Here is a 44164-nt window from a genome sequence, read left to right on the forward strand (position 1 = left end):
TCCCTATTTGATTTATAAAGATAATCCCTACTGGGTGCCCAAGCCGCCGGGCCTTGAGGCACAGCTTCTTGATGTTCATAAAAACCCCTATTTCAAAAATGCGGTGATGTTGCCCCTGTTGGCCTATGACCAGGGTCAAGTGGTGGGGAGGGTTTGTGGGTTTATCGATAAAAATTTTTCCAAGGAGCAGGGTCAGACGATCGGTGTTTTTGGTTTTCTCGAATATTTACCAAAGACGAAGGCATTACCAGCGCTCATTGCCCAATTAGAGGAGTGGTTCGGGGATCAAGGTGTACAGGCTTATTTAGGACCGATGAACCCATCGCTTAACGGTGAAGTCGGTGTGCTAACCGAGGGATTTCGCGACACACCCTATCCGTTGATGAACTATGCAAGAGAAGAGTACAAAAGTGATCTGTTGAGAGTCGGTCTTGAGCCTTATAAGCAGTTTTTTGCCTATGAATATGTTCAGTCAGTAGAATTTCCTAAGAATGTGGAAGCACATCAGCTGCGTGTTTTAAGAGAACAGGACATTTCAATTCGCCCAATTAATTTGTCGAAGTTAAATGAAGAGATGGCCCAAATTAGCCAATTGGCCAATTCAAGTATGAAAGATCACTGGGGCTTTACGGCGATGACCGATGACGACACTCAGTTTTTGATTGAGCAGATTCGAACCATTATTGACCCTAATTTGTTTTTAGTGGCCGAGGTCAAAAATAAAATCGTGGGGTTTTTGTTTGCTCTGCCAAATATAAACCAGTTTCTAATTCGATTTTCAAGACCACTCAAGGTGTGGCACTTGGTATTTTTGTGGTTGGTTCTAAAGTCGCCCTTTCGCAAGCTGTGGGTTCAAAGCTGTCGTTTGGCCACATTAGGTGTTTCTCCGGAATATCAAAAGGTGGCCATAGGGCCAGCTCTATACTGTGCGATGCTCAAGCAATGTCGCATTTATGGATATAAAACCGCCGAGGCGTCCTGGGTGATGGAGGACAACAAAAGGGTGAATCGCCTACATCAGCGATTAGGAGCCACACTTAAAAAGAAATATCACATATTTCGAAAAACTTTAGGTGAATGATTCATTTGAAATATTTGGGTCAACGACAGGTGTGTTATTTTACGATGATGATAAGGTGGCCTAGTTTAGAAAAGAGTTTACAGTACGGCCAGGTTTACCAATGCCCAGACCCACAAGTCCATAGTCTACGTCCGAAAGGTTGCCAGAATGTTCCGTTTTGTCCAGTTCTATCAACGCCAGTCGTCTCAAGGTGAGAATTTTATCTTTTTTTTCTAAATTAGGACGCATTGCTAACGTCTTGTTTCTCCCGATGTTTCTTAATTTGAGACATTAAATTTCACCAAGAAGACCTGGCGTTTTTCAAGTGAAATCAACATTTTCCGCCATTTCACTGGCAAAATCAGCCGAAGCTTAAACCGCCCTCAAGTTTGATCTATATTCGTCCGATCAGTTTTTGCTGACTTATTTATATATATGGAACGTAGAAAAGGATTGAAATAGATTGGGAAAGCTTTTTTATAAACTCATCAATATAGTGGGTGAACTTGCGAAGGTTTTATTGCAGGTCAGTGCCTTCGTAAATCTTGCATTTCTTTTTGGCTGCAGCATTGGCGATACAACCCTTTCAGGCAGCTTTTCAGGGGGCCTTAAGACCACGGCCTCACTAAGTCTTGAAAACAATCTTCATTTTCAAATTCCTGAGGATGCTAACACTCAGTTTGTAGTGAAGCTGTCAGATGCTGTTATTAAAGACACCCGGGTGGATTGGGCGGTGTTTCCAGATGGAGGCGGTGATGCCAGCAGTGATTTTACTGCCATTACCGGCACTTCGACTATTCCCAAGGGGGAGGTTTCATACGCGGTAACGCTTCCCATAATGGACGACAATTTGTACGAAGGTAACGAAACATTCCGTTGGGTGTTTATCAGTTACAGTGAGCATCTGACAGTTGATATTGAACAATATAATTTTACGATAATAGATAACGAGGCTGTGCCGACACTTTCATTTGTAAGTACATCAAGCCAGTTTGACGAAGGCGACGGCAATGTGAATGTTGAAGTCAGCGTCAACCCTGCGAGTGCATTTTCCATCGATCTCTCTTACACTGTTGGTGGTTCAGCCCTTGGAGGCGGAGGCGACTATGATAACTTCATCGGAGGCACACTAACGGTTTCTCCGGGCAATGCCACTGCGAGCTTAAGTATTGACCTTGTTGACGACGTCCTAGACGAGGTTGATGAAACCATTGCCCTTAATCTTACCGGCGCAGTGGTGAATGGTTCGATTACCGCTGTATTGGCCGCTCCGAATGCGCACACTTTAACTATTGTAGACAACGAGAATGCATTACTTAGTATTACTGATACAGACCCGTATAGCTTTGGCAACGTGAGCGTGAACGGTAGCTCTACATACAGTTTTACGCTGACAAACTCTGGTTCTGGGGCGGCCACTTCGATAGCGGATTTATTAGGCCTTTCAGCTCCGTTTACATATTTAGATGGCACATATCCCGGTACTGGCGGCAATTGCGGAGCATCCCTTGCCACTGGCGGATCTTGCGTATTGGTGGTTGATTTCGCCCCAACATCCGGCGGCAGTTTTTCTGATGCCATTGAACTTTCTTACTTTGATGGTATGAATTCCCAGTTTATAACTCACGGCGTTCAGGGCAACGGTGCCTCTGGAGCGGTGTTGACGGTGAGCGACGGGGCTACTTACGATTATGGCTTGACTGAAAATAGCACATCTAAAGATCATAGCTTTACGATTTCAAACACAGGTGGTAGCCCAGCCTCCAGCATTTCTTTATCTGGGCTTGCTGCTCCTTATGACTACAAAGACAACACCTTCCCAGGCACTGGTGGTGACTGCGGAACCACACTTGCGGGAGGCGATACGTGCACAGTGGTTATTACCTTCTCACCATCGGCCAGTGGCCCTTATCCTGAACAACTAGTGGTGGACTATAACTCGGGCACAGGAATGACCCAGGTCATCCGTGACATGACAGGTGTAGGAGCAAGTTCGTTTACATGGACGGGGCTGGGTGGGAATAGCAATTGGACAACAGGTGGCAACTGGCTTGGTGGCAGCGCCCCGGGCGTTTCTGATGTGGCTGTGTTTGATCAATACTGTACCAATTGCAGTGCCACAATCAATGCAAATGCAAACTTGGCCGGGATCACCATGTCTTCAGGGTACGCGGGGACAATTACACAGGCGCCAACCTTTATAGTGACTGTAGGTGCCAGTGGCTACACCCAAGCTGGTGGTACATTTGTCGGTGGGGATGGCGATGTTTATTTAAACGGTGATTTTTCACTCACTGGTGGCGCGTTTATTTCTACATCGGCAACGCTTGTGGCCGCAGGTAGTTTTGTTTTGAGTGGGGCTCCGAGCTTCAATCATAACTCTGGTACCTTTAAGATCACTGCAAACGGCACCAAATCCATTAACCCTAATTCTACAAACTTTAACAATGTTTTAATTCAAAATGGCTGTTGTGCAGGTCTTGCGAGTTTTGATGGAACTATGAATATCCAGGGAACTTTAACTTCAGACACATCTAACCACTATGATGGAATAGGCGTGTTTAATCTTTCTGGAGATCTTGTGGTCACCGATATCGGCTACAATTTATCCCCTACATTTAGGTTTGTAGGCTCAGGCAATCAGACGGTTACCAGTCCAATGGCTGTTACTCGTTTGCCCAACGTCGAGTTTGCCAAGGCCGGTGGCACTCTCACATTCGCCACAGATCATGAGTTTCGCGGAAACGTCATTTACACCACCGGAAATTTGAATTTTGGTACAACACGTACATTGATTAGAGGAAGTGATGGTCAAACTGTTACGGTCCCTGGTCTGGAATTCTATGATTTTGAGCTAACGGCATTTTCGAGCGGTATAGCTACGTTTACAGACAACGTGATTGTAAAGAATGACTTTACCCACTCAACGGCTCAGCAATTAGATCAAGGTATCACGTTTTTTATAGGTGGAGATGTGTTTGTTAACGATGCTTCGGTCTCTGCCCAAACTAGTATCTACAATTTAGAATTTAATGGAACAGCCGATCAGCATTTTTCGTTCACCGGCACCCACCTTACCAATGGAAACTTCACCGTCAATAAAGCCAGTGGCACTTTGTTTTTTGACACGAATGCCGATCTCGACGGGGTGGGACAAGATTTTTACGTTAATAATGGTATTGTAAATTTAAACGGGCATAACCTTGCAGTAAATGACCAGCTAAACGTGGGCGACGGGGTCGGCGCCGCAAGTAGCGCTCGTATTCTGAAGGCTTGTAATACGATTGCAGCAGGCACACAAACAGTAAACCCCGCAGATGGTGAGATTGTTGGATCAAGCTCCACCCCGAACGTCACAATTTCTGATGCCACAGTAGCTGAAGGTGGTAACTTAGTTTTTAACGTGGCACTTTCTGAAGGTGTATGTGCTGGTGACTTTACTGTGAACTACACAGTCAACAGCGGCACGGCAACAATTGCCAATTCTGATTATGTGGCCCCAGCGACAGACTCTGATGCTACACCTAATGATGGTACTTTAACTCTGACTAGCGGAAGTACCTCGGGTACTATTACGATTGCTACCACTGCCGATGGAACTATGGAAATGGACGAAACCATTACCGTGGTTTTAGGCACGGCCTCACACGGTTCCTTGATCGATGACACGGGTCTGGGGACAATAGAAAACGACGATGACAATGGCTTTATTTGGACGGGTGATGCTGGGGATGGTGACTTTTCAAATGAGGCCAATTGGTCAAATGGTATTGTGGCGCCTGGCGCGTCTGATATTGTGGCCTTTACTAATTTGTGTAGTGATTTTCCGGCAAACTGTAACGTGAATACAACTGCGTCGGTATCAGTGGCCGGCATGTGGTTGTTTGGCTCTTATCCGGGCATTATGACTCAGAGTGCTGGAGATACCGTTACCATTGGATCAGGTCAGTATATTCAAGCGGGAGGTACCTTTGTTGGCGGGGATTCCGAAATGGATCTCGAGCGCTTCACCTTAACGGGGGGCACATTTACTTCTACATCTAGTGAGTTACGTGTCGGCTTCAACGCCGTATCAATAGCCACGGATGGATTTACCTACAAAGGCGGTACCTTTAATCATAATAGTGGTACGGTTGTTTTTGACGGGTCGGGAGTTGCAAACGGCTTGCTGAAGAGCTTTGTTGTTAGTTCGCCCAGTCTCCTTACATTTTACAACTTAAACGTCGATATGACTGATCTGCACTCGGGAGACGGTTATGATGGGGCCTATGTCGAGTTTCAAGACGCTGTCGCCGTTGCCAATGACCTTCGGATCATAGATGGTTATCTGGATGAGGGCAGCATTGATTTGGGTGGCAATCTGTATCTTGACTTTACAAATGCCAACAGAAAAGCGGAGCGTAGGGGCAGTACGAGAGTATTATTTCACTCTGGTGGTAACCAACAAATATTTGCGTCGGATCAAGGTGTTTTTGCGCCAGCCATTGACGTCGATAATGGTACTACGGTTAGTCCGGGGGCCGGTACGACCACATTTGGTCTTTCTTTCTTGAATATGCAAAGTGGTAGTTTTAACTCTCCGACAGGGGACCTTGTTTTTTACGATTGGCTTAGCGAGGGTGCCACTCAACTGGAGGGAATTAATATAACCGGTGGGACGTTTAATCACAACAATGGGCATGTGAAAGTTCTGTATTCGGGGAGCGCAAACTGGACGCACAAAATTATTTTCAAACTAGCGGACCCAGCGGGGTTGACATTAAATCATCTAACAGTGGGAATCGTAGATCGGCATTCTGGTGGTAACTATGATGATGTTGTGTTTGAAATCGCTGCTGGCCACAATTTGGTCTTAGCGGGAAATCTTTATCTTGAAGACGGTCAGTTAGATGGTGGAAGTATCGAATTGGCTGGGGACCTCTATTTGGGATACACTGATGCCGCCCAAAAAGCGGAGATTGATGGAACGACAGTGATTCGATTTAATGATTCCGGGTCACATGAAATTCATTCGACACAGGCCGATGCCTGTGGGCCTGTGATCGAGGTCAGTAACGGATCGACGGTGACCGCGGCTGCGGGCACCACCGATTTTTCAATCGAGAAACTAGTGATTCTCGGAGGTAATTTCACCGGACCCACTGGGGTTTTGTCCTTTTCTGGTCGCCTGCCAGATTCTCAAAGTCAAATTGATGGTTTTACAGTAAATGGTGGGACATTTACTCATAATAATGGAACAGTCAAAGTGAATCGAATTGGTGGTGGAAATGGTGGAAATTTTAGTATTTTTGCATTTGTAGTGCCTGGGGGAATAACTCTAAACAATTTGATAATTGATTCGCGTGACGGCCACTTAGGTGGCGGTAGCGACGATGTTAATGTGTTGATCACAGCAGGCCACATTGTAACCCTTGATGGAGATTTAACCATTGATGACGGAAAGATCGATTCTGGAACATTGCGGATAAATGGTGATGCGATTTTTAATTACACTGACGCAGCCATAATGGCCGAAGGTGGTACTGCTGTAATTGAAATGGTTGGTGGGGCAGACGCACAAATCGCTGTGGATGCTGGCGCCATGACCCCAACAAGCGTGGTTTCGGTGAATAAACCGTCGGCGGTTTTATCTCTGCAAACGGGGTTAAATCTTTCTGCTGCAGGACAAGATCTTCAGATTATCGATGGTGATATTGACCTCAACGGCTACGATCTTACGGTCAACGACCAGCTCAATGTGGGTGACGGTGTGGGCGCAGCTAGCAGCGCCAGAATCATTAAGGGTTGTAGTACCATCACGGCCGGTTCACAAAACGTAAACTCCACAGACGGTGAAATTGTGGGATCTTCGTCTGATCCCAATATCACAATCAGTGACGCCACCGTCGCTGAAGGCGGTACCTTGGTGTTTAATGTGAACTTGTCAGAAGGAGTGTGTGCCGGCGATGTTACCATTGATTATGTGGTAGTTGATGGCCTGGCAAAAGTAGCAGGCAGTGACTACAGTGCTACTTTAATTGACAGCGATGGGTCGCCCAATGATGGCACTCTGAATATATCGGGTGGTGGCCTGTCGGGCACTATTTCAGTTGCGACAACGGCGGATACGACTCTGGAGTTTGATGAAGATTTAAGTGTGATACTTTCAAACGCCTCTCATGGAACCGTTACAGATGCCAGCGGACTAGGCATAATCGAAAACGATGACGACAATGGCTATGTTTGGACGGGCATTTCTGGTGACAACGATTTTAATAATGGCGCAAATTGGTCAAACGGCATTTTGGCTCCAGGAGCTTCGGATATAGCCTTTTTTGACGGAAGGTGTAGTGATGTGCCGGTCAATTGTGACGCCACGACTTCAACCAATGTGAATGTAAAAGGTCTTTGGGTGGCATCAGACTTTTCGGGTACGATCACTCAAGACTTGGGTCATTCGTTTGTCGTCGGTTCAGAAGATTGGATTCAGTATGGCGGCATTTTTGATGGTGGAAACAGTCTCATAGATATAGACGGGCCGATACTGTTGTATGCGGGGCAATTTAATAGCACCTCTGGCGAGCTCAGCGTGGGCTGGTACCAGAATTTGGATCAAACGGTCCTATCAGTGGGGGCGGCCGCTGGATTTAACCATAATAGTGGCTTAGTGACTTTTGATTCCACTGTTGGGAACTGTTCTGGTGGTGGTGTCAACAATTTCAAATTCATAGATGTTGACTCGACTTTAAGCCTTTATGACGTCACGGTAGATGGTAACTTCGATGCATGTCACGGCAACTTTCCACAGGTGGGGCCGGTTGATGGTGATACAATTGTGGTGCTTAATGACTTTTACCATTTTGAAGGTGGGCTTCGCGGCAACTGGGAGGTCTATGGAGATGTTCGAGTGGGGGGTAACGCTAAGTCTAGGTATAATGGTGTAATCAAATTTGTTGGAGGGGCTCCTCAGCAATATATTGTTGATGGAGGTACCGCCAATACAGGAAGCTTCACTATTGACAAGACTGCTGGTACGGTGACACCTAGTCCGGCGAGTGCTAACTTGGCAATTAATACTCTTCGGATTTTGAACGGCAATTTTATAGCGCCATCGGGCACATTGACGTTGAATAGATTTAACACCGGCGACGCGTTTCAAATTAGTCCCGGGGCAAGTTTTAGTCACAACAATGGAACCCTTTATTTTACCGGAACCTCTCCTAATTGTAATGGTGGCGGAGATCGATATTTTTATATGGATCTGGGCGGATCGGACTTAGATGTTTTCAACGTTACTGCAGCGGGACAGTACATCGCCTGTCATAGTCAGAACTCTGGTGTCGATGTAGATCCTGCACATTCTTTAATTGTAAATGGAGATTTTGTTCAACAAAGTGGATTGATAAAAGGGAATTGGGTAGTAAAAGGCAACATATCTGTAACCGATGATCGTACAGGCGGGCCAGCGTCGCTGACTTTGAGTGGAAGTAGCAATCAAACAATATCTTATTCAACTCCGTCAGGCAATGGTGGGAAAATGCCCTCTGGACTAATCATAGTGGATAAGCCTGGCGGGGACTTGATTTTCGGTAGTGACATATCGTTCAACAGTGCGGGCCAAGATTTAGCTCTTGTTGATGGAGATATTGATTTAAATAATTATGACTTAACTGTTAATGACAACTTCGACGTGGGCGATGGCGTAGGATCGGCAAGTTCAGCGACAGTTCTTCAAGGGTGTAGCACAATCACTGCTGGCACCACTACCATCGACCCGTCAGATGGCGAAATTTTAGGATCAGGATCTAGCCCCATTATTACCATCGATGACCCCATAGTAAACGAGGGCGGGAACTTAGTATTTACAGTGAGTCTGTCTGAGCCAGTGTGTGGGGCGAGTTTCACAGTCAATTTTGCTACATCCAATGGAACGGCTTCAAGCGCTTCGGATTATACGGCTAGCTCAGGCACATTGAATATACCAGCAGGTGACACGTCAGGGACGATCAACATCGTAACCATTGATGACGCCGCTATGGAAGTGGACGAAACCGTTAATGTGACTTTGTCAGTCATCTCCCATGGCAGTCTGGGAGATAGCCTTGGTGTCGGTACCATAGCCAACAATGACGACAATGGTTATCTCTGGACTGGTAACGCGGGTGATGGAAACTTCAGCAATGGAGCCAACTGGTCAAATGGAAGTGTGGCGCCCAGTAGTTCGAATATCGCGATGTTTGATGGTGTGTGTAACGATGTGCCAGCCAATTGTAATGCAAGCACTTCGGCCAATATTAATGTTCAGGGGTTGTGGTTTAATAGTAACTATTCTGGATTGGTTACCCAAACAGCGGGTCATTCAGTGACCGTGGGCGCTGGCAACTGGATACAAGTGGGTGGTGTCTTTGAAGGTGGCAATTCAAATATTACCATTGGCGGGGGTTTCGATTTACGAAATGCCAGTTTTACTTCCACCACAGCCGATCTTTCGGTATCGAAAGATGTTGGAATTCACAATTCAACCTTTGACCATAATGGTGGGACCTTTAAGTTAACGGGCGGAAATCCTCCGACCGTAAATTTTTACGCGCCGAACACGACATTTAACAATCTAGAGATTCATAAAAATGCCGGTGGTTCAGGCGGAGCTGTATTGAAATTGGAAGCTGGCAGTACGGTGACTGTTGCGGGCAATATGGTCGTAAATATGACGGGGCTGTGGGGCAGCCGCCTTGAGGGGTTGAGTTCCACAATTGAAGTCATGGGGGATTACACCTCGCTACTTTCTGGTGGTAGTGATTCGTACAATGTTAAGCTTAAATTGGTTGGTGGCAATGGCCAAACTGTGAATGGTGCGGGTGGAAAGTTTCCGTCTATAGAAATTGCGAAAGCTCCGGGTGCCGTTGTGTCATTTATCAATGACCTTAAACTTACAGGGCATTTGGTTTATAGTAGCGGCATCGTCGATGTGTCTGGCCTAACAAGTCTATCATTTGTAAATACAGATGGTAACAATGTTACTGGAAATGTGAATGTCGACATGCCAGGTGTGGTTTTCCCGAATCTAAACGTGTTGATTTCTGGAGTTAGTTCGGGAAGTTGCAATGTGAATTTTTTAAGCGATATTGAGGTTTCTGGTGATGTGTTTGTTAACATGCAAGTTAGTGCGGCCCAACGCATTTATGGTCCGGGCCGCATTAAAGTTCAAGGCAATATTACTCTTCAAAGTCTAAGTGGCGGCAACGCTGGTTTTGACGCCATTGGCACTGGTGATCAGTATATAATCCGAACTGGTGGCACTTGGCCATCGGGAACCTTTGTGGTTAATAAGCCAAGCGGAAAGCTAAGGCTTTTATCGAATATCACCCTCAATTCTGCTGGCCAGGACTTCGACGTTCAATCAGGGAAAGTAGACATGAATGGCTACGATTTAACCGTCAATGATCAGCTGTCAACCAGCTATGGTACAGAAATCATTGAAAACTGTGGGGCTCTTTCTTATGGTGCCCACAATCCGGCCAATGGTACCATCGTATCGTCGGGATCAAGTCCTGATGTTTACATTACTGATGCCTTCGCTGATGAAGGAAATAGTCTAAGTTTCACCGTGACGCTATCCGAACCTGTGTGCGGCACAAGTTTTATAGCCGATTATGCCTCGAGTGATTCTACAGCCACTTTGGCTGATTCTGACTACACATCTTCGACGGGTACATTATCCATTCCGGCTAAGCAGTTAAGTGGCACAATTACTGTAAATACCACTGGCGATTCCAATATTGAACCAGACGAGTTGCTTATCATGACTTTAACTAATCCATCTGCCGGAACTTTAGCTGATGCTGTTGGTTGGGGACAGATTTTGGCCAATGAAGATAGCGGTTTCGTTTGGACCGGCAATACCGGGGATGGCGATTTTTCAAATAATAACAACTGGTCCGGCCTAGTCGTTCCAGGGTCGACCGACATCGCTATATTCGATGCCACTTGCAACGATGTTCCCGCCAATTGTAATGTGCACACTTCGGCAAGTGTTAATGTGTCTGGGCTTCGAATGTATAGTAGCTATCCCGGTATCTTCACTCAAAACGCTGGTCATACTATATCCGTGGGTACAGCTTATTGGAAGCAAACAGGTGGGACGTTTGTGGGCGGCGATTCTACCATTGATTTGGATGAGTTCTATTTAGAGTCGGGATCATTTACTTCCACATCAGGCACATTGACCGTAGGTAGAAATCTAGGCTGGAATCCTGCCAATGACAACGATAACGGTTTTGTTTTAGGCAAAAATGCCATATTCCTTCACAATGGCGGGACGGTCAGGTTTGATGGCTACGGGTCAGTTTCTGACAGCGGCATAAGTATAGCAACAATTAAATCGCCTAAAGGAGTTGCGTTTTATAACCTTGCCATCGATGTGAGCGATAATGGATATGGTGGGTTGGATGATGCCCTGTTTGAATTCATCGCGGCACCGAGTGGATCTTATGTTGTTGAGGGAAACTATACTCACAGCAATGGTAAGGTGATTGGGCTGGGGGTTGAGCTCGACCTTCGGGGAAATGGGCTTTGGGAGTGTGTAAATGCCACTTCAGATTGTGCTTTTTCTACCAGTGTGAACAACGCAAACTTGGCGACTATTTGGATCAACATTAATGGCACATTAGCCCAGGAGTACGATGTTGCTGATGGTGCTGCTGCCCCTCACATTCGGGTGAATACGAATTCAAGTTTTTCGCCAGCCGCGGGCGAAACATCTTCGAAGTTTGGAAACCTTGAGTTGATTAAGGGAACATTTAATGCACCATCTTCAGAGTTGTCGCTTTCCCCCGCAATGGGATGGGGAGTTACGGGTACAGTGAATAATGGCGGCTTTGTGGTTTTTCCCGGGGCATCGGTTAGCGGACTAAACTCCCTTGTAATTGGAGCCTTTGCCGGTGCCTCAGACGGCATGGCTGTTATCTTTAACGTAGACGTGCCGACAAGTTTGACTATGACTAATTTGACGATAGATGTAGATGATATAGGTTATGGTCACTGGAGCGATGCCAAGATGGAAATAGCAGCTGGTGATACTCTCGTTATTACCGGAAACTTGACCGTTGATGAGGGAGTTTTAAATGGCGGCAGTATTGAAGTTCAAGGAAATGCCGCGTTTAATTGTGCTGATGCGACGTCGGATTGCAGTTTTGGTGGTTCAACGCTGATATCAATGACTGGCTCAGGCAATGTGAATCTATCACAAGCAACCTCTGCTGTTGTTCCCGGTGGTGCATTTACCGTGGGTAAGGACAACACAACAGACAATGTGACGTTGCTCACAAACTTTGACTTGGACACAGCAGGTCAAGACTTGAATGTCACCCAAGGTATCCTTGAAGTAGACGATTACCTAATGAGTGTCCATGGCGATGCCAATGTGAACGCCAGCGGTGATGTTTTATGTTCAGGAAGTGGTTCGTGGAATCTACTTGGTACGCTTGCCGGTGCAACCACCTGCGCACCTTAAAGACCCCACTTGCTAACTGGCCTTCAGCCATGTTGAATGGCCTATTCTAGGTCCTTCAGATGTAACCATTGTGCATTCACGTTTTTGACGGATGGACCTAGCGTGGGCAAAGACACCCTTCTCGGCAAAGGCGATTTTTGGACTATACCAGTCACGACAAAAGCATTGCTGAGTTTTTTTAACCAATAGGTTGGACTTAAATTTCCCCGTTTAAGTCTAACACCAAATTTACGACTGCTTGGGGCTGATCGAATATTACTCGGTGACCGGCACCTTTGATGCTGGTGTAATGAAATCACAACGAATTTATCCTAGAAAAGACACCCTTCTCAAGCCTTTTCGATACTATAACTAGCCCCGTGCCATCATAGGCCAGTCGCACACATGGCCCTGGGTGGGTTAAATGCAATGGAGCGGTTCTGCTGAGCACTACTCTTACAAAGGTGATCGATACTGTGTGATGGAAGCCTACATTCACTAATGAGCCCAGCCCAACTCGGGTAAACAAAGGTACCATCTTGTCGGCCAGGCACGAAAGTTTGGTCAACTTAGAAATTTACTCGCTCGACCTGCGTTTCAAACAAAGAGATCCTTTGAGGCTCTAATTTTGGCCTTTTTTCTATTCAACCCCAGTTTTGGCAGTCAATCTTATATCACACAACATGCTATGGTGCCGACGGGAGACAGTGAAATAAAGCGGTGCTGAATTAAGAATGGAGAACGTGCCCTCTTGAGCACGAGAGTCGGCGAGCCTCGGGGCCAGCGGTAGATTTCAAGGACTTGAGACGTATATTAGCGAGCACTAGGGTTTAAAACGAAGGACGGCCACATGCTGCATCTGTACAGCTTCGCATGCCGTGTCCCAGAAGTCCCTAGCTGAACGCTCCCGCCAGCAGAGTTGAGATCTGCTATGATAAACCATGAGCAAAAGTGTTAAGTCCCGCATCAGATAAGTCGGGCCGAAGTAGCTCATGGCAACCTAGGGTTTGGCAATTTCTGCGAGTAAATTTCTATTTGAGGGGTTTAGGGCGTGATTTATGTCTATGCTGTTATAATAAAAAGTAAAGTAAACTGGACATATATAAATAAATATGAGAAGGTCAAATCATGATGGAAGACAGGAAAAAACTAGAAAATCGAGCCAAAGCCTATGGACTTAAAAATTTGGCTCAGGATGTGGGGGTGAGCCGCCAGGCCCTTCATGGGTTCTTTTCAGGGGGTGATATGAAGCTTTCAAATTTTGAGAGGCTCCTCAGCTGTCTAGGCTGGACAATGGAGGTGTCGCCACAGGAGGCTTTAGAAGATGTCCTGGGGAACTTGAAGCTTTATGGAGCTCCGCTCTTAGTGGACGACCCTGAGGTCTATCTGAGCTTAGAGGAAACCCTCTATAAGGCTCTGGCCCTTTCCAGAAAAGAGGCGAGGGTGGCCTCGGTGCTACCTTACCTTTTGGTTTTAAAGTCCTATGCTTTAAAGGCTGAAAAATTGCTGGATTTATTTAGGGATGAAACTAGCTCTTTGCAATTGCTGGGGTATTATTTGGATGTGGCTCTTAGTTTTCGCTATCGTAAGCCTCTTGCGAACTTACTTCGTAAAATAGAAAAAAGAGAGGTAAAATTAAAATCATTTTACTTAAGAGAAAGTGATGAGGGGCGAAACCCTAAGCTATATAAGCGTTTTGAGAATGATCCGGCCAAGAAGTGGAAAGTACTGACAAGAGATAATTTAGAGGATTTGGTTCAAAGATTTAGAAAATGGGAGCGTGAAGATGCAGCCGCGTGATCAAATGATAAAATTTTTTAATGCCCTTGATGATCTACTAGAGCAGGAATATAGCCTCACGCTTATTGGTGGATCAGCTATGGTGATTGGCTATGCCTCTGAACGAATGACATCAGATTGTGATCCGTGGGGAAGGGCTGAGAAGGAAATTCAAAGCAAATGGGCACTAGCCCAAAAGGCATCAGGTGTAAAAATCAGTCTCGACAGTCAAACTGGAGTGGCTCAACTTCCTGAAAACTTTGAGGATCGTCTTGAAGAAGCAGACCTGAAGTTAAAAAAGCTTACAATAAAATATCCAGAAAAACATGACCTAGCCTTATCAAAGGTCACACGTTTATTAGGCAATGACTTGGATGACATTGAATGGTTGCATAAAAATCATGAACTAGATATTACGATTCTAAAAGAGATTTACCATAATGAACTTCGTCCAATTTATATAGGAAATCCAAAAAATTTAGATCTAAATTTTTTAGATGTAATTGAGTCTCTTTACGGTGAAAAAATTCGAGATAAATGCGAAAAAGATTTATGAATTAAAAAAAAAGAGGTGTAAATTTAGAAATTTACTCGCTGAAATTGCCAAACCCTAGGTTGCCATGAGCTACTTCGGCCCGACTTGTCTGATGCGGGACTTAACACTTTTGCTCTTGGTTTATCATAGCAGCTCTCAACTCTGCTGGCGGGAGCGTTCAGCTAGGGACTTCTGGGACACGGCATGCGAAGCTGTACAGCTGCAGCATGTGGCCGTCCTTCGTTTTAAACCCTAGTGCTCGTTAATATACGTCTCATGTCGTTGAAATCTACCGATGGCCCTGAGGCTCGCCGACTCTCGTGCTGGAGAGGGCACTTTCTCCTTTTTTATTTCAGCACCGCTTTATTTCACTGTCTCCCGTCGGCACCATAGCATGTTGTGTGATATTAGATTGACTGCCAAAGCTGGGGTTGAATAGAAAAAAGGCCAGAATTAGAGCCTCAAAGGATCTCTTTGTTTGAAACGCAGGTCGAGCGAGTAAATTTCTATCACCAGGCGGTGACAGTTGATAAGGTTATTCTGCACACCTTGGTGCGTTACTTTTGCTGGCAATCTATATCTACTTCAAGAGAGTGACAATCTTTTTGACCATTTCATCGTTAGCCTTATTCAGGCCATCAATTTGGTAGGTGACCACCCCTTGTGGATCAACAAGGTTCACCATATTTGAATGGGCAAATCCCCCGTCCGGAGTTTTCTTGTAATTAAATCCAATGACTCCAGCCAACTTACGTACAGTTCCGGCATCACTTGTTAACAGTACCCAGTGTTTGTCTAGACTGCTTTTCTTTTTATAGGCAGCAAGAACCTTGGGAGTATCTCCCTCTGGATCAAAGGAAATCAATGCATATACGACCTTCTCCCGGAGCTTCTTCGGCAGTGCCTTGCGAATATCGACTACCTTTTGTGTAATCATCGGACAGGTGTGCTGACAGCTAGTGTAAACCATGGCGGCAACCACCACTTTCCCAGAAAAGTCCTTGAGGTTGACGACCTTTCCTTCATGGTTCTTCCATGGGCCCGTTAGATTGTAAATCGACATTTCTGGCCAGGTTTCTTTTTGTGCTACTGAAAGGGGTCCGCAAAAACTGAACATTAAAACTATCAACAAATACTTCATTATTTACCTTTCTTGGTACGGGCACATCGAAAGCCCAAGTTTCCAACCGTATAATTACCCTTCAATGAACTTCTAAAACCAAATCTCATAAATCCACCGTAGTCCAATTTATCTTTGGCATTGAGCGATCCATCTCCACAAAAACGATTCCGATTGGTACTCCCGTCCTCACGAGACTCTCCAGTTACCAAAGCTGTATTGTAGTCTAGATTCCATTCCCAATGAAGCCCATGCATATCATAGACGCCCCATACGTTCTTTTCACCGGACGTGACCTTGGGAAGCTGATCAATACTTGGCCGACTGTACCAGTGCAATATTTTTTGCTGATAGCTTTTCTTGCCAGAGGCGTCTTTTACTTTATCATCTGCCGCTGCCACGTACTCCCACTGTTGAACTGTAGGCAGTGTTTTTCCAAGAGATTCACAATATTCTATGGCCGCAAACCAGGAAACATAGCGAACTGGCCGATCGGCATCGCCTTTTGGAAATGAAAAATCCGATACCCAATGTTTTAAATAAGAACTGTCGGCAAAGATTCGCTTTGTTGCAGAACGAGACCATTGTGGATTTTTTTTAACAAATTCTAAAAAATCACGGTTGGTCACGGGTGCTTTGTCGAGGTGAAAACTTTTTACAGCTACGGAAATAGATTTGCCGTTTTTATCTTTATCATAAAAGGGGGTAAAGGTTCCCCCCTCTATTTTTGCCATTTTAGTGTTGGGGCTGGCCACAGCCCCAAAGCCAAATAGGATGAGTGCAAGAAGCAGGTTCAACCCATACTTCATAGGTTCAATGGGCAGCTTTTTGTACAGCACGCACCTCTGAACTCGTCACAACTTTCCCAGAGTTGCCCCAAGAGTTGTAAACATAGGTCAAGACGTTGGCTATTTCGTCATCGCTAAGGCCCAGTGAAGGCATAACCCCATTGTACTCCTTACCATTCACTTTTAGCTTTCCACTCAATCCATTTTTAACCGCACTGATTGAGGCCTTAATACTGCCGTTGAGGAAATCTGATTTTGCCAAAGGAGGAAATGCCCCTTCAACCCCTTGGCCCGTAGCTAGGTGACAAGCCAAACAGTTGCGTTTGTACACTCGCTCGCCGAATTCAATTTGCTCAGCTTTGTTTTTCGCTATAGCCGGAGCTGGAGCTTTACCACTGACTTCTTGAATAGCTCCGCCTTCAGGCAGGTAAACCTCGTCGGACTGTTTACCAGAATAAAGTAAACTCTCCTCAGTACCAGCGACCTTCAGCATTCCTAATGCGCCCTTGTTAAAGGTTCTAAAAATCGAATGGTCCACTATGATAAACGTTCCCGGAACATCAACTTTAAATTCGACCACTGTTGAACCGCCGGCCGGTACCAGGGTAGTTTGCACATTAGTGTTTGCAACGCCTCCACCCTCTGTATAGACCTTGTCGAAAATCTCACCAATAACATGAAAAGACGAAACTAGGTTTGGTCCACCATTTCCTACAAAAAGACGAACTGTTTCGCCTTTGTCGGCAGTGATGGCATTGTCGCCGGCCAGGGCTCCCACAGAACCATTAAACACCACGTAGTCAGGAATTTCTTGTAAAGCCTTTTTCATACTAAAGGGTTGCAGGCCAGGATCGCCATAATCACCTTTCGTATAAAACTCACTTTGCATAACATAGTATTCTTTGTCGACTTTTGGCAGCCCACCCACTGGCTCAACCAGGATAAGTCCATACATACCATTGGCTATGTGCATTCCAACTGGAGCCGTGGCGCAATGATATACATATAGTCCAGGGTTCAATGCCGTAAATGAAAACTTAGAAGTATGCCCAGGAGCGGTGAAAGACGAAGCCGCTCCGCCGCCGGGCCCTGTAACAGCATGCAAATCGATGTTGTGTGGCATTTTACTATCTGGATGGTTGCTTAGATTAAACTCTACAAGGTCTCCTTCACGGACTCGAATAAATTTACCAGGAACCTCGCCGCCAAAAGTCCAAAAGGTATAATCAACTCCATCTGCCATTTTCTTAACAACTTCTGTTGTTTCCAAATTTACGATAACCTTTGTTGCGTGATCACGCGTAATAGGTGGCGGAACATTGGGCGCATGGGTCAACACGGCCTCCTCTGAACCTTTAACTTTTCCAGGTGTTGTTTTTGTTGTTGTTGAATTGCGGCAGCCAAAACTAAACGCAATAAAAAGCAATGCTAATGCATACGTACTTACAGTTTTCATAAGATCACCCCGAGACCCGTAAAATGTTTGAAATAATTAGGCTACATTATAGCCACCGGAACAAACTGACTTCCTTGATTCGAATCAAGATTCACTATTATATTTGTGCTTTCGAGCAAGCTCGGTCACATTAACTCCAGTAGCGCTTTGCGTTATGAGTCCATCTTCTTCAAGTTGTTTAATGGCCCGCGACAAAGTCTCCGGTCGAACTCCCAAGTTGGAAGCCACCTCGTGCTTGCGCAGCCCCAACTCTATTTCATTGGTATTTCTCTTTTTGGCTTGGTCATTTAGGTAAAATTCAAGTCGATTTCGAACACTGTGAAGGGACAGGGTCATAAATCGGTTGTAATACTCAGCAAGCCATTGCCCCATAGACGCCAACATAGAAAGGGACAGAGAATTGTGCCTTTTCATAAGCTCTTTTAAGTCTTTGTCACAAATAAAAGCACATGCGGCAGGACCAACAGCGTAAGCGTTTTCGAGATATTTCGAATCCGCAATACCACTTTCACCAAAAGTATTATTTTCGCAAACCAATTTTACAAAGATGCCGTTTCCCTCAGAATTATTGCTAGTCAGACGAATCTTCCCAGTGGCGACGATATAGAGTCCATCAAAAGAATCCCCTTGAAGGTATACGCTTTGGTTCTTGAATCTCTTCATTTGTGCGTGCGCCAATATATCGTCAATGACTGGCTCAGTAAGGCCCCGGCAAATTGGGCAAAAAAAAGACTTATTTGTCATTATATTGCGATTCAATATATTGGCCCCAGCAAAGCTGACATATGGCTCAACTTACTCATTATACTTGATCTCGATCAATGTTTTTTTCATAAAACACCGATATTTATGGGCTTGACTTCAATTTCTACCAGAAGGATCAACCATGAGCTTCGCAAGGCGTTTCCTTGTTATTTTTGTACCACTTCTTTTTATCCCATTTGCATACAGCTCTCCCGAAACGGATATGTTTAAAAATGCCGACTCCGTCTCCGTAAGTGGATCAGCCCGAATCCGCTGGGAGGTCAAAGACCAACTTATGGATTCAAACGAGAAGGCCGAAGATAAAAAAGACTTTATCGGATCTCGGTTTCGACTTGAACTAAAATTCGAGCCAGATTCAAAATCAACCGTTTACATTCAGCCACAATTCACGAAATTTTTTGGCGGCGTCGAACCGACCACAAGCGGAGCTACTAGCGGTAGCCTTCAAGACACCCGACTCGATATTCACCAAGCTTATCTAGACTATTCTATGTCAGATCAGTTGAGTGTACGGGTGGGGCGACAAGAACTTGCCTACGGCAATCATCTCGTCATTGGAAACGTGGGCTGGAGCCATGTATCACGGTCATTTGATGCCCTTCGCATTCGGCACGCCTTTAGGGATAACAAAGGGTTTGTTGATGGGTTTTGGTCTCAGATTGAAGACGTTGATACTGAGGCTACATTTAATACTGACAGTGAATTCTCCGGTCTTTATTTCCAGTATAAAGGGCTCACCTATGTTCCAGCTTTGGATTTTTATGTATTGCACAAAGGCGACGAATCCAATGTAGATCCCAACCCCGATTCGTTTTTTACTTTCGGCACACGGGCGGAATTTGATTTCGACCCCGTCGCATTTGATTTTGAATTCACCCAGCAGTCTGAGTATGAAAGCAACCAAGCGGATATAAATTTAAGTTATAATTTAGACAATATTCGAATATATGCTGGGTACTCCAATGCACATAAAGACTACCAACAAATCTACCCAACTGGACACAAATTTTTAGGATCTGCAGACCTGTTCGGCCGAAGAAATATTATTGATATGCGTGCTGGAGTTAATGCCAAGATGTGGGAAAACAAGGCCAGTATTAACCTTGAGTACCACAAGTTCAGCCGAAACGACGATAAATCACCAATCTATGCTGTTTCAGGAGGCGGGTTTGCTGGTAGCACAGGCCTCGAACCTGGAACAGAAGTTGCCTCAGAAGCAGATCTTAGTCTTCGATGGAATTTCTCAGAGAAGAGTCATGTCGTGCTCGGGGGCGCCTATGTAACTCCTGGTGAGTATCTAGAAAATATTCGCGGCAACAACGATAATGGTCATTTTGTCTATCTACAAACTTCAACCTCTTTTTAGGACAACAACAATAGGAGTACACGCATGCTCTCAAAAGCAGCAGCAAGAAACTTTTTTTTAATTGGAACAGGCCTTTGCTTTGGGGCCTTCTTCTTACTCACTCTGGATACAATCCGGCAAGTACCGGACCAGACAAATGCACAAAACTTGGGGGAGTCCGAGATCAGAGGAAAACACCTCTTTGAAACCAATAATTGCATGGGTTGCCATACAATACTTGGCGAGGGCGCCTACTATGCCCCCGAGCTAACAAAGTCATATGTAACCAAGGGACCTGAGTTCATAAAGATGATGCTCACCGACCCCGAAAAGCTCTATCCGGGCCGAAGAAAAATGGTCAAATATGATTTTACCGAAAGCGAAAAAGCAGACCTTGTTGCCTTTCTAAAGTGGGTCAGCGAGATGGATTTAAATGGCTTTCCACCAAAACCAGACTTGAATCAATAGGGGCACACCGATGAAATTCAAAACACAAAAAATCGCATATTACTTTTTCGCAACCTCCATGTTGCTACTTGTATTACAAATTGTATTTGGCTTCATAATGTCATTTGCTCACATGGGAATGGATGGTCTGCATGACATTATACCCTTTAATGCAGCAAGAGCTAGTCACAATAACCTTCTGGTTGTTTGGTTACTTGCAGGGTTTATGGGGGCAGCTCATTACATCATTCCCGAGGAATGTGAACGAGACATAGAGTACCCTAAGCTTGCCTACTTGCAACTGGGATCGCTTATCCTTGTTGGGGTTACCGCCATTATCGGGTTTCATTTCAATTGGTGGGAAGGGCGTAAGTTTTTAGAAATTCCTCGCCCACTTGATTACCTGGTTGTGATCAATGTATTGATGTTCATTTTCAACATCGGCGTGACTATTTGGAAGGCAGAGAAAAAAACAACGACCACTCTTGTTTTGTTTTTTGGGTTGCTAATGGCTGCTCTTCTTTATCTTCCAGGATTGATTCCCACGGACAACCAAACCATGGACTCCTACTGGAGATGGTGGGTTGTGCATTTATGGGTCGAGGGTGTTTGGGAGCTTATCATGGGAGGTATTCTCTCCTTCTTGCTCATTAAACTCACTGGCGTAGATCGGGAAATCATTGAAAAGTGGCTCTACATCATCGTTGGTATCACTTTCCTAAGTGGGATATTAGGAACAGGTCATCACTACTATTACATTGGTACACCTAACTATTGGCTTCTCATTGGTGGGCTTTTCAGCGCATTGGAACCGCTAGCGTTTTTAGGTATCGCTATTTACGCCATAGCCATGGCTAAGAAGGGGCAACGTAATCACCCCAACAAAATGGCGCTACACTGGACCCTGGGTTGCGCCATATTGTCATTCGTTGGTGCCGGCTTTTTAGGTTTTGCTCATACCTTACCTCAGGTAAATCTTTGGACACATGGCACCTTGGTAACAGCCATGCATGGGCATATGGCCTTTTGGGGCGCTTATGCCATGTTGGTTTTAGCAATTGTTACCTATGCCATACCTAACCTTACTGGTCGCAAAAACTTAAATTCAGCAGTTTCTATTTATGCGTTTTGGTCCACGACTATTGGAATGATTGCCATGACCGTAGCCTTTGGTATTGCTGGGGTTGCACAAGTGTATTTAGAAAGAAAGTTGGGCATGGACTTTTTGGTGGTACAAGAAGAGCTTCATGTTCACTTCGTAGGCTTAACCTTGGCAGCATGCTTGTTTACCTCTGGTGTCTTAGCATTTGTTTACCAATTTATTAAATCTGGCTTGCCCACAGACGCTGATGTCACACCTGAATATGTGTAGACCAGCATGAGTAGTATCTACTACAAACCTATTAAAAAAGAAGTCGAGGTTTTCTCGACTTCTTTTGAACTCAACCTACCAGTCTTACTTAAGGGGCCCACTGGCTGTGGAAAGTCTCGATTTGTTGAGGCCATGGCTGAGAAATTTGACCTTAATGTAGTAACGGTTGTCTGCAACGATGAAACCTCTGCCACTGACTTGTTGGGGCGTTATTTAATCAAGGGTACGGAAACCCTATGGCAAGATGGGCCCGTGACCACGGCAGTTCGCAATGGCAGCCTCCTATATATGGATGAAATCGCCGAAGCCAGGGAAGATATTGTTACAGTGCTGCACTCATTGAGTGATTATAGGCGTCGACTCTTTTTAGACAGAAACAATGAAACCCTTGATGCACCAAGCGATTTTATGATGGTTGTGAGCTTTAATCCCGGCTACCAACAGAGCTTTAAAGAGTTGAAGCCATCCATGCGGCAACGTTTTGTCACTCTTTCGTTTGATTATCCTGAGTTTGATATTGAATGTGAAATTGTATCAAAAGAATCTGAGCTGGATTTAGCCCAAGTGAAACAACTTGTGAAAATATCGAGTAAGTTACGCACACTTGAAGGTTTGGGACTTGCTGAAACTGTCTCAACAAGACTGATAATCGGTGCTGCCAAACTGATAAGAGGCGGTCTCCACCCGCGCCTGGCCTGCGAGGTCGGCATTGTGCAGGCACTCACCGACGATAGAGATAAAATTGAAGCCATGAATGACTTGATTTCAATGGTCTTTTAGGACAACTAATGGGCATTGATGAAAAGCTTTTCTACTACCTCTGGAAGACTAAAAGAAAACTTCTTAGCAAAAAAAAGCAATCATACACCGTTGAATTCGAAGATATTCAAGACCGCCTCACTGTTGTGACAAATCTACTGGCCGGACAGTATATTAAAACTATCAAAGGTAACTATATGGCTGGCCTTGTGGGGGATACGATGTTTTGCACCCCTTCGATTTCCACCTCACAAGAAACCAGCGAAAATATTCTGGCCTATTTACATCAGGTTTGTTTTTCAATTGTCGCCCGCGACCTTGGACATAGCCTCGACTACAAATCAACAACACCGGGCTCAAGGCTAGAATCTACTTTAGAGGCCTTGCCAGAAATTTTTGCGGCTATGAGGGATTTGTATCCCATGCTCGTAGAAAATAGCCGACCTCTTTATCAAGCTTATTTAGACACAGAACAAGCCAAGAGCTCAGCAGATCGAGAGGCCGACAAGTATCTCCAATGCTTTTTTGCCGATCATATACAGGGAAAAAGTACAAATACTACAGCTATCCAGCTCAATCCAGAACCATTAGTGGATTCAATAGGGCCTGTAAAAGGCTTTGTCCTCCCTCCATTTCTAGCGTTGCTACCAATACAAAACGTCATTCAATTTCATCGAGATGATCGATCTGAACTGCCTGTGAACCAACGAAATAGTGAAAAGAAAACTGTATTGCAATGTCAGCCGAAGGAAATAATCAAGCGAGTTGACCTTAAAGAAAATGAGAATTCCAACCCAGTAAGTTTACTGATGGAAGGGGTTCAAACCGCAGATATTTTTTCCGGCGGACTCAAGCGTGTTGATGGCTCCGATGAAATGGAGGAACACGGCGAGAGCCTTGAGGATCTAAACATCCAAGAGGTGGTGAGGTCTAATCACGAAACAAACTCTATATTTAAAGCAGATATCGCATATGAGGTTGAGAGTCTGGATGATGAGACATTCCAGGCTTCAGATAATGCTGCAAATCAATTTATTTACGAAGAATGGAACTTTAAAAAGAGAAAATATTTAAGCAATTTTTGTAAACTCACCGATCAACGCCCGCCATTGATTGAAGACAAGTCAGCTTATGAGTCCCAATATCACGACATCGTAAAAGCTCATCAAAAACAGATTCGAAACCTGAGGCATCAGGTTGAGCAGATTTTTCACTCGCGAAGGTGGAAAAACCGACAACGTCAGGGCGAGGAGATCGATATGGACTCATTTATTGATGGGCTCTCATCGTTGAAGGCCGGGCAGTCTTCAGATGAAAGATTTTACCTTTCGAAAAGCAGGCGAGCCCGCGATGTTTCGGCACTTATTCTTCTTGATGCAAGCCTCTCCTCTGACTCCTGGGTGGATGGACGTAGGGTTTTGGATATTACCAAAGAAGCCGTTGTGGTTCTGCATGAGGCCTTGGAAGGCGTTTTTGAAAAAATCTCTGTGACGGCATTTAATAGTCGTACACGAAACAATTGCAACTATTTTACAATTAAGGACTTCAGCCAAACCTGGAAGTCCTCCCTGCCCTATTTAATGGCTCTTCAACCATCAGACTATACTAGAATAGGAGTTGCCATTCGCCATAGTATCGAAAAAATGCAAAGGGTAAGTTCTCAACGCAAAGTGATCATACTTCTAAGTGACGGCAAACCTACTGACTATGATGCCTATGAAGGGAAATATGGCATCCATGACGTCAAGCAAGCATTGGACGAAGCCAAACAAAAAGAAATTGATGTTTTCTCACTGGCTATTGATCAGGAAGCAAAATACTATTTTCCACAAATGTTTGGAAAAAATAATTTTAGGGTAATCAACCATGCCAACGAACTGGCCGACGAATTTGTAAGCCTTTGTACAAGACTTGTATAATCGCTAGGAAAGATTCTACATCTCAGCTGATTCTTAACAACTCCATAGAGTGGCTACGATAACTGCCTTTGGATGACCTCAACGAGGGTTTCAAGATTGTAGGGCTTGGTCAGGAAGTCATTAAAACCTTCCCTGAGGCTATTAGCTCGATCCGAATCGAAGCTTTTCGCAGTCATCGCAACTATGGGCCCTTCGTAACCACAAGACACCCTTCTCAAGCCTTTTCGATACTATAACTAGCCCCGTGCCATCATAGGCCAGTCGCACACATGGCCCTGGGTGGGTTAAATGCAATGGAGCGGTTTTGCTGAGCACTACTCTTACAAAGGTGATCGATACTGTGTGAGGGAAGCCTGCATTCACTAATGAGCCCTGCCCAACTCGGGTAAACAAAGGTACCATCTTGTCGGCCAGGCACGAAAGTTTGGTCAACAAAGTCCGGATCCTGTCCGGTTCTACCACGATCTTCGGACAGTGCCGAACGTGAAAAGCCGGTAGACCAACCCTCCATCAATGGCAAGGCCTTGCACTGTGGGGCATGGCCCTTGTCGATTACTTGCCCAATACTGCAAACGCCTTTGACCACATCCAGGCTGCTTCGATCACTTACCGCATCGCTTTGGGCAAGAACAAGGGGCAAAAAGCACTGAGCTTACAAACAGTACCCACCCGAGGAGAGAAGCAAAAGCCCTTTCTTGCCAAACACTCGGGCTTTAGCCTGCATGCCGGTGTGGCCAGCAAGGCCTGTAAGAGAAAAAAACTAGAGCGGATTTGCCGCTACATTTCAAGACCGAGTCTTAGTGAAGAGCGCCTTAGTCTAAACGCCAATGGGCAAGTGGTGTACAAGCTAAAGAATGCCTATGACAACGGAACGACTCACATCGTACTCGAGCCACTGGACTTACTGGCACGGCTGGCCTCACTAGTGCCAAGACCGCGGGTGAATTTAACAAGATTTTTTGGTGTGTTTGCTCCTCACTTCAAACACTGCAAACTCGTGGTGCCGAAAGTAGAAAAAAACAAAGAATACGATGATGGGAAAACTCTTACCCTAGCCGAACGGTCTTCTCGAATGACCTGGGCTCAGAGGCTTAAACGGGTGTTCAACATCGATATGGAGACCTGCCCAGAGTGTTCAGGCAAGGTCAAAGTGAAAGCCAGCATCGAAGATCCCCAGGTCATCAAAAAGATACTGAGCCACTTGGGTTTAGAGAGTCGGGCGCCAATGCCTTGGCCGGCGCGGGGGCCGCCAGCCAACTTAGCGGCCAATGCCCCCTTCATCCAAATGTTCCCTAATGATGAGTTCTAGAAAAAAGAACTAGTGGATAGGTTCGTCCAAAACCAGCTTCCAAGTACACAGGCAAGCTCAAAAAACAGCCAAAGACACAATCTTAAGGATTAAACCCAAAAATAGAGGCCGGAAAAGGCAAAAATCTGCGTCAAACGAGGAGGGTCTTATGGGAGTGATAGAGGGCGACTACAGAAAATAGGTGCATTATTCTACTTATACTCTTAGGTAGGCGCTGAGATATTATTGGGAGAAAATCTTAAATTATGGCAACCCCGACTTTCAGTTTTTGTAACACCGACGTAAAGCTACCTGAGCGATTCTACGCTCATGGATCACCGGACAAAGCCTCTGACCCAAAGCTCATCACCTATAACAAACCACTGGCTAAAGAATTAGGCCTCAGCCTAGATTCAGTAGGGGAGCAACAGTTGGCTGAGGTATTTTCCGGCAACCAACTTCCCGAGGGTGCTGAGCCCATTGCCCAAGCTTATGCGGGCCACCAATTTGCCCATTTTGTACCCCAACTTGGAGATGGGAGAGCCCTACTCATAGGTGAACTCTTGGACTCAAATGGAAAGCCCTGGGATATCCAATTGAAAGGGTCAGGGAAGACTCCCCTTTCTCGGCGTGGCGATGGCAAATCAAGTCTTGGACCTGTACTACGAGAATACATAGTTAGCGAAGCCATGTATTATTTGGGCGTTCCTACCACCCGAGCTCTGGCGGCCATAACTACAGGGGACCAAGTCTACCGTGAAACAGCTCTTCCGGGAGCCGTTTTTACCCGAGTGGCACCGAGCCATATACGCGTTGGGACCTTTCAATATTTCGCCCACAGGGATGACCGCGATGGCCTTAAGCGCCTGTTAAACTACGCTGTTAATCGCCACTATCCAGAAATTGCTGAGGCTTCGAACCTAGCCCTGGCCTTTTTAAACAAGGTCATCACGGCCCAAGCGTCGCTCGTGGCAAAGTGGCTTGAGCTGGGATTTATCCATGGCGTAATGAACACTGACAACACCGCAGTGGGTGGCTTCACCATTGATTACGGCCCCTGTGCGTTTATGGACGAGTTTGATCCAGGAAAAGTTTTTAGCTCTATTGATCGTCAGGGGCGATATGCCTACAACAACCAACCGGCCATAGCCCATTGGAACTTAGCGCGACTGGCTGACAGCTTGGTGCCGCTAGTTGACCCCCTGGAAAGTAAAGCCATTGATTTGTTAGAAACCGAATTAGCTACGTTTACCGGTCAATTTGAGAGCCAGTGGTCAATGAAAATGCGCAGAAAATTGGGCTTAGTCACTGAAGAAGAAAAAGATATTGAGCTAATTCAGCTTTGGTTTGAGTACCTTCAGCTAGAGTCCCAAGACTACACCCTAAGCTTTCGTCATTTGGCTGACCTGATTCATAGTAAGACTTCGACCTATGGTTTTGCAGAAACGACCCAACTAAGTCACTTTTTAGATTTATGGAATTCGCGCCTAGATCGGCAAGGAGTCTCCTTGGAGGAGGTAAAAAAGCAAATGAATAAAACCAACCCACTTTTTATACCAAGAAACCACCAAGTTGAACGAGCCATTCAACAGGGTCTTAAAGGTGACTACTCTATTTTTTTCGAACTCAATAAGGTTCTGGAAAACCCCTTTGACCAACAGCCTGACAAAAAAGACTATGCCGGGCCGCCTCAGCCCCATGAGGAAGTGACACAAACATTTTGTGGTACCTGAGGGCCACTCGGCTCACGCCTTGGTGCCTTTGGACGAGCTAAGTATGGGGTCGTGTTGTGTGATATAAGATTGACTGCCAAAACTGGGGTTGAATAGAAAAAAGGCCAGAATTAGAGCCTCAAAGGATCTCTTTGTTTGAAACGCAGGTCGAGCGAGTAAATTTCTATTTGAGGCAGTCGTAATTCTGGTTCGGGTAAGTCCCAGCTCTATAGGTTGAATTGCCATAAAGCGGCCATAAGACCTATGTTTTTGGCCTTGACGAAGCTCCATAATTCATCGACAATTATGGAGTATGGTCCGCAGGCTTCTAAGTCCCTCAAAAAACTCGAGTTTTTTTCTCTTCGGCGCAAGGGGGACGGGAAAATCCACCTTTATTGAACAGCAATGGTTGCCCACCTTGAAGTCAGGTCGCTGCCTCCAATATGACCTACTAGACGACGATGTAGAGGAGCGTCTGGCGAGATCTCCAAACAAGCTAGTGCAGGATATTGAGGCTTGTGACACTTTGCCAGAATGGGTCGTTATCGACGAAGTCCAAAAGGTGCCGCGGCTCCTTGATGTGGTTCAATCGGTGATTGTGAAAAAGAAAATTAAGTTTTTGTTGTCAGGATCTAGTGCTCGAAAGCTCAAAAAAGAAGGAGCCAACCTACTTGCCGGACGAGCTTTTGACTATCGCTTGTACCCATTTAGTTTTGTTGAGTTAGCTGACAGCTTTAATGCCGACCACACTTTGAATTTTGGGGCGCTTCCCTCCGTGTTTAACTTTAGTGATTCGAAAGAGAAATCGAAATACCTTGCTAGTTATGTGAGAAACTATGTGCGCCTTGAAGTACAAATGGAGCAATTACTGCGAAAGCTGGATCCCTTTCGGAGTTTCCTTGAAGTCGCCGCGCAAATGAACGGTAAAATGTTGAATTTCTCAAAAATTGCAAAAGGGGTCGGCGTCGACACGAAGACTGTTCAAAACTACTATTCAATACTCGAAGACACTTACCTGGGATTTGTTTTGCCGGCCTACCATACATCCGTGCGAAAAAGCCAACTTGTTACACCGCGCTTTTATTTTTTTGATATCGGAGTAAAAAGAACTCTAGATAATTCGATTCACTCACCTGTGGTCCAAGGTACCTCATTTTACGGTGAAACTTTCGAACACATGGTGGTTTTGGAGTTTTTGAAGCTCAATTCATACCTGGAGCGAGGTTACCGACTTTCCTTTTTTGCGACAAAAGAGGGTGCGGAGATGGACCTGCTTCTGAGCCGAGGGCGTGAACTTATTCTAATTGAGATTAAGTCCGCTGCTCGTATCGATGAAACCGAAGTCAAAAAAATGCTCCCTTTAATGCGCGAAACTAAAGCGAAAGCCTATTATCTATCTCAAGATCCAAATATTGAAAAAATCGATGGCGTCATGTGCATGCCATGGATGGAGGGGATTAAAAGGATCTTAGCTGTTTAGATGCTTCTGTCTTCTAACACGGAGTTCATTGGTTTCAATAGCTGCGGGCAACCATAACTGGTGTCAGGCCAGTGACGCGATATCAGCATTTACCCATATACAAATTAGTTGTTAGTTGTATTTAGAAATTTACTCGCTGAAATTGCCAAACCCTAGGTTGCCATGAGCTACTTCGGCCCGACTTATCTGATGCGGGACTTAACACTTTTGCTCTTGGTTTTTTATCATAGCAGCAGCTCTCAACTCTGCTGGCGGGAGCGTTCAGCTAGGGACTTCTGGGACACGGCATGCGAAGCTGTACAGCTGCAGCATGTGGCCGTCCTTCGTTTCAAACCCTAGTGCTCGTTAATATACGTCTCAAGTCCTTGAAATCTACCGATGGCCCTGAGGCTCGCCGACTCTCGTGCTCAAGAGGGCACTTTCTCCATTCTTAATTCAGCACCGCTTTATTTCACTGTCTCCCGAAGGCACCTTAGCATGTTGTGTGCTATTAGATTGACTGCCAAAACTAGGGCTGAATAGAAAAAAGGCCAGAATTAGAGCCTCAAAGAATCTCTTTGTTTGAAACGCAGGTCGAGCGAGTAAATTTCTATGCCAAGCGGGAGTATACCTATTCTGTCCGCGTGCTCTTGAGATCTTAAAAGGGTGCCGATAGTGTCGAGGGCATGTTTTTCAAATAAAAAGTAGCTGTGAGGCAAATGAAGATCATTCAGGTCTTTGCGGCCAGAAAAAAATTTTGTGGAGAATCCTTTTTGTTCTGCCAGCCGTAGTAACTAGTATCTAGGTTCGGCCCGAGGAGAATATTTTTATTGTAGCCAATTTCCTTCATGGATTTAGGGGTTATGTCGCTCTCACAAACACCGATTTGAATGTGTTTTTCATTGTAGTTTGAGAGGCTGGTGCGCTCTTTTTGAACTTGTTGCGCATCAAGAGCCTCGTAGGTTTTTTCAAAAATGACTTCGCTATAACGGTTGAAAATCGTTACGCGAGTAGGCAGGCCCAGTGGATTTCTTTCAATGTGAATGTAAAGGGAAACTTGGTCGCCCAGCAAAAAAAGAGAGCCTTTAATAGCGCCATTCGCATCGAAAATCACGAGGTCTCTTCGGTACTGTTCATTGCCCAAAGCATAGGTCATGACTTGTACGGTTTGCCCATTGAGTTGGTAGACAGGCGACCTTTGAAGGCAGCTGTCTTGGCAGCCCGCTTCTGTTTTAGATTTAGTGGTTGCCACAGAATTTAGATTCAAATCTTTATAGATATTATAAAGGGTCCGGCCATCCTCGGGCAGTTTATGGGTGTTTTCCATTGAGTTTTTTTGATTTTTACGAAAAATAAAATCATCAAAATCAGAGACATTTGCGAAGTATTTTGGCGCGGGGTAAAAATTTAGATAATCAACCGTTACAGGGGGTAGGTGGTAAGGTTTTAAGATAGCTATGCCAGCCTCTCGGTACAACTGGCCTCCAATGATGTAGTTTTCTCCGAATTGACTGGGAGACTGGCAAAAGAAAAGATTAGCTAAAGAATTTGTATTTTGGTCGGCCCACCTTGCGAAATCTTTTTTTTAGTTGTTTGTTTTCCGATCCGAAGATGATCTGTAGGGGAGAACTTAAGAGTTCATCGTTATCGTGGTTTTGATTTTCAAAAATCAAGCAGGATTCAAATAGTTCAGATGAGGGGTGGTTTAGGGCCTGCTCAAAGCCGTTTTTGTTAAGCAAACAAGTGTTTTGCTTGTAGATGTTTATGCATAGTTCTGTTTCGCCAATTTGACCTGGAGTAGTGTCATTTGGGCATTGATGGGTTTTCTGGTCGGGCTTACAGACTTGCTCCTTTCTTTCGATATCATAGTGGCACTCGCCGCGTGCGTAATTCTCGGGTTGAGTTGTGGCGCAGAGCTCTTTGTTGCACGCGGTAATCATGAGAGTAGTTAAAGTTAAGAGTGCACATTTGACTAGTTTCATTTCGTTCTCCAAATCAAATAATGGGAAGAGGCGATCTCCTCCCATTAAAAAGTTATTCGACAAGGGAGGTGGGGATCACGTTGCCTGCACGTAGGGCGACGCGATTGATTTCTTTAGCTCCCGCATTTTGATAGTGAACGGAGCCGTTTAAAAAACCTTGAGCCACTACGATGTTATTGTTGGTTTCAGTGTCATTCATTTCCACGTTGTAAACCTTGCCGTCATAGGCGATTTTTTCGATCGATTGGATGGCATCAAATTCACCGTCTTCACGAACAAGCGCTTCGCCGACTTTAAGGTCTTTGGCTTTTCGCATAACTCCTTCTGAATCCACAAGAGGGTGGTTTAGAGTTACTTTTAGTTCGCCGCCGGTGAGAGTCGTGATTCTTAAAATGTGCTGTTCATATTCTTTAATATCCACAGTGTAGGACTTCAGCTGAGACACTTGGTAATCCAAGTTATCAAGACTGGCTACTGGGCTAAGTGTGACGATATCTTGTCTGCTTGATTGCTGGGCTTGACGAATGGCATGGGGCCCATCAGAAAATAAGATCATTTGGTCGGGGGTGTAGCAGCCAGCCGCACAGAATCCTAAAAATCCATATTTTTGCGCATCAGTACATGGCGCATCTTCTGTCACTGGTGCTTGCCAGACTTTGGTGACTTTGCCATTTTCATCCACTTCGCCAAAAACGGGGTAGCCTTCAAGGTGGTTTCCACTTTGGGCATCGATAAGTATCGCCGCTTTATCTGGCATTGAGCCCCGTAGATAAGGGTAACATTTAAAGGCCCATTTCACTCGCTCACGCGCAGTGGGTTGGTCCAAAGTATCCGCATTTTTTACATCTTGGCAGCGACCGCTAGTTGTGGCTCCCGCAAAAGCTAGGTTATGGCCTATTGCCAAACTGAGCACCACGCCTATCATTTTTGTTTTTGTCATCTCATCCTCCGGTTCATTTGGATTTATTCAACTTAAAAATCTGAACAATTGTTTCACTGGGGCCTATGAGCAAGGTCCGGTCCAGTTTTCGTGTGGGGGCCAGAGAAGCGGTTAAGTCTTTATAAAGGCAAAGGGATTTGAAAATGTCCGTATTTGGTCCGGGGTATGAATCTCGGACGATTTCCGGTGTTTTAGAAATTTAATTCCCAAAAATTAGAACGGGGCCAACCGCCTATGTGTCCGGTACGGACCTTTGAATGAACGACCCGACACATGGGTGGCAGGATTCGAACCTACGACCCTCGGGTCCCAAACCAGATGAGCAGAGATATTTAATGTTCATTTTTTTCTGTATTATGTAATTTCAATGGGTTAAAAGACATTAACCATCAAAAAGTAATAGTTTTTGTAAGTTATCTTGAAAAACATTAGATTTAATATACACTTATATAATTTCAATTACTTACAGGATATTAACTTCTAAAAAGGTAGTATTTTTGTGAATCCAGTTCGCATTCGCTTCAGTAAAAGTAGAATTGATAAAGCTGGCGAAATATTGAAAAGTAAAAAAGAGATAAACAAACAAAGTTTAAATGAATCTTTTGAAGTGCTATCTAATTGGCGGGCTTACCATGTCGCCTCATTAGAAGCCTCGGCAAAAATATTGCGTGCAAGGGCAAAAAAAATCAGTAAGCATGGTAATGCTATTGTTGCACAGAGATTAAAACGGACACCCTCAATTTTACTCAAATTAAAAACACATAAGTCGATGAGACTATCTGCCATGCAGGATATAGGTGGTTTAAGAGTAGTCTTCGATACAATAGCTGAAGTTTATGAATTGGTGGAGTTATATAGGTTTTCAAAAACAAGACAGACTTTGTTTTCGATGAATGATTATATAGAGAGGCCCAAGGATGATGGATATAGAAGTGTGCATCTTGTTTACAAAATGGATAAGTCACCAAGCTTGTTTTTAGAAATACAAGTTCGTTCACATCTCCAACATATATGGGCAACAGGGGTAGAAGTATTTGGTACACTACAAAGTACTTCTTTTAAATCGGGGTATGGTGATAAGAAATGGTTGGAGCTTTTCGCTCTGCTTAGCTCTGTTTTTGCCATCAAAGAGGGTACACCTGTGCTTAAAAAACATAAGAGCTTTTCAAAGGCTAAGCTTTTAAAGCAAACAAAAGAACTGATTCAAAAACTTAGGGCTATCGAGCAATTAAATATATACACAGAAATATATACCGCTGAGGAATTGAGAGTCACAAAAGGTCGACGAGGCAATTATGGCTTGGTATTGCTGGATTCAATAGAAAATAAAACTACAGTAACAACCTTCGCAGCAAATGAGATTGAGGCAGCAGAGGCAGCGTATTTAGAGTTAGAGAAGAAATACTATAAGAATAAAGATATGAATGTTGTTCTTGTAAATGCAGGTGATATTAAGAAACTTGAGATTAGTTACCCTAATTACTTCATGGATACCAAAACGTTAGTGAGAAACTTGTCGTTGATTATGGTTGATGGTTTTCTTTAACGACGGCGGTCGTAAAACCGAGTAGCCAGGGCGCGAAGCCCCAGCCCTCACCGAACCGGACGTGCACGTTGAATGCATCCGGCTCTTTCAACTTAAAACAAGTGTATTTGGACTTGTTTCTGGCGAACTAAATCTGGAATGACTCTAACAGGGCGAAATCCGATCTTCAAACTTCGCAATAGTGGCCATAGCCTGCGCCAAGCCACTGGACGTCGTTGCTGGCGGTACTTGCGTCTGAGGTATCGCACCAAAGCTTTGTGAACAGACCTGACCTCGCGGTAAAATACCCGATTGGCATTGCTGTACCTAAAGTAGTTGGCCCAGCCCAGCCATATCTCCTTTGCTAGCTTGCGAGCCTGCTCCAGAGTGTGGTGGGGCAAAAGCTTTTCCCTCAAGGCCTGATGCAGTTGCTTACGGGCTTTCTCCGAGGGCTGTCTGGCCACCCAAAAACGCTTGGGGTTGTCACGGAATGCTCTTAAGTGGAACTTAAACCCAAGGAAGGTAAATTTGGCGTCATGGTTTCGGCTGCGGTTTTTCATGTTCACCCTGGTGGTCTTTGATCCCTTAAGGGTGAGCTTTACTTCCCGCATCCAGTAGTTGAGCCACTTACTAGCAAGGTCCAGATCCCTCTTTGTTCTGGCCGCGATGACGAAGTCATCAGCGAAGCGAAAAAGATGTATATCCAGTCCTTGCGCTTTCACATCCTCGACTTTCTTATCCAATCCATAGTGGAGGTAAATATTGGCCAGCAGGGGCGACAGGGGGCCACCTTGTGGTGTCCCTTCTGGTGTCGGCTGCCAGGGTTTATTGACCTCTTTAAATCCTGTTTTGAGGATTTGGTGGATAAGATGGAGGATTCTTGGATCGACGATTTGCTCTTTGAGCATGCCAATGAGCTTTTTGTGTGAGACGCGGTCAAAGAAAGACTCAATGTCCGCATCTAGCACGTGGCGATACTTGAAGACCGTGTTTGCCACATCTGCGGCGCAGTCTACGGCTCGTCTATTCGGTCGGAACCCATAGGAGCAAGGCAGGAACTCTTGCTCATAGATAGGCTCTAGTAAAATGAGAAGAGCTGTCTGCACCACCCGGTCTTCGATGTTAGGTATTCCCAAGGGACGCTCTCTGCCATCCGCTTTAGGGATGTAGACTCTGCGGACCGGACCTGGTTGATAGGTCTTCATTTTAAGCTGTTTGGAAAGCTTCGTGGCGTAGGACCATTCCTTACCTTTAAGTTCTTCCACACCCAGACCATCGAGACCGGCAGAGCCGGAGTTATCGATCACCCTTTGTATGGCGTCACATAGTAAGAACGGGTCACACAACCACCTGAAAAGATCCCAGTGTTTGCGCCCTTGTTTTGTTTGAGTTGCCAGTCGGTGTTGCACTCGAATGGTTTGCGGGTGAAGGGACTTGCGCTTCTTCGCCCGGGCGGTATTTGTGTTCATTTTCACTTTCCTCCTTACCTACGAGTGGAACAACGAACTTGCGTTGAACCTGACAACCCCTTCCCCTTATCCTCCTTGAAGTGTAGTGGGCTTTCCCCAGCTTCTGAGTACTATGGGTGTCTCTGACTCCTGCCCTGGCCTCTGTTGCCTTATGTGTTCGGCTTTTGAGTGGGGTGGCTTACCAACCCAGCCACCTCCTGCCAGTCAGGTCTCACCAGTTAACATCATCCTCATACATCCGATCCTACCTGCCCGCACTCTGTGCAAGGAGCCGTCCTTTAAGATGTGATCGCTTTAAGTTCCACGAAGTTAGTGGGGCCTGACGATCACCCAACCAGACACCCTAAAAGATGTAGCCTTCCACGCCACCATACGCTTGGGCACAGACTCAACTTCCTATTAACTCACATTAAGAGTGTTCGTGTTCCTCGGGCCGATAGGTTTGGCTTTCTCAGAGTACCTCCTGATACTTTTCCATCGCAATTTCACCCCCGATGTCACCATCCAAAGGCGGCGATAAGCTTTACCCAGTGGCGTTGGGGCCTTCTGGGACGTTCCCATCCTACTCGTACCGTCCAGGAGGCTAGCCTCCTCGGTTCGCATCACTCTTGTTGCATCCGTGATTTGAGTGGGAAATTTCTTGGTATGAGGAATCGAACCGGCAGGCTTCGCTCCCTCGCCCCCTTGGGGCTCGGTCGCTCGTCTTGCTTCCATGGTTCGTTCTTGATGGTGTCTGTAAGATGTATGTGTCATCTTGGTCATAATGGTCGGGGAGACAGGATTCGAACCTGCGACCTACTCCGAAACCCCTAAATCCAATACAGTGCATCTAAGGACTGAATTTACTAAGTTTTTTTACAACAAATTTTTGAGCAACGCAAGGCAACTTCTACTGATATACACGGAAATGCACAAATATTCATCGAGTTTGGTCGCAATGGTCGCAAAAATGGCTGAGAAATAGGGCGATTGAATTTTTGCGACCACGATTTTCCTTAATAGTTCATAGGCCATTTTGTTAATTCCGGCGGACCTCCAAATTAAATCTCAAGATCAAGGAAGGTTAACAAAAATATCAGTGAAGACTGATAAAAAATAAGGAGAAAACTCACAATGAATGAGAAACAAAATAACAATGAGCAAGACAAAAAATCAAATAACCCAACTATAAGTGTTGGTATCGAGGCACGAGAAAAGTTCATGGAGAGCTTAAGAGAAATTAATTCTAAAGACTATGGAAATAAAATTTCTCCGAGAGAATATCTTGAGTTTTTGATGACGCTACAAACACCTGAGAGGGTGAAAGAGTTAAAACTCAGCTCCATTAAAGGTAAGGCAAAAAACGATCTTTATAAGAAAAGATTTTTTGAAAAATATAAAAATAAGACGGAAGATGATTTCTATGACTTCATTTGGTCAGATAAGGCGGCGAAGTTTAAAAAAGAAAATAAAGATATTTTTGATGTATTTTGAAGGCATTTTAATGTTTAAAAATCTTGTTGGGCTTTTTAATATGAAAAGGTCCAAGAGATGAGTTTTTGAAATTCGAGAATTAAAAAATACCTCCTTAGACTTCAGATTCAGTCGAAGACAAAGTTTAAATCAATTTGGCTTTAAAGGTGATCTAGGCGATGAGCTTTTCTAAATTTTCTACCAGAGAAATCGAATCCCACAGTCTATAAACAGTGGCTTTTGAGCAGGACAAGACTTGTAAAGCTTCAGTGGGAGTTTTAACTCTACCAGAGAATTTAAGATAGATAAGATCGGCTCGGTAGTTTGCTCCGACGAGGGCTCGAATTTTTAACCAGGGGTTACTGTCAAGTATTCCCCTGAGAGTGTAGAACTTCTTTTCAGGCTGTTCAAAATATTTAGGAACTTCGATTTTGAATTTAAGAAAGTTAGGGTCTAAACCCCACTTTTTTATAAAATAGGGTTGAGTGTGGATCTCAGGAATAGATGAAACTCGCAGACCTCTTTTTTTCAATTTTGTTATCAACAAATTGAACCTTCTATCCCCAAGATCTACCATCTTATCCGCAATAACCATCAATATAATTCTCTCGTCATCGGATATATCTTCTGCAAAGGATAGTAGCCTTTCAACATGGATCAATGAATGGATACGGTGAGTGAGGGTTGATAGTAACATTGTGAATAGTTTATGATCTGTCCAAAATAACTTTAGAGAATTAATTATGACTTTTTCTGGGTCGGGGACTTCCTGAGGTGGATTGGAGTAAAAACCACAGCCTAGTGAAGCTAGATCTTGAATGATAGTTACTTGAGAGCCGCTATTCAAAATCTAATCTCCTGTTTTTAACCTTTTTGTTACTTCGGCTAATATGTACTCAACATGTTTAAACCAATCTGGATCTTGTTCGCTTTTTAAAATCCATTTTTTAGCTTCGTTTAATTCTTTCTTACTGGGTTCAATGGCCACAAGGTCGTTAATGTCTTGTTCCCCCCTCTGACAAGCAGCATAGAACTTTGTAGCAATTAAATCTCTGCGGTCTAAAAACTTTACGACTAAGTTTGTACCTTTGTAGTGGACCTTTACTCTATCCTTCCAGCCTTGGGGAAAGTTTCTTGAAAATATATGTCCAGCACTATTGAGCCAAGTCATATCGAGATTGAACATTTCTCCCACATCGGCTGCGATAAGTTGTAAACCCATATCCATGGCAGGGTCTACCATATCTATGTCAACGGTGGCGCGGTCAATAATGTCATTAGCGATGAGAGGACCACTGCCAAAGACAGTGATTTCTCTTTTTTCATTTTTTTGCCCTAAAGCTTCGTCTAGGGCCTTGAATAAGGTTGTAATATTGGATTTGTTAATCATATCTTACTTTCTCATATATGGTCTCGATAATCAAGACATATCTTAACTAATTGATAGCACTAAGTTATTTTACATAAATTTAAGTATTTTAACTTTTTGATTCAGCAAGAGTAAATAGCCTCTTCGTTTTAATACCACTGGGGCGGTTGGCCCCTAAAACAGTGAGACTTGCATCTTGAGTCATGGTGCGCCATAACCCCGGCCAGAGGCCGAATAAGGAGCACTAAGATGAAGAAGAGATACACCGAAGAGCAGACGATCGCCGCTGTTAAAAAGCTTGAGGCTGGCATGACTGCCAAAGACTTGAGTCGTGAGATGGGTGTCAGCCAACAGACCCTTTACCATTGGAAGAAAAAGTTCAGTGGCATGGATGTCTCCGAAGCCCGGCGCTTGAAGGAGCTTGAAGCGGAGAACGCAAAGCTTAAGCGCATCGTGGCCGACCAGGCACTCGACATTGTCATGCTAAAGGACGTGAACTCAAAAAAGTGGTGAGGCCCAGGGAACGACGGGCCGAGGCCAAGTACCTAGTCAATAGGTACAAGACGCCTGTGACCCGCATATGTCGTCTTCTGGGCCTGTCCGCATCGACATACAACTACGAAGAGCAACCTAAAAATGATGAACCGATTCGCGAGAAGTTCGAAGAGCTTGTCGAAAAACATCGAAGGTTCGGTCATCCACGGCTTTTTGTGATGATTAAACGAGATATGCCTGAGGTAAATCACAAGCGCACACGAAGGATCTACAGAGAGATGAGACTACAAATTGGCCGAAGAAAACGAAAAAAACTTGGTGGTCACCCAAGGCTTCCTGCAACTCAAGCAACGGCCCCTAATGAGATCTGGGCCATTGATTTTATGTTTGACTACATCGAGTCGGGCCGAAGGCTCAAAGTCCTTACAGCCGTAGATGAGTTCGCCAAGGAGTCGCCAGGGATACTTGTAGATCATTCTATTCGTGGTGTCGATGTCACAGCCTTTTTGGATCATCTTGCTTGTGGCAGCTACCCCAAAGTTATTCGCGTGGATCAAGGCACTGAGTTTACATCAAGAGCTATGCTCGATTGGGCGTACAAGCACAACATCAAGTTGGAGTTCACGAGAGTTCGAAAACCCAACCAGATTATCGAGTCATTCAATTCACGAGTCCGAGATGAGTGCCTTAACGAGCACGCATTTTTTAGTTTGGAGGATGCCAGAACAAAGATCGATGACTGGCATTGGCAGTATAACAATATAAACCCGCATTCAGCATTGGGGATGAAATCTCCGGTGGAGTTTGCAAAAGAGCAGAGAAATATGTTAGCTAGTTAACGCCACCTGACTCAGGATTTGTGACTCACAGAATCTTGGGCTAACCGCCGAGCGTGTTAAAAAGCTCGAAAAGGCTGTTTTTAAGAAGAAGGCTATGTGATGCTGATTCGTGAAGCCACTCGAGAGGGCGCAGCAGAAGAGGTCCTCCGCGGCATGTGAAAAAGCTCTAGGTGGCTTAAACGAATTCTTTTTCTGGTGCAGGGATTGAGGGGGGCTCGGGACAATTTGAGAATAAGCTCAATCTCATTGAACGTAGCCCCAAAAATCGCCTGGCACCGTGGGTTTCAATAGTTCCAGGACTTTTCCATACTCCTGTTCTGATAGAATTTTCTTTTCTAAGTGATATTTTAAAACAGTCTTGAAACTAAGGGTTATATCGGTCCATTCGCCTGACCCTGGAGTCGAACCTGCATATCTTTGCATTGCGGGGTAGCGCAGACGAGTAAATCGTTCCAGTTGTCCATTTTCCTTGAGAAAGCGCAGAGCATTCACACCAAATCTTGTTAAAAAGTAAAAAATGAAACTGCCTTTGACATCATGTTTTTTAAAGCAGTCACCAAAATCAAAACAGCTGCGACGGAAAGTGATAGTTTCAAAGCCTCCGTACAGGTGATACTTGCCGAAATCTACTAGTTCATGCGGAGCACTTTCTACCAATGCGTTTTGACGAACGGCCCATTCAAGAGCTTCTCTAGATTTATTCATCACTGCGAGTCTGTAAACCTGTTCCGGAGAGAATTGGATTCCCCACTCCCTTTGTATACGGAGTAAATAGTCATCCAGGTTACTTTTAGTGAAACCTACAGCGATGATGGCATCTTTGTACGTAGCCGGTATTTCCGGGTCGTAATCAAATCCTCTTGAGACCAACAACTGGGCGATATCTTCTCTGCCCAATGCCAAGGCAAAAGATACGTATTCTTTAACTTCTAAGAAAGGTGATGAACGCTGATATTGGGATATGGGGTAGTCTGCCAGAGCGTAGGGAGCCAGAACATTCACTGTTTCAGAGTTGCCCTGTATGATGGCGAACAGAAAAGGTGTCAACAAAGCCGAGGGTCGTTTTTCGTGATGAAGGAAGAGTTTATACTTCTTGGATGTCTCTAAAAAGTTTTGCAAGTCGTTGTTGCGACACCAGCTCTCCACATTCCTCACACAAGGAACGGTCAGTAGATTAATGTAACCCTTGGATAAGGCTCCGACTTTCTTGATCTCATCTAGATTCCCTGCATTTATCGCATTTGTTAAAGCATTTGCAGTTACGTGAGCAGAAGGGGCGTTATTTGAATAAGAAGTGGTGATCAGATGCTGTGAGAAGCGATCAAGTGTGATCTGAATATCGATTCTCGGCATTTTCTCCCACTGATCTGAATGAATCAGCCGGTTGATGTTTCTGATCTCAAGGCTATTTTGGGCAAAATCACGTAGCCACTCGTGTACCACTAAAAAAGAATATTGAAGGGGTTTAGTTCTCAACTCGTCAAGAATCTTTTTGTCGGAGTAGTAAGTAAGGAAATCATCTGATTCTACCCTTATGACCGCCTGAATGGCTTTGGTTGAGTTACCTTGATATCGGCAATTGTGAGGAATCTGTCTTATTAGGTTTTCATCTTTTATATCAACTAGGTCTTCACTGGAACTCAGCCAAATGCGATTCATACTATAATCAGTGTGATTATCGAGAGTCGCGATAAAATCATCAAAACCGGCCAGAGTTTGCCTCGAATAAAAGATTTTAATAAAGGACCTTATCCGCTGTGCCGATTCTTCCCAGCTCGTGACTTCAACAATATCACTATTGCTGTTGTATTCACTATAAGTGGCGAGATAGTCCAAGGACAGATATCCACTAAAACTATTGCTGGACGAGGGGGTGCAATAGGCAATATCACCTCCATTACCCATATCAGTATCACCTGCGTAAGCATTAACCGCTAGAAACATAGTAAGCAGGAACATCTTCTTCATTTTTTCCTCCTGAGAGTAGATCAAAAAATTGAATATTTAATTGGTAAAGTGAGTCTTTCTTTTTTCTGTTGTTGGCGAGTTTGGATATCTTATTAAGGACCTCATCGATGAGGCTTCTTACTTCCCCTAAATCATCGCTACTGATCGACATGGTCTTGCCTTTAAAATACTTGCGATCAACACTTTGTTCTACCAGTGCTTGTTGGGCTTTTTCTAGCATTTGCTGATGAAACTGACGCAGGCTCTTGTTGGGAATACCCGATGGTGTTTGCAGATGTGCTCTGGACTTGACCAGTCGCCCATCTCTGCGCTTGAGCAAACCCAGGCGCTCCAATCGTTCCATGGCAAGCTTAGCCTGTATCGCAGAAATTCCCAGCGCTTTGACTACAATAGATGAGCTTAGTGGTTCATCGACAATGTAAGTCAGTTCTAGAATAGCAATATGATACCAGTCTGAGATATACTTTATAACTTCCAGTTCCAGTTCAAATTTTTCATCGATAGCATTGTTCTCTTTTAATTGTTCGCTTAACCGCTGTTTGAGATCGTCATTGTTCGCTTGATTGATCTCAACTAAAGAAACAAACAGGCTCTTTTGGGGCTCATTCTTGAACAGTATCTCTGCAATCCGTTTGGCATTCATAACTGAAAGATTCTTGGTTCCCGCCAATACTCTGGACAGTTGGGAAGGAGAGACCTCAAGCAGTTTTGCAAACGACCTTAAAGAGTAGGATTTGTTTTTGGTGCACCTTTTTTCCAGCTCTTGTCTTAGTATTGATCTGTATCTCTCATTGATTTCCATGGAGAGAGATATACTGCGCACTTAACAAGATGTAAAGCTTAGGAAACAAAAGTGTTGCCCTTGGGCAACGTAGTGTGCTAGACCCCCTTTGGGACCGGTTGCATTGAACGCATTTAGTCCCAGAAGTCGGGGTTTAGCCTTTAAGTTTGGTGTTTTTCCTGTTTTTTGAAGTGGCCTGTGTCCTTAAGCTTGTGGTACCAAAGCCGGAAAAAACAAAGAAACAGCCGAAGCAGAACCACTTGCCCCAGCACAGCAATCTTCACAAATGACTTGGGCTCAGAGGCTCAAGCGGGTGTTTAACATCGACATCACAACCTGCCCTGAGTGTGCAGGCGAGTATAACTCGAATAATGCACCTATTTTGTGAAGCCGCCATGTAGTCGCCATCAAAAGGCAGTCATTTTTGACGCAGATTTTTACCTTTTATGGCTCGTATTTTTCGTTTTAGCCTTTAAGTTTGGTGTTTTTCCTGTTTTTTGAAGTGGCCTGTAGCCTCTGAAACTGATAATGAATCTACTTGCTGTCAAAAAAGTAAAAAAACAACCCAGGCTCGGCCACCGAGCCATTGGAGTAGGTCTGCTTTGAGTATCGACTATCTTGATAACCCGACCTCTGATACTTAGTCTAGCGGGAGACCCTGAAATAATGCGGTGTTGATTGAAGAAAGGAGCCAACCAAAAGTCTCCAACACGAGAGTCGGCAAGCCTCGGGGCCAGCGGTAAATTTCAAGGATTTTGAGACGTATACTAACGAGCAGTCGGGTTTAAACACGAAGGCCAGAAGTCCCGGCGGGAACGCTCCCATTTGCAGAGCTGAGAGCTGCGGCCATAAATCTAGAGCAAAAGAGGTAAGTCCCGCATAAGATAAGTCGGGCGGATGTAGCTCTAGATCTCTTTTTTGAGTATCTTTCTTATCAGCAAGTAAGTTCAAACAAATGGGTCTTTGTTATAGCGCTCGTTTTTCGACAGACCAGATTGATGCCATCACAGAAGTCTATTTGAGCCTTCTCGCCCGGGGTGTGGTGCAGTTTTATGGTCACCGGCTTTGTCGCTGGTTTGCGCCTACGAAGTTCGCCCCAGAAAATTCTGTAGCTCACATTTAGATCCTGCTCCTCCCAGAGGGTCTTAATTGGCACCCCTTGGCTGGCCTGCTTCACCAAGCTCTCCCAGTCCAGATCCAACAGGCCGCTCTCACCCCGGGGTTCAGCTACCGGTGCCTTCAGGTCTCCTTCATCGGCCAAAACCTTATTAATTGTCTTCCGGCATATCCCCAGCGACCGAGCTATTTGTCGCTTGGAATGACCTTGCCTTAATAACTCCTTGATTTGATTTTGCATTTGCTGACTCGTCCTCTGCAGCGCCACTTCTCCCTCCTTTTGTTGAAGCGGCTTATATATCAGATCTTGTGCAGAGCTCCGAACGCCCCCACTTGGAATCGGGTGGGGGCGTAACTCGGAATTGGGTGGAGGCCTTCGTTGGAATCAAGTGGGGGCGTTCAGGCGGAATCGGTCAAGCCTCGTAAGACCGGGGAACAAAAACGAGCTAACCGATAACGCTGAGACCGATTTTTTTAATCTGAGCTTGCTTCTTAGATTTAGAAATCATTTGGATGTAAGAGTCCAATAGAACGTCATCTACTGAATTGTTGTAATAATTAGAAACAGCATGGTCATTTGATGAGCGAGCAATAATTGTATCAATCTTTTGCTCAATCTCTTTTAGCTGCTTATTCGTTAAAATCTTATGACCCATGCTCTCCCCAAGTGAAGTATTACTACCTCAAACAGCCCCTATTATTCAAATCTGATTCCATCTGTATATGAACTTAGCCATTGTTCTACTTTATCAAGATTCTGATTTTGAACTTTTACAACTAAGTTATGTCCGATAGACGGATTTATAAATGAAACACCTGTTAGTTCCTCGTATTTTAATTGAGGTCCTATATTAAGAAGGTTCTTTCGAGAACCACTTCTTCTAGGCAGTGGAATTATGTTCATTTGTAACTCCTTGGGATTTCTTGGGTATTCGACCATTCTAGTGGTTCTAA

At 44.7% G+C, this 44164-nt stretch carries 32 protein-coding genes and 1 pseudogene (1 of these 33 only partly in view); 17 read left to right on the forward strand and 16 right to left on the reverse strand.

All coding sequences use genetic code 11. The annotated features are described in order from the left end of the window. On the forward strand, positions 1 to 1081 hold the 3' portion of the coding sequence (locus H6626_15130; protein USN47486.1) for a GNAT family N-acetyltransferase. Its footprint begins 53 nt before the window's first position; 1081 of the gene's 1134 nt are visible here — the last part of the coding sequence; its start codon lies beyond the left edge, outside the window; it ends in the stop codon at positions 1079 to 1081. 60 nt (positions 1082 to 1141) lie between these two features. Here the strand turns inward: H6626_15130 and H6626_15135 are convergent, their stop codons facing one another. Continuing rightward, positions 1142 to 1309 (reverse strand): hypothetical protein, encoded by a 168-nt coding sequence (locus H6626_15135; protein USN47487.1) that lies wholly within the window; start codon positions 1307 to 1309, stop codon positions 1142 to 1144. Positions 1310 to 1523: 214 nt separating this feature from the next. Between H6626_15135 and H6626_15140 the strand changes: the two genes are divergently transcribed. From H6626_15140 to H6626_15150, 3 genes are all read left to right on the forward strand, one after another. Continuing rightward, the gene (locus tag H6626_15140; GenBank protein USN47488.1) at positions 1524 to 12551 is read left to right on the forward strand and encodes a choice-of-anchor D domain-containing protein; all 11028 of its coding nucleotides are present in this window, start codon (positions 1524 to 1526) and stop codon (positions 12549 to 12551) included. Between the two features lie 1107 nt (positions 12552 to 13658). Next, on the forward strand, positions 13659 to 14330 hold the full coding sequence (locus tag H6626_15145) for a hypothetical protein (GenBank protein USN47489.1): 672 nt from the start codon (positions 13659 to 13661) through the stop codon (positions 14328 to 14330). Next, complete coding sequence (locus H6626_15150) at positions 14317 to 14865, forward strand: hypothetical protein (protein ID USN47490.1); 549 nt, start codon at positions 14317 to 14319, stop codon at positions 14863 to 14865. The genes H6626_15145 and H6626_15150 overlap by 14 nt, the downstream gene beginning before the upstream one ends. A gap of 559 nt (positions 14866 to 15424) precedes the next feature. On the opposite strand, the gene H6626_15155 is transcribed toward H6626_15150, so the two are convergent. From H6626_15155 to H6626_15170, 4 genes are all read right to left on the reverse strand, one after another. Continuing rightward, on the reverse strand, positions 15425 to 15985 hold the full coding sequence (locus H6626_15155; protein ID USN47491.1) for an SCO family protein: 561 nt from the start codon (positions 15983 to 15985) through the stop codon (positions 15425 to 15427). Then, positions 15985 to 16698 (reverse strand): formylglycine-generating enzyme family protein, encoded by a 714-nt coding sequence (locus tag H6626_15160; protein USN49062.1) that lies wholly within the window; start codon positions 16696 to 16698, stop codon positions 15985 to 15987. Before H6626_15160 ends, H6626_15155 begins: the two co-directional genes overlap by 1 nt. A 79-nt stretch (positions 16699 to 16777) precedes the next feature. Continuing rightward, positions 16778 to 18208 carry a nitrite reductase, copper-containing gene (gene nirK / locus H6626_15165; protein USN47492.1) on the reverse strand — a complete coding sequence of 477 codons (1431 nt, stop codon included), beginning with the start codon at positions 18206 to 18208 and terminating at the stop codon, positions 16778 to 16780. A gap of 84 nt (positions 18209 to 18292) precedes the next feature. Next, positions 18293 to 18871, reverse strand: coding sequence for a Crp/Fnr family transcriptional regulator (locus H6626_15170; GenBank protein USN47493.1), 579 nt, complete (start codon positions 18869 to 18871; stop codon positions 18293 to 18295). Positions 18872 to 19094: 223 nt separating this feature from the next. Here H6626_15170 and H6626_15175 point away from each other — a divergent pair, with 223 nt between their 5' ends. The 8 genes from H6626_15175 to H6626_15210 all read left to right on the forward strand — a co-directional run bounded on the left by H6626_15175 (position 19095) and on the right by H6626_15210 (position 29295). Further along, positions 19095 to 20339: an alginate export family protein gene (locus H6626_15175; protein ID USN47494.1), complete on the forward strand. Its 1245-nt coding sequence runs from the start codon at positions 19095 to 19097 to the stop codon at positions 20337 to 20339. A 24-nt stretch (positions 20340 to 20363) separates the two neighbouring features. After that, positions 20364 to 20786, forward strand: coding sequence for a cytochrome c (locus H6626_15180; GenBank protein ID USN47495.1), 423 nt, complete (start codon positions 20364 to 20366; stop codon positions 20784 to 20786). A 10-nt stretch (positions 20787 to 20796) separates the two neighbouring features. Further along, the gene (locus tag H6626_15185; GenBank protein ID USN47496.1) at positions 20797 to 22137 is read left to right on the forward strand and encodes a cbb3-type cytochrome c oxidase subunit I; all 1341 of its coding nucleotides are present in this window, start codon (positions 20797 to 20799) and stop codon (positions 22135 to 22137) included. A gap of 6 nt (positions 22138 to 22143) precedes the next feature. Continuing rightward, positions 22144 to 22917 carry a CbbQ/NirQ/NorQ/GpvN family protein gene (locus H6626_15190; GenBank protein USN47497.1) on the forward strand — a complete coding sequence of 258 codons (774 nt, stop codon included), beginning with the start codon at positions 22144 to 22146 and terminating at the stop codon, positions 22915 to 22917. A gap of 8 nt (positions 22918 to 22925) precedes the next feature. Then, a complete protein-coding gene (locus H6626_15195; protein ID USN47498.1) occupies positions 22926 to 24815 on the forward strand; it encodes a VWA domain-containing protein in 1890 nt (629 codons plus the stop codon). A gap of 538 nt (positions 24816 to 25353) precedes the next feature. Continuing rightward, positions 25354 to 26124, forward strand: a complete 771-nt coding sequence (locus H6626_15200; GenBank protein USN47499.1) for a transposase — start codon at positions 25354 to 25356, stop codon at positions 26122 to 26124. Between the two features lie 245 nt (positions 26125 to 26369). Further along, positions 26370 to 27836 carry a YdiU family protein gene (locus tag H6626_15205; protein ID USN47500.1) on the forward strand — a complete coding sequence of 489 codons (1467 nt, stop codon included), beginning with the start codon at positions 26370 to 26372 and terminating at the stop codon, positions 27834 to 27836. Positions 27837 to 28128: 292 nt separating this feature from the next. Then, on the forward strand, positions 28129 to 29295 hold the full coding sequence (locus H6626_15210) for an ATP-binding protein (GenBank protein USN47501.1): 1167 nt from the start codon (positions 28129 to 28131) through the stop codon (positions 29293 to 29295). 709 nt (positions 29296 to 30004) lie between these two features. Here H6626_15210 and H6626_15215 read toward each other — a convergent pair. From H6626_15215 to H6626_15225, 3 genes are read right to left on the reverse strand one after another with little or no spacing between them, the layout of a single operon-like run. Then, a complete protein-coding gene (locus tag H6626_15215; GenBank protein ID USN47502.1) occupies positions 30005 to 30751 on the reverse strand; it encodes a hypothetical protein in 747 nt (248 codons plus the stop codon). A 58-nt stretch (positions 30752 to 30809) separates the two neighbouring features. Continuing rightward, positions 30810 to 31256 (reverse strand): hypothetical protein, encoded by a 447-nt coding sequence (locus H6626_15220; protein ID USN47503.1) that lies wholly within the window; start codon positions 31254 to 31256, stop codon positions 30810 to 30812. Positions 31257 to 31308: 52 nt separating this feature from the next. Next, positions 31309 to 32196 carry a hypothetical protein gene (locus H6626_15225; protein USN47504.1) on the reverse strand — a complete coding sequence of 296 codons (888 nt, stop codon included), beginning with the start codon at positions 32194 to 32196 and terminating at the stop codon, positions 31309 to 31311. A gap of 499 nt (positions 32197 to 32695) precedes the next feature. Here H6626_15225 and H6626_15230 point away from each other — a divergent pair, with 499 nt between their 5' ends. Beyond that, on the forward strand, positions 32696 to 33742 hold the full coding sequence (locus H6626_15230) for a RelA/SpoT domain-containing protein (GenBank protein USN47505.1): 1047 nt from the start codon (positions 32696 to 32698) through the stop codon (positions 33740 to 33742). Positions 33743 to 33834: 92 nt separating this feature from the next. On the opposite strand, the gene ltrA is transcribed toward H6626_15230, so the two are convergent. After that, a complete protein-coding gene (gene ltrA / locus H6626_15235; GenBank protein ID USN47506.1) occupies positions 33835 to 35190 on the reverse strand; it encodes a group II intron reverse transcriptase/maturase in 1356 nt (451 codons plus the stop codon). 1113 nt (positions 35191 to 36303) lie between these two features. Between ltrA and H6626_15240 the strand changes: the two genes are divergently transcribed. Continuing rightward, complete coding sequence (locus H6626_15240) at positions 36304 to 36663, forward strand: hypothetical protein (GenBank protein USN47507.1); 360 nt, start codon at positions 36304 to 36306, stop codon at positions 36661 to 36663. Positions 36664 to 36814: 151 nt separating this feature from the next. On the opposite strand, the gene H6626_15245 is transcribed toward H6626_15240, so the two are convergent. Next, the gene (locus tag H6626_15245) at positions 36815 to 37489 is read right to left on the reverse strand and encodes a hypothetical protein (GenBank protein ID USN47508.1); all 675 of its coding nucleotides are present in this window, start codon (positions 37487 to 37489) and stop codon (positions 36815 to 36817) included. A 3-nt stretch (positions 37490 to 37492) separates the two neighbouring features. Continuing rightward, positions 37493 to 38032 carry a hypothetical protein gene (locus H6626_15250; GenBank protein ID USN47509.1) on the reverse strand — a complete coding sequence of 180 codons (540 nt, stop codon included), beginning with the start codon at positions 38030 to 38032 and terminating at the stop codon, positions 37493 to 37495. A 228-nt stretch (positions 38033 to 38260) separates the two neighbouring features. Here H6626_15250 and H6626_15255 point away from each other — a divergent pair, with 228 nt between their 5' ends. Next, a complete protein-coding gene (locus H6626_15255; protein USN47510.1) occupies positions 38261 to 38524 on the forward strand; it encodes a transposase in 264 nt (87 codons plus the stop codon). Next, positions 38518 to 39345 carry an IS3 family transposase gene (locus H6626_15260; GenBank protein USN47511.1) on the forward strand — a complete coding sequence of 276 codons (828 nt, stop codon included), beginning with the start codon at positions 38518 to 38520 and terminating at the stop codon, positions 39343 to 39345. Before H6626_15255 ends, H6626_15260 begins: the two co-directional genes overlap by 7 nt. Before the next feature lie 243 nt (positions 39346 to 39588). Here H6626_15260 and H6626_15265 read toward each other — a convergent pair whose 3' ends face one another. Next, positions 39589 to 41313 (reverse strand): hypothetical protein, encoded by a 1725-nt coding sequence (locus H6626_15265; protein ID USN47512.1) that lies wholly within the window; start codon positions 41311 to 41313, stop codon positions 39589 to 39591. Further along, on the reverse strand, positions 41273 to 42115 hold the full coding sequence (locus tag H6626_15270) for a TIGR02147 family protein (protein ID USN47513.1): 843 nt from the start codon (positions 42113 to 42115) through the stop codon (positions 41273 to 41275). The genes H6626_15265 and H6626_15270 overlap by 41 nt, the downstream gene beginning before the upstream one ends. A 232-nt stretch (positions 42116 to 42347) precedes the next feature. On the opposite strand from H6626_15270, the pseudogene H6626_15275 reads away from it, so the two are divergent. Next, positions 42348 to 42434 (forward strand): annotated as a pseudogene (locus H6626_15275) (IS91 family transposase). 594 nt (positions 42435 to 43028) lie between these two features. Here the strand turns inward: H6626_15275 and H6626_15280 are convergent. The 3 genes from H6626_15280 to H6626_15290 form a co-directional block, all read right to left on the reverse strand. After that, on the reverse strand, positions 43029 to 43478 hold the full coding sequence (locus tag H6626_15280; GenBank protein ID USN47514.1) for a helix-turn-helix domain-containing protein: 450 nt from the start codon (positions 43476 to 43478) through the stop codon (positions 43029 to 43031). A gap of 178 nt (positions 43479 to 43656) precedes the next feature. Next, positions 43657 to 43866 carry a hypothetical protein gene (locus H6626_15285; GenBank protein USN47515.1) on the reverse strand — a complete coding sequence of 70 codons (210 nt, stop codon included), beginning with the start codon at positions 43864 to 43866 and terminating at the stop codon, positions 43657 to 43659. A 41-nt stretch (positions 43867 to 43907) separates the two neighbouring features. After that, positions 43908 to 44114 carry a hypothetical protein gene (locus tag H6626_15290; protein USN47516.1) on the reverse strand — a complete coding sequence of 69 codons (207 nt, stop codon included), beginning with the start codon at positions 44112 to 44114 and terminating at the stop codon, positions 43908 to 43910. Positions 44115 to 44164 lie beyond the last annotated feature (50 nt).

The sequence above is a fragment of the Pseudobdellovibrionaceae bacterium genome (genome assembly GCA_023898385.1).
GTDB lineage: Bacteria > Bdellovibrionota > Bdellovibrionia > Bdellovibrionales > UBA1609.

What these genes read in the sequence shown, in the direction of transcription:
- H6626_15135 (USN47487.1), bottom strand. Translation starts at nt 1,309, where the DNA reads ATGCGTCCTAATTTAGAAAAAAAAGATAAAATTCTCACCTTGAGACGA.
- H6626_15145 (USN47489.1), top strand. Translation starts at nt 13,659, where the DNA reads ATGATGGAAGACAGGAAAAAACTAGAAAATCGAGCCAAAGCCTATGGA.
- H6626_15150 (USN47490.1), top strand. Translation starts at nt 14,317, where the DNA reads ATGCAGCCGCGTGATCAAATGATAAAATTTTTTAATGCCCTTGATGAT.
- H6626_15155 (USN47491.1), bottom strand. Translation starts at nt 15,985, where the DNA reads ATGAAGTATTTGTTGATAGTTTTAATGTTCAGTTTTTGCGGACCCCTT.
- H6626_15160 (USN49062.1), bottom strand. Translation starts at nt 16,698, where the DNA reads ATGGCAAAAATAGAGGGGGGAACCTTTACCCCCTTTTATGATAAAGAT.
- nirK (USN47492.1), bottom strand. Translation starts at nt 18,208, where the DNA reads ATGAAAACTGTAAGTACGTATGCATTAGCATTGCTTTTTATTGCGTTT.
- H6626_15170 (USN47493.1), bottom strand. Translation starts at nt 18,871, where the DNA reads ATGAAGAGATTCAAGAACCAAAGCGTATACCTTCAAGGGGATTCTTTT.
- H6626_15175 (USN47494.1), top strand. Translation starts at nt 19,095, where the DNA reads ATGAGCTTCGCAAGGCGTTTCCTTGTTATTTTTGTACCACTTCTTTTT.
- H6626_15180 (USN47495.1), top strand. Translation starts at nt 20,364, where the DNA reads ATGCTCTCAAAAGCAGCAGCAAGAAACTTTTTTTTAATTGGAACAGGC.
- H6626_15185 (USN47496.1), top strand. Translation starts at nt 20,797, where the DNA reads ATGAAATTCAAAACACAAAAAATCGCATATTACTTTTTCGCAACCTCC.
- H6626_15190 (USN47497.1), top strand. Translation starts at nt 22,144, where the DNA reads ATGAGTAGTATCTACTACAAACCTATTAAAAAAGAAGTCGAGGTTTTC.
- H6626_15195 (USN47498.1), top strand. Translation starts at nt 22,926, where the DNA reads ATGGGCATTGATGAAAAGCTTTTCTACTACCTCTGGAAGACTAAAAGA.
- H6626_15200 (USN47499.1), top strand. Translation starts at nt 25,354, where the DNA reads ATGGCCCTTGTCGATTACTTGCCCAATACTGCAAACGCCTTTGACCAC.
- H6626_15205 (USN47500.1), top strand. Translation starts at nt 26,370, where the DNA reads ATGGCAACCCCGACTTTCAGTTTTTGTAACACCGACGTAAAGCTACCT.
- H6626_15210 (USN47501.1), top strand. Translation starts at nt 28,129, where the DNA reads ATGGTCCGCAGGCTTCTAAGTCCCTCAAAAAACTCGAGTTTTTTTCTC.
- H6626_15220 (USN47503.1), bottom strand. Translation starts at nt 31,256, where the DNA reads ATGAAACTAGTCAAATGTGCACTCTTAACTTTAACTACTCTCATGATT.
- H6626_15225 (USN47504.1), bottom strand. Translation starts at nt 32,196, where the DNA reads ATGACAAAAACAAAAATGATAGGCGTGGTGCTCAGTTTGGCAATAGGC.
- ltrA (USN47506.1), bottom strand. Translation starts at nt 35,190, where the DNA reads ATGAACACAAATACCGCCCGGGCGAAGAAGCGCAAGTCCCTTCACCCG.
- H6626_15240 (USN47507.1), top strand. Translation starts at nt 36,304, where the DNA reads ATGAATGAGAAACAAAATAACAATGAGCAAGACAAAAAATCAAATAAC.
- H6626_15250 (USN47509.1), bottom strand. Translation starts at nt 38,032, where the DNA reads ATGATTAACAAATCCAATATTACAACCTTATTCAAGGCCCTAGACGAA.
- H6626_15255 (USN47510.1), top strand. Translation starts at nt 38,261, where the DNA reads ATGAAGAAGAGATACACCGAAGAGCAGACGATCGCCGCTGTTAAAAAG.
- H6626_15265 (USN47512.1), bottom strand. Translation starts at nt 41,313, where the DNA reads ATGAAGAAGATGTTCCTGCTTACTATGTTTCTAGCGGTTAATGCTTAC.
- H6626_15270 (USN47513.1), bottom strand. Translation starts at nt 42,115, where the DNA reads ATGGAAATCAATGAGAGATACAGATCAATACTAAGACAAGAGCTGGAA.
- H6626_15285 (USN47515.1), bottom strand. Translation starts at nt 43,866, where the DNA reads ATGGGTCATAAGATTTTAACGAATAAGCAGCTAAAAGAGATTGAGCAA.
- H6626_15290 (USN47516.1), bottom strand. Translation starts at nt 44,114, where the DNA reads ATGAACATAATTCCACTGCCTAGAAGAAGTGGTTCTCGAAAGAACCTT.